This window comes from Streptomyces sp. NPDC048643 (assembly GCF_040650615.1).
Lineage (GTDB): Bacteria > Actinomycetota > Actinomycetes > Streptomycetales > Streptomycetaceae > Streptomyces.
Genome location: NZ_JBEZHO010000003.1, coordinates 264,254 through 321,074 on the forward strand (window position 1 = coordinate 264,254; position 56,821 = coordinate 321,074).

Genomic DNA, 56,821 nt, shown 5'->3' on the forward strand with positions numbered 1-56,821 from the left:
GCCGACCAGGTCGAACGCTCGGCACGGCGGACGACCGTGCACGCCTGGTGCAGGAGGGCCGCGCCCGCGGTGCCGCCGGGCAGGATGAAGGAACGGAGCTTCTCCAGCCGCTCGTTGAAGCGGTCGCAGTCCGCCTCCAGCTTGTCGACGTAGAACTGCTCCACGCGCAGCGGCGGGAACTGCGGGTCCTCGACCACCGGTGTCGAGAGGTCCGCGCCCACGTCGAACAGGTCGTTCTGGACTCGGGTGAGGACCTCGACGACCTCCGCCTCCAGGCCGCCCAGCGCGATGGCGGTGCCGATCACCGCGTTCGCCTCGTTGGCGTCGGCGTACGCCGAGATCCGCAGGTCGGTCTTGGCGACCCTGCTCATGTCACCGAGGGCGGTGGTGCCCTGGTCGCCGGTCCGGGTGTAGATGCGCGTCAGGTTGACCATGGGGTCAGCCTAGTTACGCGCCGACCCTGCGGAAGACCCGTGTGCCCACTGTCACGGCGAGTGTGGCGAAGCCGAGGGCCACCAGGACGCCGTACAGCATGTGCGCGGTCGCGTAGGAGCCGACGTACGCGTCGCGTACCGCGTCCACCAGGTAGCGGAACGGCATGAAGTGCGAGAGCACGTCCAGCCAGCCGGGGGCCAGCGCCATCGGGAGCATCAGGCCGGACAGCAGCATGGACGGCATCGTCAGCGCGTTCACGGCGGGTCCGAACTCCTGCGGCGTGCTGACCTTCAGTGCGAGGGCGTACGACAGCGAGGCGAGCGAGACGGTCAGCAGGGCGACGAAGGCGAAGCCGATCAGGATGCCGGCGAGCGGGGCGCGCAGTCCCATCACCAGGGCCGCCAGGACCAGCAGCACTGCCTGGAGGACGAAGACGGCGGCGTCGCGCAGCACCCGGCCGAGCAGCAGCGCCAGCCGGCTCACGGGGGTGACGCGCATGCGTTCCACGATGCCCAGGTTCTTCTCGATGATGATGGTGAACCCGGCGAACGCGGCGCCGAACAGGCCGAGTTGGAGCAGCAGGCCGGGGACGAGGACCTGCCAGGAGGTGCCCCGGGAAGCGAGGGGCAGACCGGTCAGGAGCGGTCCGAAGAAGAACAGGTACAGCAGCGGCATCAGGACGCCGAAGAGCATCGCGAAGCGGGAGCGCAGGGTCTGGCGGGCGTAGCGCCCGAAGATCAGCGCGGTGTCGTGGAGAAGCATCGGTCCTCGGTCCTGTTCGGCGGGGCGGTCGGCGGCGGGGCGGTGTCAGACGGCCACGGGCGTGGCGTCGGCCGGTTCGGGGCCGCGTCCGGTGATGGCGAGGAAGGTGTCCTGGAGCGTCGCGTCGGGGGAGCCGCCGTGCGCCCGCTTCAGCGCGCCGGGCGTGCCGTCGGCGACCACCACGCCCCGGTCGACGATGACCAGCCGGTCGGCGAGCGCGTCCGCCTCGTCGAGGTAGTGGGTGGTGAGGAAGACCGTGGTGCCGTGGGTGTCGCGCAGCCCGCGTACGAGGTCCCAGAGGTCGGCGCGGCCGGCGGGGTCGAGTCCGGTCGTCGGCTCGTCGAGGAAGAGCACCACGGGCCGGTGGGTGAGGCCGAGCGCGATGTCCAGGCGCCGCCGCCGGCCGCCGGAGAGCGTGGAGGTGCGGCGGTCCATGAGGTCGGTGAGGCCGAGTTCGTGGGCCAGTTCGTCGGCCCGCTCGACCGCGCGCGGCCGGGGCAGCCGGTACAGCCGTCCCTGGGTGACGAGCTCCTCCCGCACGGTGACGTGCGGGTCGACGCCGCCCGACTGGGCGACGTAGCCGCAGGCGCGGCGCACGCCCGCCGGGTCGCCGACGAGGTCGCATCCCGCGACGGTCGCGGCGCCGCCGGTGGGGGCGAGCAGGGTGGTGAGCATCCGGAGCGTGGTGGTCTTGCCCGCGCCGTTGGCCCCGAGGAGGCCGAGGATCTCGCCGGGCCGCACCGTGAGGTCGATGCCGCGGACCGCCTCCACCGGCCCCCGCTTGGTCGCGAAGGTGCGGGCCAGTCCGGCCGTACTGATGATTGCCATGCCGCCAGAAAAACAGAGTCTCTTTAATTTTGCAATGACCCCAAGATTTCAGCGGGCCCAGTGAAAGTTACGATGCGGACATGGCGGAAGGGCTCAGGGAGCGGAAGAAACGGCAGACGCGGCAGTACATCTCCGACGTCGCCACGGGGCTGTTCCTGGAACGGGGCTTCGACGCGGTGACCGTCGCGGAGATCGCGGACGCCGCGGACGTCTCCGTGAACACCGTCTACAACTACTTCCCGGCCAAGGAGGACCTCTTCCTCGACCGCTCCCGGGGCGTCGTCGACCGCCTCGCCGGCTGGGTCCGCGGCCGGGCGAAGGGTGAGTCGGCCGCCGCCGCGGTCCTGCGCGAACTGCGCGACGAGGTCCAGGCGGTCTCTCCGCGGCTCGGACTGATGACCGGGTACGCCCGTTTCATGGAGGTCATCCAGGACGCGGCCGCGCTCCGCTCGCGGCTGTGGGCGATCGGCCAGGAGATCCACGTCAACCTGGAGGAGGCGCTGCGCGAGGGAACCGGAGCGGCGCCCGAGGACCCGCTGCCGGGCCTGGTCGCCGGCCAGATCAACTGGGTGCATCAGACCGTCATGTCGGTCATCGGCCGGGAGATGATGGCCGGCCGCAATCCGGACGAAGTGTCACGCGAGGTGCTTCTCCTCCTCGACGACATGGAGGACCTGTTGAGCCCCAAGGTGCTCAACTACGCCGTACGGGCGGTCGAATGACCCGTGCCGGTGTGATGTCCGTCAGATGAGACGTGACGCGCGTTACTTACCGGTCACACAGGCGCACCCGGGCGCTAGGGTCCGCCGGGAGAGCAACTCATTCAGCGTGTTGAGGGAGTCGGAGTGGCACGGAAGCTCGCCGTCATCGGAGCCGGACTCATGGGGTCCGGCATCGCCCAGGTCTCCGCGCAGGCGGGCTGGGACGTCGTCCTGCGCGATGTCACCGACGCGGCGCTCGGCCGTGGCCTCGACGGGATCAAAGCCTCGTACGACAAGTTCGTGAGCAAGGGCAAGCTGGAGGCGGCCGACGCCGAGGCGGCGCTCGCGCGCATCACCGCGACCACCGACCTGGACGCGGCGTCCGACGCGGACATCGTCGTCGAGGCCGTCTTCGAGAAGCTCGAGGTCAAGCACGAGATCTTCCGCGCCCTCGACAAGATCGTGCGCCCCGACACCGTGCTCGCCTCGAACACCTCCGCCATCCCGATCACCAAGATCGCGGCGGCCACCGAGCGCCCGGAGCGCGTCGTCGGCGTGCACTTCTTCTCGCCGGTGCCGATGATGCAGCTCGTCGAGCTGGTCCGCGGCTACAAGACGAGCGACGAAACACTGGCCACCGCGCGGGAGTTCAGCGAGTCGGTCGGCAAGACCTGCATCGTCGTCAACCGCGACGTCGCCGGCTTCGTGACCACCCGTCTCATCTCGGCCCTCGTCGTCGAGGCGACCAAGCTGTACGAGTCGGGCGTGGCCACCGCCGAGGACATCGACCTCGCCTGCCGGCTGGGCTTCGGTCACGCGATGGGACCCCTCGCCACCGCCGACCTCACGGGCGTCGACATCCTGCTGCACGCCACCGGCAACATCTACACCGAGACCCAGGACGAGAAGTTCGCGCCGCCCGAGCTGATGCGCCGGATGGTTGACGCCGGTGACATCGGGCGCAAGAGCGGGCAGGGCTTCTACAAGCACTGAACGATCACCGCGGCGACGGACGACCCCGTCGCCGCATTCGGCACGAAACCGCACGCGCCTCTCGGGTGTCACCCCATGAGGTGAATTCGGTATCGGTTCGCTTACAGACGGCAACCTCTGCGGCCCTCAGGCAGTCAGACGGTGCACAACATACAGACGCGAAGACGCGGTAACAGACACACGCGGAGTTACGAGACGCATTCTCGGGGAGCGCATATGTACATCAGGGGCGACCACGCCGAGCTGGTCGTCGGGGGCCGCCTCGACGTACGCAGCGCGGCGGACGCCCGCACGGTCCTGCACACGGCCGTCGACGACGGAGTCGGCGACCTCGTGCTGGACCTGTCCGAGCTGGACTCCTGGGACGCCACCGGGCTCGGTGTCATCATGGGGGCCCACCGACGCGCCGGGCGGTGCGGCAGACGGCTCGTGCTGCGCGGGGTCCCACCGCAGATGCAGCGCCTGCTGGTGGCCACCCGGCTGCACCGGATCCTGGCGATCGAGGGTGGTATCGGGGTCGAGTCCCTGCCCCGCGTCTGACCCGGGCGAGCACCTCACCGCGCCGCGTGAGCGACCGCGTCCGCGCCCTGACCGGCGTGGGAAACGCATCCCGTGCACAATCCTCACGAAGCTGTGACGGTTCGGACGGCGCGGTACCCCGCCTGTTCGTAGATACTGTGCGAAGGTTTAGGGTTCGGCTGCCCGCCGCCTGAAACCCTACGAGCGGGCACCGGACCAGAAGCGACAGCGCGGTGTGCAGCACGGCCGGGAGGGCTTGGCACACGACGCTTTTGGGGGGCTTGGAACATGGACCCGACCAACCGGGGACCCGAAGAGTACGGCCATGACGACGACGGCCAGGCGCCTCGCCCGCGCCCGCCGCGCGACCCGCTCGCCACCGACCTGGGCCAGCACGCACCCGCCCTCGTCCGCACGGTCCAGCTCGTCTCGGGCGACTTCCTGCTCACGGTCAACCCCGTCGACGGCAGCGAGATCGAGAACTGCCCGCCGCACGAGCGACCGCAGCCGCCGGTGAAGCACGGCGCCGCCGCACGCGCCGAACTGGCCCGCGCGGCCCGGCCGCCCGTGCCGCCCGGCCCCGCGCAGCCCCGGCTGCCCCTCCTGGAACGCCAGGAGGAACGCGAGCGGCTCGTCCGTCTCCTCGCCCGCGGCCGCTCCATACGACTCACCGGACCCTCCGGATCCGGCCGCACCGTGCTGCTCGACGCCGTCGCCGACGACTGCGCGGACCTCGCCCCCGACGGCGTCGTCCGCCTCTGCGGCCACCGGCGCACCGCGGCCGACCTGCTCCACGACCTCTTCGCGGCCGTCTACGACGCCCCGCTCCACCGCCCCGACCGCGACGAACTGCTGCTCCTCGTCCGCGACGTCGGCGCCGTGGTCGTCGTCGACGACATCGAGATCGGCGGCAGCGCCCTCGACGAACTCCTCGACGCCACCCCCGAGTGCGCGTTCGTCGTCGCCGCCACCCCCGACGTGCCGGCACCCTCCGGCGAGGCCCTCCTCGAAGAGGTCGTCCTCGGCGGACTCGACCGCAGCGGCGGCCTCGAACTCCTCGAACGCTCCGTCGGACGCGTCCTGACCGAGGAGGAGTCGAACTGGGCGGGCGACCTCTGGTTCGAGTCCGAGGGACTGCCCCTGCGCTTCATGCAGGCCGGCGCCCTGCTGCGCCAGCGCGACCGGCTCCAGGCCGGCGAGGACGCCCTCGACGAGTACGGCGTCTTCCAGGAGGTCCCGGACGACGCGCCCTTCGAGGCCGGCGACGCCCACGACGTGGCGCTGCCCTCCCTCGCCGAGGGCGCCGCACCCGCCGCGCTGCTCGCCTCCCGGCTCAGTGAGTCGGCCCGCGCCACACTGCGCTTCGCCGTCGCGCTCGGCGGCGAGGTGCCCCACCAGGCCCACCTGCCCGCCCTCGTGGGCGACACCCACGCCGACGCCGCGCTCGCCGAACTCGCCGGGTGCGCGCTGATCTCCCCGGTCGGCTCCCGCTACCGGCTCGCCGCCGGCGTGCAGGCGCAGCTCGAGGCCTCCGGATACACGGACACCCTGGACGAGCAGGCCCTCGCCGCCGCCCAGCACTACACCTGGTGGGCCGGACACCCCTCGGTCACCCCGGAGCGCGTCTGCGCCGAGGCCGACGCCGTCCTCGCCGCGCTCACCTGTCTCGTGCCCGGCACCACCGCGCCGCTCGACGACGAGGACGAGAGCCCCGCCGTCCGACTGGCCCGCACGGCCGGACCCGCCTTCGCCGCCGGGCTGCACTGGAGCGCCTGGGAACGCGCCCTGCGCTCCGGCGCCGAGGCCTCCCGGCTCTCCGGCGAGGTCGGAGAACAGGCCTACTTCCACCACGAGTTGGGCGTCCTCGCGCTCTGCGGCGGCCAGCTGGACCGGGCCCGCGCCGAGCTGGAGGCCTCCATAGGCCTGCGCGGCGCCCTGGCCGACAAGCGCGGCACCACGGCGGGCCGCCGCGCCCTCGCCCTGGTCGCCGACCGCTCCGGAACCCCGTACGCCATCGGCGGACCCACCGCGGGGGAGGAGGTGCCGGACGCGCGGCACGAGGAGTCGATGTCGCCGCCCGGGGGCGTCCCGACGCCGTTCCCCACGGTCGTCGACACCTCCGGCGGCACCGTGACGGTGCTCGCCCACCCCGCCGACCCGGGCTTCCCCGCGGACAAGCGACAGAGCGTCGCCGGACGCCTGGTCACCGGCACCCGGCGCAACCTGGTCGCCGCGGGCGCCGGCGCGCTCCTCGTCGCCGTGCTCGGCACCGTGGTCACGCTCGGCGCGACCTCGAACCACGACAGCGACACCCCGTCCGAGAAGGTCGGCGTCAACCCGTCGGCCAGTCAGGGCAGCGAGGACGACAGCCTCGGCGCCGACAAGGCGAAGAAGGCCGGCGACTCCCGTCCCACCGCCGGCACCCCGGCCGCGCCCACCGACCCCGGGCCCGACGGGACGTACGGCACGACGGACGATCCGACGCCCACCGCCACGGCCACGGGCGGGCCCTCCGACGAACCGACCGGCACCCACACCTCGGGCAAGCCGTCGAAGTCGCCGAGCCCGTCCAAGTCGGCCACGAAGTCGCCCAAGCCGCCGTCCTCCCCGAAGCCGTCGGACAGCACCTCTCCGACGCCTTCGGACAGTGGCTCGCCCTCTCCGTCGGCGACGGAGTCGACAGAGCCGTCCACCTCGGACTCCGCGAGCGGCCCCGTGACGAGCGGCGCGCCCGCGAGCACGTCGGCCGGGGTGCCGGAGAGCAGCGGACCGGCGAGCGGCGCCGCGGGATCGCCCAGCGGCGCGGTGATCTGACCGCGGGCCGTACGACATGAGGGAGGGCCGGGTCCTGTGACGGACCCGGCCCTCCCTCGTCGTGCGTACGGGCGGGGCGCGGCGTGTGGCCCGCGAGCCGGCGTGCGGGTCAGAACAGGCGCAGCTTGTCGTCCTCGATGCCGCGCAGGGCGTTGTAGTCCAGGACCGTGCAGCCGATGCCGCGGTCGGTGGCGAGGACCCGGGCCTGCGGCTTGATCTCCTGGGCTGCGAAGATGCCGCGGACCGGCGCGAGGTGCGGGTCGCGGTTCAACAGCTCCAGATAGCGCGTGAGTTGCTCCACGCCGTCGATCTCGCCGCGCCGCTTGATCTCCACGGCGACCGTCGCGCCGTCGGCGTCCCGGCACAGGATGTCGACCGGGCCGATGGCCGTCATGTACTCGCGGCGGATGAGGGAGTAGCCCTCACCGAGCGTCTCGATGCGGTCGGCGAGCAGCTCCTGGAGGTGCGCTTCCACGCCGTCCTTGATCAGGCCGGGGTCCACACCGAGTTCGTGCGAGGAGTCGTGGAGGACCTCCTCCATCGTGATGATGAGCTTCTCGCCCGCCTTGTTGACGACGGTCCAGGTGCCCTCCTCGTCGCCGGAGCCCTCCTTCAGCGTGCAGGGCGGAGACATCCAGTTGAGGGGCTTGTAGGCCCGGTCGTCCGCGTGGATCGAGACGCTTCCGTCCGCCTTCACGAGGATGAGGCGCGGGGCCGACGGGAGGTGGGCCGTGAGCCGGCCCGCGTAGTCCACGGAACAGCGGGCAATGACGAGACGCATGGTCGGCAACGCTACTCGACCCGCGGTGGTGCACGCGATTCTCCCGCCCCACTCGCACCACCGATCGACCCGGAACGCGTGCTTCGCGCCTTTTGTTCTCGCGGTCGTCGGGTTCAGGCCGGTCGGACGCGGGTGGACCATCCCATTGATCCTGAAGCCTCCGCGTTCGGGGGTGGCTGATTGTCGGCCTACTGGTGGTTCGCTATGTGCCCATTCTCCTGGTGCCGTCACCTGGCGTTGCTTACCGTATAAGCGGGAGGTCGTGACGCGTGTACTCAGCGTGTCTGACATCGCGAACTTCCCGTCCCTGTCCGGCAACCCCCGAGGTCTGGGGGTGCGAGAGGAGAACCCATGTCGCTCGACGTCTCACCGGCCCTACTCCAACAGGCCGAGCGAGGCGAGGTCGACGAAGCTGAATTCGTCGACTGCGTCCGGACCTCCCTGCCCTATGCGTGGGAGATGATCAGCTCCCTGGTGGCCCAGCTGAAGGTCGACGGCGGCAACTTCGCCGACAACCAGACGCCCCCGCCGGACGAGCAGGCGCGTGGCCAACTGCTGCGTGCGCTCGCGAGTGACGCGATACGCGGCGCGCTGCAGCGGCACTTCGGCGTGCGGCTGGCCTTCCAGAACTGCCACCGGGTGGCGGTGTTCCCGCTGGACGACTCGGTGGACGACACGCTGGCACGCTTCACCTCGGTTCGCAGTCAACTGCTGAACCAGTCCCCGGAGTTCAGGGACTGCTGACGCGCTGACACCGCTTGGCTTGCCGCTCCGTCCGCAGGAGGTGCTCTGGTACCGGGGCGGCAGGCCCACCGCGCGTCCGGTCCGTCGAGCCGGACCGCGACCGGTCATCCGAGGTTCGGGAGGACCTCGGCCCCGAGCCGGCGCACGTTCTCCTCGGTCGCCGCCAGGTCGCCCGAGCCCTCGACGAGGAGGGCGAACCGCGAGATGCCGGTCCGCTCCGAGGTGGCCGCGAGCCGGTCCGCGCACAGGCGTGGTGTGCCCACCGGGTGCAGCCCGCAGAGCAGTTCGGTGTACGCCACCGGGTCACGCATCGAACGGGCGCGGCCGTCGACCGTCACATGGGCGTCCAGTCCCTGCTTCAGCCAGCCCGGCATCGCCTTCACGAGCGTCTCCACGGCGTCCGTACGGCGGTCGGCGATCTGGCAGACGCCGGCGGACACATGGGCGGCCGTGAGGATCTCGTCCCCGGAGCGGCCGGCGGTGCGCGCGTGCTTGCGCCACAGCCCGACCATTTCGGCCTTCTCCTCGTCCCCGACGTGCATGCCGAGAAGCATCGGCAGCCCGCGCTCGGCGGCGAGCCGCACGCTCGCCGGTGAGGTGCAGGCCACCACGACCTCGGGCCCCGCGGTCTCGCACAGCGCCTCCGACGGGCGCGGGACGACGGGGACTTCACGGAAGGGGAACCGCTCGGAGGTGCTCGCCACGGACGGCTCGCGCAGCCAGCGCATCAGCAGATCGAGGGATTCCGGGAACCCCTGTTCGTACGCCTCCAGGCCCGCTCCGAACACCTCCAGGTCGACCCAGGGGCCGCCCCGGCCGACACCCAGCGAGAACCGACCGCCGGACGTCAGGTGCAGCAGCGCGGCCTGTTCGCCGAGCGCCACGGGGTGCACGGTGGGCAGCACACTGACGGCGGTGCCGATCCGGATGCGGCTGGTGCGGCCCAGCAGATACGCGGCGAGCGTGACCGCCGACGGGCACGTCCCGTACGGCACGAAGTGGTGTTCGGCCAGCCAGACCGCGTCGAGACCGGCCTCCTCGGCGACCTCGGCCGACCGCACCGCGCGATGCAGGGCCTCTCCCTGGCCCTGTCCCGGGAACTGGGCTGCGAGTACAAAACTTCCTACGTGCATCGAACTTTCCTGCTTCCTCGGCTCCGACAGGGAGCTCCCCCACCCGGCATAACCTCCTGACACGTGCCGAAGTCACGGCCTGGCGGAGAGATTTGCGGATTGTCTGGGAAATGGGCCGTCCGATGGGGCATCTGTGCGGGTTCGCGCTGTACGCGTACCCCTGGGTGCGCCGCGTAGGCTGGACGTGGCCCCTGCTCCCTGTATAGCTCCGTGAGGTGTCCCTTGTCCCCGCGTCGCAACCGTCCGAAGGACGCCGGCCCGTCCGGCACGAGCGCCGAGGCGGACCCGTCGGACCGTTACGGCGGCTGGCAGTCCACGGAGAGCTGGCGGGGCGAGGAGTGGAGCGTGCGCCATGTGGCGGGCGCGAGCGCGCAGGGCAAGACCTACCGCTGCCCCGGCTGCGACCAGCTGATCCCCTCCGGGGTGCCGCACGTGGTGGCGTGGCCGGAGCACTCGGGCGTCGACGAGCGGCGGCACTGGCACAAGGCCTGCTGGAACGCGAAGGACCGCCGCACCTCGCGGGTGCAGCGGTCCCGTAACGCGCCCAGGTTCTAGGCGACTTCAGGTTCCTGTGGGGCCCCGGGCGTCACACGTCCCGGCGGTCCAGGAGGACGAAGGCGCCGACGATGGCGGCCGCCGTCACTCCGGCGAGCAGGCCGAGCTGCGCGCCGCCGTGGCCGCTCTCCCGGTCGATCTGGAAGATCCGGGCGAGGGCGTTCGGGGCGTTGTACTCCTGCATCTTCTCGCCGAGCGTGCGCATGCTCTCGGACATCATCAGGAACGCCGGCATGATCGCGGGGACCAGGACGACGCCGAGCATCGTGGTGATCGCGCCCGCCGAGTGACGCAGCATCGAGCCCACCGCGAGCGCCAGGACGCCGAGCAGCGACACGTACAGCGCGCCCATCACGACGGTGCCGCCCCACGGCACCGGGGACGGTCCGCTGTGCATGCCCTCGGTGACGAGGCCGACCAGCCCGATCGCGAAGGCCGAGACGACGAAGGCCACCGCGAAGAAGATGATCAGCTTCGCGGCGAGCACCCGGTGCCGCTGCGGCGAGGCCGTGAACGTCGTGCGGATCATGCCGGTGCCGTACTCGGACGAGACGACCAGCACGCCCAGCGTGATCAGGCAGATCTGTCCGAGCATCAGGCCGAAGAACGCCGGGATCGTGTAGGGCACGTCGCCGAAGTCCTCGTTGGTGGTCTGCGCGGCGACCAGGAAGCCGATGCCGATCACCAGCAGCAGGAAGACGCCGAGCGTCCACAGCGTGGAGCGCACCGACTTGATCTTCGTCCACTCGGAGTTGAGCGCGTGCCCGAGGTGGGTGCGGGTGACGGGGATCGGCGAGGTGTACGTGCCGGGCGCCGGGTGCCATTCGGGGGCAGCGGCGGTCTGCTGCGGCATCGGGGGCTGGGGCGTGCTCATCGGGCGTCCTCGGGCTTGGTCAGGTCGGCGGCGGGCGCGGGGGCCGGTGCGGCGGCGGCCGCGGGGGCCTGCGGAGCGGCGTACGGGTTGGCGTCCGCGGCACCGGGGGCGGCCGGGGTGCCGTACGGACCGTGGCCCGCACCGGGGGCGCCGTGGGCGCCGTGCGCGACGGGAGCGGCGTACGGGCCGGCCTGCGGCTGCCCCTGGGGCATCGCGAAGGGCGGCTGCCCGCCGTGCTGGGGCGGCGGCGGCGCGTACCAGCCGGGCTGGCCCTGGCCCGCCACCGGCAGCTGCGGCTGCGGCACGGCGCCGGGCGGGAGCTGCTGCTGGAGCCCGGCCTTCTGGTCGATGGTCGAGCGGTAGTCGACGGCGCCCTGCGTCATCCGCATGTACGCCTCCTCCAGCGAGGCCTGGTGCGGCGACAGCTCCCACAGGCGGACGTCGGCGGAGTGCGCCAGGCCGCTGATGCGGGCGAGCGGCAGACCGGTGATGCGTAGCGCGCCGTCCTGCTCGGGCAGCACCTGGCCGCCGGCCTCGGTCAGCGCGGCGGTCAGCTTCTCGCGCTGCTGCGGCTCGGTGTCCGGCGTGCGCACCCGGGCGAAGTCGGCCGAGTTGTGGGAGATGAAGTCCTTGATGTTCGAGTCGGCGAGGAGCTGGCCGCGGCCGATCACGATGAGGTGGTCGGCGGTCAGCGCCATCTCGCTCATCAGGTGCGAGGAGACGAAGACCGTACGGCCCTCCGCGGCGAGGGACTTCATCAGGTTGCGCACCCAGAGGATGCCTTCGGGGTCGAGACCGTTGACCGGCTCGTCGAAGAGCAGCACCTGGGGGTCGCCGAGGAGCGCGGCGGCGATGCCGAGGCGCTGGCCCATGCCGAGCGAGAAGCCCTTGGAGCGCTTCCTGGCCACGTCCTGCAGACCGACGACGCCGAGCACCTCGTCCACCCGGCGGGCCGGAATGCCGGACAGCTGGGCCAGGCACAGCAGGTGGTTGCGGGCGTGCCGGCCACCGTGCACGGCCTTGGCGTCGAGGAGCGCGCCGACCTGGCGGGGGGCGTTGGGCAGCTTGCGGTAGGGGAAGCCGCCGATCGTCACCTGCCCGGAGCTGGGGTTGTCGAGACCGAGGATCATCCGCATCGTCGTCGACTTGCCGGAGCCGTTGGGCCCGAGGAAGCCGGTGACGGCGCCCGGCCGCACCTGGAAGGAAAGGTTGTACACGGCCGTCTTGGCGCCGTAGCGCTTCGTCAGGCCGACTGCCTCGATCATGCTCCGCACCCATCGAAAGGTTCAGGACGGCGGGGCGCACGCCCCCGTAAGGCTTAGGAGGATATCCGGGCCCCGACGGTTCCACTCAAGAGAGAGTAAAACCGTGCTGGTCGGAAGGGTAAAGATCCAGGAGGGACGCCGATTTCGCACGGCTGTCCTGTCAGGTACCCGTCGCCCCTGGTCGGCCCGGAAAAGGGAACCGGCGCCTCCTGATCGGTGGCCGGATTGTCAGGGGCCCGGCGGCAGCGAGTCCTCCAGCGGCGGCAGGTCGTCGTACAGCCGCAGCTCGGCCGAATCGTCCACGTACGGCAGGAAGTCGGTCTGCGGCAGCACCCAGCCCTCCTCGCCGAAGATCAGCGTGCCCCGCTCGCGCAGCGACCGGTCGGCGCCCGCACCGCGCACCCAGGCCGCCGGGTCAGGACCGAGCAGGTCGCGCAGCCGCGCCGAGGCGGCGAGCAGGGAGGCGAGCAGCGCGGACTGGTCACCGCCGCCCGGCCGGGGCCGCCCGCTCTCCGGGTCGGCGAGCACGCCGTGCGCGCTGAAGTAGATGTACGCACCGCCGAGGCGCTCCCCGGACGGCATCGTCATCGCGAACGCGTCGCCCGGGAGTATCGCCCGCCGGTAGTCCGGGAACTCGGTGTCGTCGACCGCCTTGAGCTGTGTCGAGTCCAGCCAGGTCACCACCAGCGTCGTCTCGGCGGCCCGGTCGACGTACGGCGTCCCCGCCACGTAGCCCGCCGGGCTGATGTGCCCCGAGCAGCCCACCCCGATGCCGTGCACCCGCACCGGGACCATCGGCACCGTCGCCGGGATGCCGAGCCGCGTCAGCTTGTGAGCGACCTGCCCGGGGGAGGCGTTCGACCCGACCGCGATCACCGGGTGCCGGCGGCCGGTGCCGACCTGCCCCAGATCGGCGAGGGCCTCGTCGAGGCGCTGCTGCTCCTGTCGCTCCTCCACCCACCACTCGCCGAGCCGCAGCGGCCGCACGTCCAGCTGCAGCAGCTCACCGCCGGTCAGCAGCGACGGCTCGGTGGTGGGCCGGCCGGGATAGGTGAGGGGTTTCTTCGCGGGCACGTCGTCCAGGCCCAGCGCCTCAAGGCTTCGGTCCTTCGTCGTCACGGTGACGCCCTTCGGGGGTGGTCGCGCGAATACGGGCACAGCCTTTCACGCGATGTCTACCCGGGACGGGGCCCGGTCTCCCCGACGAAGCGGGGTTGGTCAGAACCGGCACCGGGAATCATGCCGTCCCCATTGTACGAGGGGACCCGAAGTCGGTTATGGGGGAAGCAAGTTGAGACTCATGGGACGCGAGGTGCGATGGCCTGGACGGTCCGCCGACACCCGCACGCATCCGCGCTACCGCACGTCCGTTCGCTGGTGGATCGCGGGCCGCACCGTCCACGCACTGCTCCTGATGACACTCGGCGCCCTGGCCGGGCTCTCCGTGGTCGTCGCGACGGCGTGGACGCTCACCGAACACTCGCCGCGCTCCATGGCGGACCGGTTCTCGAACGAGGAGGCGCTCCTCGACCTCAGCCTCACCGTGCTGCGCGCCTGCGTCGGCACCGACAACCTCGAACCCGAACCGGACAGCACCGCGCACCAGATGCTCGCCACGGTCGCCTCCGTCACCGGCGCGCTGGTGCCCGCCGTGCTGCTCGGCATCGTCCTGATCAAGATGTTCGCGCTGCGGCCCTTCGTCTGGCGGCGGCGGGCCAGCATCTCGCACGCCTGGACCGCCGACTTCCCGGGCTACTCGCGCAACAACGCGAACAGCGACGACGCGATCATCGCCGTCCGGTTCTACAACCGCTTCCACAATCTCTCGCTCGTCGACCTGCGGGCCCGCGCGCACCTGCGGTACCTCGAACGCTCCCCGCACGACGGCAGCCTCGTCATCTACAAGCAGTGGCTGAAGGTGCTGGACGCGCAGGGCGAACCGGCCGAGGAGCGCAGCTGGCTCGCGGTGGAACGCGGGGCGCCCTTCACCGTGTGGATACCGGTCGAGGCACCGGTGGGGGAGCTGCCCTTCCGGCGGATCCAGGGCAAGGACCTGGAGGGCTCCCACGGGGTGAAGCTCCTCGTCCGGCTGACCGCGCGGACGGTCGGCCTCGGCACCGAGGTCGCCGACGAGCGGTGGTTCGACCTGGAGGGCGGCGACTTCGAACTCGGCCGGTTCGTACCGCTCCAGCCGGACCTCGACAAGGACGTGTGGCACTGGGAGGGCTGGACGGAGTTCGACGGCCTGACCGGTTCCCGGTCCGACGGCGACGGGCCCGGGCCCGCGTAGGAGCAGCGTCCCGGCGGCCCTTCAGGCCCGGCGGGCGCGGCGCGCGAACCGGTCCGCCAGCGCCACGACCAGCTCGCGCAGCTCGTCGGGACGCTCGACGACGAACGGCAGATCGAGCGCGGCGAGCACCGGCGGCAGCCAGTCGAGCCGCTCCGCCCGCACCTCGACCCGCAGCCAGGGCGGACCGTCGGGTTCGTCGGATTCATCGGGTTCGGAGGCGTCGGTGCTCTCCTGGCCGGGCCGGGGTGCCTCGGTGCGCGCGAGGGCGGTCACGCTCGCGACACTCGCCGGGAGGCGGCCGCGGATCTGCTCGGCCGTGCCGCGGATCCGCAGGGTCACCTCGTGGCGGTACGCCGCCGTGGCGAACCCCGACAGCACCCGCTGCGCCGGATCGGGGCCCTCGATCACCTCGAACGACCCGGGCAGGAGGCGCGCGTCGGTGACACGGTCCAGCCGGAAGGTGCGGTCCTCACCGATCCCGGGGTCCCGGCCGGTGACGTACCAGCGGCCCGCGTGCGCCACGACGCCCTGCGGGTGCAGGGTGCGGTCGCCGCGCCGCCCCTCCCGGTCGGTGTACCGGATCGCCACCGGCCGGCGGTGGCGGACCGCGTCGGCCAGCGTGAGCAGGATCCCCGCGTCCGGGGCGGTGAACTCGCCGGCCGGCTCGGTGAAGGCGAGGGACTCCAGGACCGCGTCGACGCGGGCGGCCAGGTGGCGGGGCAGGACCCGCCGGATCTTCGCCGCCGCGGTCTCGCCCGCGGTGGCGGTGGCCGTCGTCAGCCCGGCGCGCCGGCCGGCGACCAGACCGAGCAGCACGGCGACCGCCTCGTCCTCGCCGAGCATGAGCGGCGGCAGCCGGTGGCCGGGGCCGAGCCGGTAGCCGCCGTAGCGGCCGCGCACCGCCTCGACCGGCACGTCCAGGTCGATCAGGTGGTCCACGTACCGCCGCACGGTCCGTCCGTCGACGCCGAGCCGCTCCGCGAGTTCGGCCATCGTCCGGGTGCCGCCCGACTGGAGCAGCTCCAGGAGGGTGAGCACACGGCCGGTGGGTCGGGACATGCTCCGAGCCTAGCGCCGATAGTGGACCGATTCTGTCCGGTATCGGGTCTAGCGTGCGCAGGGCACGGCACACCGATCCACAGGGAGTACCCCATGAACCTCGTATCGCTCCGCGTCGTCACCGACGACGTCGCCCGCCTGGTCGCGTTCTACGAGAGGGTCACCGGCCTGCCGGCGACCTGGTCGACCGAGCACTTCGCCGAACTGGCGACCCCCGGTGCCACCCTGGCCATCGCCGGCACGGCCACCGTCCCGCTGTTCGCGCCGGGCTCGTCCCGCCCCGCCGACAACCACAGCGTGATCATCGAGTTCCTCGTCGACGACGTGGACCGGGTGTACGCGAACCTGACGGGCTTCGTCACCGACTTCGTCAGCGAGCCCACCACCCTGCCGTGGGGCAACCGCTCGCTGCTGTTCCGCGACCCCGACGGCAACCTGGTCAACTTCTTCACCCCGGTCACCCCGGCCGCGATCGAGAAGTTCGGCTCTACGCGTCCCGCTTCTTGAGCAGCGCGTATCCGCCGAGCAGCGCCACCGCCACCCACAGCACCATGATGCCGAGGCCGCCCCAGGGGCCGTAGGGGGTGTCGTCGTCGAGCGGGGTGACCACCCGCAGGATCCTGCTGCCGGCCTGGTCGGGGAGGTACTGGCCGACCTTCTTCGTCGCCGACACCGCACCCAGGATGTTGGAGATCAGGAAGAAGAACGGCATCAGGATGCCGAGCGAGAGCATCGGGCTGCGCAGCATCGTCGCGATGCCCATGGAGAACATGGCGATGAGCGTGAAGTAGAGCCCGCCGCCGAGCACCGCGCGCAGCACGCCCGGGTCGCTGATCGCCGCCCTGTGCGAGCCGAGGGCGGCCTGGCCGAGGAAGAAGGTGACGAAGCTGGTGACCATGCCGACGGCGAGGGCGAGAACGGTGGCCACCGCGACCTTGCTGAAGAGGAACGTGCCGCGCTGCGGGACCGCGGCGAGCGAGGTGCGGATCATGCCGGTGCTGTACTCGTTGCCGACCACCAGCACGCCGAAGACGATGATCGCGAGCTGACCGAGGGTCATGCCCGCGAAGCTGATGAAGGTCGGGTCGAAGGACAGCTGGTCCCGCGTGCTCATGTTGTCGAACTCGTTCTTCGACAGCAGCGAGATGAGGATGCCCAGCGCGATCGTGACGATCGCCGCGAGACTCAGCGTCCACACGGTGGACGACACGGACCGGATCTTGGTCCACTCGGACCTGAGGACCTGGGTGGCGGCCATGTCAGCCCTTCTTCCAGTCGCTGCCCCACTGCGGGGCCGGGGGCGGGCTCGGAGACGTCTGCGGACCGGGCCGACCCGGAACGCCCCGCGGGTCCTGCGGGTCGTGCGGGTCCTGGGGGCCGAACCCGCCGGTCGGTCCGAGCGGGTGCTGCGGTCCGGGTGCGTCGGTGTGCGCGTGGTACTCCACCGACTCCGCCGTCAGCTGCATGAACGCCTCCTCCAGAGACGCCTGCTGCGGGCTCAGCTCGTGCAGCACGATCTGGTGCCCCGCGGCCAGCTCGCCGATCTGCTCCGGGTCCCCGCCGTCCACTTCGAGGGGACCGCCGCCGGTCTCGACGACGGTGACGCCCGCGTCGTGCAGCACGTCGAGCAGCCGCTCCCGCTGCGGGGTGCGGATCCGTACGAAGGAGCGCGAGTTCTGCCGGATGAAGTCGGCCATCGAGGTGTCGGCGAGGAGCCTGCCCTGGCCGATGACGACGAGGTGGTCGGCGGTCAGCGCCATCTCGCTCATCAGGTGGGAGGAGACGAAGACCGTACGGCCCTGGGTGGCGAGGGACTTCATCAGGTTGCGGATCCAGTGGATGCCCTCGGGGTCGAGACCGTTGACCGGCTCGTCGAACATCAGGATCCGCGGATCGCCGAGAAGCGCGCCCGCGATGCCGAGCCGTTGGCCCATGCCCAGCGAGAACCCCTTCGCCTTCTTCTTCGCGACCCCGGTGAGACCGACGGTGTCGAGGACCTCGTGGACCCGAGCCGTCGAGATGCCGTTGCTCTGGGCTAGGCACAGCAGGTGGTTGAAGGCACTGCGGCCGCCGTGCATGGCCTTCGCGTCGAGCAGCGCCCCGATGTACTTCAGGGGGTCCTTCAACCGGTCGTAGTGCTGCCCGTCGATCCGTACGTCGCCCGAGGTGGGCCGGTCGAGCCCCAGCATCATCCGCATCGTCGTGGACTTGCCCGCGCCGTTGGGGCCGAGGAAGCCGGTCACGATGCCGGGTCTCACGGCGAAGGTCAGGTTGTTCACCGCCACCTTGTCGCCGTACCGCTTGGTCAGCCCCTCGAGCTCGATCATGCGGCCACGCTAAGACGGCCCCCCGGCGCCTGCCACCCGAGAACCGCGTCCGTCCGAGGGGCGCACGCACCGCACCGACCTGACGGACCGTACGACAAGGCCCGCACCCTCGACGAGGGAGCGGGCCCTGGTGTCGTACCGGTGTCGGTACCGCGTGCTTACCGGGACTGCTGCGCCGGAACCCCACGCGAGATCGGCTCGTCCTCGGCCGGCGTGGTCGCTGCGGCCACCGCGGCGCCCGTGAGCGTCGCGAGCATCTCGCGGACGTTCGTGAGCTGCGCGTTGATCGAGTCGCGACGGTTGGTCAGGGCGGCCAGCTCGCGCTCGGACTCCGAACGGATGCGGTCGGCCTTCGCGTTCGCGTCGGCGACGATGTCCTCGGCCTGACGCTGGGCCGTCTCCACCGTCTGACGGGCGCGACGCTCGGCGTCCGTACGCAGCTTCTCGGCCTCCAGACGGAGCTGCTCCGCACGGTGCTCGATCTCCGCGAGACGCTTCTCCGCCTTGGCCTGACGCGACGCCAGGTCACGCTCGGACTGCTCACGGCGCTTGGCGAGGTTCGTCTCGAAGTCCGCGGCGGCCTGGGCGGCCTTGGCGCGGGTCTCCTCGAAGAGGGCGTCCGCCTCCTCACGCTTGGACTGCGCGTCCTTCTGCGCCTCGGAACGCAGCTGCGAGGCGTCGCTCTTGGCCTTCTCGACGATCCGTACGCCCTCGTCCTCCGACTTGGACTTACGGTCCGCAGCGAACGATTCTGCGTCGTTGCGCACCTGCTGAGCCGCCGACTCGGCGAGCTCGCGGTGCTGCTCGGACGCGCGACGGGCCTCCTCGCGCAGGTCCTTGGCCTCCTCCTCGGCGAGGCGGAGGATCTTCTCGACACGCGCGCCGAGACCGGCGTACGACGGCTCGGCGTCGCTTACCTGGGCCTGGGCGTTCTGCGTCTCGAGGTGGAGCTCCTCGATGCGCTTTTCAAGGGCGGTGATACGGGCCAGAGCGCTGTCACGGTCGGAGACGAGCTTCGAAATGCGTTCGTCCACCTGAGCGCGGTCGTACCCACGCCGCACAAGCTCGAAGCCGTAGGGGGAAGTGTCGCTCATGGGGTTCCTGTCGAATGAGACCGGTGAGGTGATAGGTGGAATCCTAGGGGTCAAAGCGGTGTGTCATCGAGCGGATACGTGTTTGATCTGGAGAATGACACTCCTTTTGGGTGGCTAGCTGCCGGATGGCTTGCCAGACCCCGCACCAAAGGTCCGCCCAAAGCACGGAATGGGTGGTTCTGGCTAGCTCTCCGACGACTTGCCACCCGATCGGGGCGCCCCCACCGTCGCACCGGCCTTGACGCCACCGTCCTTGCCGCCCGGCGCCTCGAAGGACTCCAACGCCTCCAGGACATCCTGGACACGGGAGATCTCCGCGTTGATGTCCTCCCGACGGCGCACCAGCACCTCCAGGTCCCGCCTGCCCTCCTCGACGGCCGCCTTGGCCTCCTGGATGGCCTCGGACCTGATCTTCTCGGCCTCGGCGATGACGGACGTCTTCTTCTGCTCGGCCTCCTTCAGGAGACCCTCCGCCTTCCGTACCGCCGCGATCCGCACCTTGCTGGCCTCGGAGTTCGCCTCGGACACCAGGTCCTTGGCCTTCGCCTCCGACTCCGCGAGCTGGTCCTCGGCGGCCTTGATGAGCGCGTCGCACCGGTCGCCCGCGTTCTTCATCGCCTCGGCCGACTCACGGCGGGCCCGCTCGTGCAGCTCCTCGATCTCCGAGGTGATCCGGTCCCGCAGCTCCTCCGCGCGCTCCCGGATCGCGGTGGCGTCCCGGCGCGCGCCGATCAGCAGCTCGTCCGCGTCCGTACGCGCCCGCTCCACCAGGGTGTTGCCCTCGACGGTCGCCTCCGAGACGAGCCGCTCCGCCTCACCCCGCGACACACCGACCATCGTGTCGGCCTGCGCCTCGGCGTCCGCGGTCGTCTTCTGCGCGCTCTGCTGGGCCTCCGCGAGCAGCTTGTCCGCCTCGGACGCCGTCTCGGAGATGAGCGTGTCCACCTGCTCGGCGGCCTCGGAGCGCCGCTTGTTGGCCTCCTGCCGGGCCTCGTCGAGAGTCCGCTCGGCCTCCTCGCGCGCCGACGACGTGACCCGCTCGGCCTCCTCCGCCGCCCGCGCCCTGACCCGCTCCGCCTCCGAGCGCACCCGCTCGGCGTGCTGCTGCGCGGAACCGACCGTCTCCGCGGCCTCGGCACGCAGCCGCTCCGCGTCGCCGGTCGCGTCCTCGATGAGCCGCTCCGCCTTGGTGACCGACTCGGAGCGGACCCGCTCGGCCTCCGCGGCGGTCTCCGTCTGCAGCCGCTCGGCCTCCGACGCCGCCTCGGTGATGAGGGTGTCCGCCTGCGTCGCCGCGTCCGAACGAATCCGGTTCGCGTCCTCCCGGGCGTCCGCACGCGTCCGCGAGGCGTCCTGGTCCGCGTTGGCGATCGCGTCGGACACCTCCGTACGCACCCGCTGCGCGTGCTCCGAGGCGTCCGAACGCAGCCGCTCCGACTCGGCGATCGCCTCCGCGACCGTGCGCTCCGCGAGCGCGGTGGCCGCCTCCGTCTCCTCGGAGGCCTCCCGCCGCAGCCGCGACGCGTCCTCCGACGCCCGCTCCCGCTCGGCGTACGCGTCGGCGCGGACCCGGTCCGCCTCCTGCTGTGCCTCCGTGCGCGTGCGCTCCGCCACGTGCTCGGCGGCCGAGCGCAGCCCGGTGATCTCCTCCTGCGCCTGCTCGTGCAGTCCCGCCACCGCGTCCCGCACCTGCTGCGCGGTCTGCTCGGCGCTGGAGACCATCTCGTTCGCCCGCCGGTCGGCCTCCTCGACCAGCCGTACGGCCTCGGTCTGGGCCTCCTCGACGCGCTTGCGCGCCGAGGCGAGCAGTTCCTCGCTCTGCTCGCGGGCCCGCTCGCGCTCCTGGTGGGCCTCCTGGCGCGCCGAACCGAGGGTCTCCTCGGCCTCGCGGCGCCGCCGTGCGGCCTCCTCCTGCGCGGCGGCCAGCGTCTCGGCACCCTCGGCGGCCAGCCGCTCGGCCGCGGCCTGCGCCTCGGTCCGTACCCGGTCCGCGCTCTCCTGCGCCTCCGACTTCAGCCGCTCGGCCTCCGCGGCCGCCTCGGACCGCAGCCGCACGGCGATGGTCTCGCCCTCGGCACGGGACGCCGCCGCGTCCGCCGCCGCCTCGTCGCGCAGCCGCTCGGCCTCCGCCTCGGCCTGCGCCTGGAGCGTCCGGATCCGCTCCGCGGCCTCCGACCGCAGCCGCTCCGTCTCCTCGACCGCCTCCCGGCGGATCCGCTCGGCCTCCGCACGCGCGTCCGTCAGCGCCTGCTCGGCGGCGGTCAGCCGCTCCTCGGCCTCCGTGTGCAGCCGGGCGAGACCCTCGGCGGCCTCGGCCCGACGGGCCTCTATGGCCCGCTCCGTCTCCTCGCGCTGCCGCTCGGCGGCCCGCTCCGCGTCGGCGGTGATCGTCTCGGCCTGCTCGACGGCCTCCGCACGGTGCCGGTCGGCCTCCGCGCGGGTCCGCTCGAGCGTCTCCTCCGCCTGCCGGCGCAGACCGGTCGCCCGCTCGATCGCCTCGGTGCGGACCTTCTCGCTGTCCGCCGTGGCGGCGTGCCGCAGTTCGTCCGCGTCGGCCTTCGCCTTGGCGAGCAACTCCTCGGCGGTCCGCGCCGCCTCCTCGATCTGCTGGACGGCCTCGCGCCGGGCCTCGGCACGGATGCGCTCGCCCTCGGCGACCGCGTCCGACCGCAGCTGCTCGGCGTCACCGCGCAGCCGCCGCGCCTCCTCCTGCAGTTCGACCGTCTTGGCGCGGTACTCCTTGGTGTCGTCCTTCGCCGTGCCCTTGAGCTCCTCGGCGATGTCGTGCGCCTCGGCCCGCAGTCGGTCGGCCTCGGTCTCCGCCTCCGTGCGGATCCGCTCGGCCTCCTCGGACGCAGCCTTCGTCGTCCGCTTGGCCTCCTCGGACGCCTTGTTCAGGACGTCCTCGGCGGTCCGGGCGGCCTTCGCGAGCTGCGAGGCGGTCTCCTCGGCGGTGAGGCTGCGCGCGCTCTCCTCGGCCTCCGCGACGATCGTCTCGGCCTTCGTCCGCGCGTCCTCGACGAGCTGCTCGGCCTCCGACTTGGTGGTCTCGGCCTCCTTCGTCGCCTCGCTGACCAGCCGGGCGACCTGCTCCTTCGCCGTCCGCGTGCGCTGTTCGTTGGCCGACTCGGCGGCGGACAGCGTCTTGGCGGCCGCCTCCTTGGCCTCGGACAGCACCTTGTCCGCCTCGGCCTGCGCCTCCCGAAGCCGCGTCTCGGCGGAGCTCATCCGCTGCTCGGCGGCCCGGCTCAGCTCGGTGGCCTGCCGGCGGGCGTTGTCCGACTCGCTCGCCGTGGAACTGCGCAGCTGCTCGGCGTGGTCGGTGGCCTCCTGCGCCTGCGTCGACGCCGCGTTCAGTAGCCGCTCGGCGTCCGTACGGGCCCGGCGCAGCAGCGCCTCGGCCTCCGCTCGGGCGGCCTCGGCGTCGGTCGTGAGCCGCTGACGGGCCTCCGAGGCGACCCGCTCGGCCTCGGCACGGGCGGCGGCCAGCGCCTGCTCGGCCTCCGCGCGCGACTCCTCGAGGAGCCGGCGGGCCTGCGACTCGGAACGGGCCCGCAACTGCTCGGCCCACGCCACGTTCTCGTTGACGTGCGACTCGACGGTCTGCCGGCGCTCGGCGAGTTCCTGGTCTAGCTGCTGGCGGCGGGTGACCGCCTCCTGGTGCAGCTCGGCCTGGAGCCGGGCGGCCTGCTCGGCGTGCTCCTGGAGGATGCGCTGCGTCTGCGCGCGGGCCTGGCTGATCTCCCGCTCGGCGTCGGTGCGCAGCTGGTCGGCCTGCATCTGGGCGTTACGGAGCAGCTGTTCGGCCTGATAGCCGATGTCCGCCCCGTCGTAGGCAGGACGGGTCGCCAGACTGCGGCGCGCCTCGTGCAGCTTGGCGCGCAGCACCTCGACCTGATAGCCGAGATCCTCGGCGTGCTGGACGGCCTTCTCCCGCTCGGTCTTCAGCCGTTCCATCTCGGCCTCGAACCGAGAGAGGTGGTCGACGTCAGCCGCCGGCTCTCGCTCCTGGCGTTCGTAGCCCCGCACTGCGCGGTCCCATCCGTCCCCTGGTCGAAAGTCTTTCCGAACGAGCTCCGTCCATCCGCTGAACGGGGCCCCCGGGGAATGGTGTCAGATCAACGGCGGAGCACGGGCTGCTGCCCCGACGCTCGCCCCCCGAAACCTGGACCCCGGCCCTTGGTCCCGCACGCCCGAAGACGGGCAGGACCCCGGCCGTCCCCCGTGAAGGCGACGGCCGCCCCCAACCCTACCGGCCCAGATATACGGAGGTCAGTGCTCAGGTGACTCAACCGTCGCCGAAGTGACCAGTTCTGTCAGGACTCCATGACAATCCTTGGGGTGGAGGAAGGTGATCCGGGACCCCATCGACCCCGTCCGCGGCTCGTCATACAGCACTCGGACGCCCTTGTTCCGGATATCGGCCGCGTCGGCGTCGACGTCCGCGGTGCCGAAAGCGATGTGGTGCACGCCCTCGCCGTTCTTCGCCAGCCACTTCCCGACGGCCGAATCCTCCCGGGTCGGTTCCAGCAACTGGAGGTAGGACGCACCCCCGTCGGACGTCTCGTTGATCTTGAGCATGGCCTCCCGTACGCCCTGCTCCTCGTTGACCTCGGTGTGGAACACCTCGAAGCCGTACGTCGCACGGTAGAACTCGACAGTCGTGTCGAGGTCGAAACAGGCGATCCCGATGTGGTCGATTCGCGTCAGCATGCTGCCAGTGCAGCGCTCCCGGCGTGGTTACGCAACGTGCGCGCGATCACACTGCGGGCCGGATGACGCATGGCCTACCGCTCAGTACATTCTCAGTAAACCCTCGTTCACTCCTCGGCTGTGCAAGCCGGTAAGGGGATCGCACCTCATGTCTGGAACGAACAGCACGACCTCGGTGATCGTCGCGGGCGCCCGGACGCCCATGGGACGGTTGCTGGGCTCGCTGAAGTCCTTCTCCGGGGCCGACCTCGGAGGATTCGCGATCAAGGCCGCCCTCGACCGTGCGGGCATCGGCGGCGACCAGGTGCAGTACGTGATCATGGGCCAGGTGCTCCAGGCCGGGGCAGGGCAGATCCCGGCACGCCAGGCCGCCGTCAAGGCGGGCATCCCCATGAGCGTCCCGGCCCTCACCATCAACAAGGTGTGCCTCTCCGGCCTCGACGCCATCGCCCTCGCGGACCAGCTGATCCGCGCCGGCGAGTTCGACATCGTCGTCGCCGGCGGCCAGGAATCCATGACCAACGCCCCGCACCTGCTCCCGAAGTCCCGCGAGGGATACAAGTACGGCGCCATCGAGATGCTCGACGCCATGGCGTACGACGGGCTGACCGACGCCTTCGAGAACATCGCCATGGGCGAGTCCACCGAGAAGCACAACACGCGCCTCGGCATCCAGCGGCCGGAGCAGGACGAGATCGCCGCTCTCTCCCACCAGCGCGCGGCCGCCGCCCAGAAGAACGGCATCTTCGAGGCGGAGATCACCCCCGTGGAGATCCCGCAGCGCAAGGGCGAACCCGTCGTCTTCAGCAAGGACGAGGGCATCCGCGCCGAGACGACCGCCGAGTCCCTCGGCCGGCTGCGCCCCGCCTTCACCAAGGACGGCACCATCACCGCCGGCAGCGCCTCCCAGATCTCGGACGGCGCCGCCGCCGTGGTCGTGATGAGCAAGGCCAAGGCCCTGGAGCTGGGCCTGGAGTGGATCGCCGAGATCGGCGCCCACGGCAACGTGGCGGGGCCGGACAACTCCCTCCAGTCGCAGCCCTCGAACGCGATCCTGCACGCCCTGAAGAAGGAGGGCCTGGAGGCCGGTGACCTCGACCTGATCGAGATCAACGAAGCGTTCGCGGCCGTCGCGGTCCAGTCGATGAAGGATCTCGGCGTGTCCACGGACAAGGTGAACGTGAACGGCGGCGCCATCGCCCTCGGCCACCCGATCGGCATGTCCGGCGCCCGTCTCGTCCTGCACCTCGCCCTCGAACTGAAGCGGCGCGGCGGTGGCGTCGGCGCGGCCGCCCTGTGCGGTGGCGGCGGTCAGGGTGACGCGCTGATCGTGCGGGTAGCCAAGGCCTGACACGCGTTCCACCCTGATCTCTCGTGAACGGAGCTGTGATGCAGGACGTCTCCTCGCTGGTGTCCCAGGCCAGAGAAGGGCGACCGCGGGCGGTGGCCCGGCTGATCTCCCTGGTGGAGGGGGCGGCACCGCAGCTCCGTGAGGTCATGGCGGCCCTGGCCCCGCTGACCGGCAACGCCTACGTGGTGGGGCTCACCGGATCGCCCGGCGTCGGCAAGTCCACCTCGACGTCGGCGCTGGTGACCGCCTACCGGCGGCAGGGCAAGCGGGTCGGCGTCCTCGCCGTCGACCCGTCCTCGCCCTTCTCCGGCGGCGCGCTCCTCGGCGACCGCGTCCGCATGTCCGACCACTCCTCCGACCCGGGCGTCTACATCCGCTCCATGGCGACCCGCGGCCACCTCGGCGGGCTCGCCTGGGCGGCCCCGCAGGCGATCCGGGTCCTCGACGCCGCGGGCTGCGACGTGATCCTCGTGGAGACCGTCGGTGTCGGCCAGTCGGAGGTCGAGATCGCCCGCCAGGCCGACACCTCGGTCGTCCTGCTGGCCCCCGGCATGGGCGACGGCATCCAGGCCGCCAAGGCCGGAATCCTGGAGATCGGCGACGTGTACGTCGTCAACAAGGCCGACCGCGACGGCGCCGACGCCACCGCCCGCGAGCTGAACCACATGCTCGGCCTCGGTGAGTCCCGCGGCCCGGGCGCCTGGCGCCCCCCGATCGTCAAGACGGTCGCCGCCCGCTCGGAGGGCATCGACGAGGTCGTCGAGGCGCTGGAGAAGCACCGGGCGTGGATGGAGGAGCACGGCGTCCTCGCCGAACGCCGGCTCGCCCGGGCGTCCCAGGAGGTCGAGACGATCGCCGTGACGACCCTGCGCCGACGCATCGGCGACCTGCACGGAGACCGCCGCCTCAGCGCCCTCGCCGAACGCATCGTCGCCGGCGAACTGGACCCCTACCGTGCTGCGGACTCCCTCGTCGAGGGCCTCACGGAGAACTGAACGACCCCCTCGGGACGGGCAGTTCGCGCCCGCCCGACGGGGAGGCCCGCTCGACAGCCGGTGGAGTCGGGGGCGGGCACACCGACGCGGGGCCGCGACGACGGAGAGATCGGCCGACGCCCCGGCGGTGAGCGGGACAAGCCCGCCCTGCGGTCCGGCCGTGGCCACGGGCGGCTGTCGTGGTGCCCGGCCACGATCACCGTGCGGAGGCCCGGCCACGATCAGTCCCGGCGCCGATCACCGTCGCAGGCTCGGTGACGATCACGTACGCGGGTTCGGTGACGATGTCGGCCCGGTCGCCGCGAGGCGGTCCGCCGCCGGTGCCCGCTCCGTGACGGGGCGCGGCCGGGAACCCCCTGGCCGACTCCCCGCGCGCGCTGTTACGTTGAGCGCATGTTCCTCCTCTTGGCATAGGGCCCGCCCAGGCCCGCGACGCACCGGCAGCACCGAGGCTGCGGCGTCGCGGCACTCCGGCGTCCCCTTTCCCGCCTCGCAGTTGAGGAACCACACCCATGTCCGGGTCATCCCCGCGGCCTTCGTACGCCGCGCTCTTCCGCATCCCCCACGCCCGCCGCACCTTCGCCGCCGCCCTGACCGGCCGCCTCTCGTACGGTCTCGTCTCGCTGGCCATGATGCTCACCACCATCCACGCCACCGGTTCGTACGCCGTGGCCGGCACCGTCATGGCCCTGTTCGGCGCGGCGAGCGTGTTCCTGTCGCCCGCCCGGGCGGCCCTGATCGACCGGCACGGCGCCCGCCGCGCCCTGATCCCCATGACCTCGCTGTACGCGGGCCTGCTCACCGCCTTCGCGGCGACCGCCTGGCGGCCCGGCGCACCGGCCCTCGCCATCGGCGCGCTGGCCGTCGCCGCGGGTACCTGCACCCCGCCCCTCGGCCCCACGATGCGGACGGTGTGGAGTCAACTGGTCCCCGACGAGCGGCTGTTGCAGCGTGCGTACAGCCTCGACGGCGTCCTGGAGGAGATCCTCTTCGTCTCCGGGCCGCTGCTCGTCGGCGCGGTCGTCCAGTGGGCGCCGCCCGCCGCCGCGGTCGTGCTGAGCGCCCTGCTGGTCTGGGCGGGAACGCTGGCGTTCGTCCTGTCGCCGGCTGTCGCGGGGGTCAGTCCGGCCAAGGCCGAGGCGGGCCGCAGCGGGCGCCGTCGGTGGGGCGGCCGGGCCCTCGCCCAGCCCGTCGTCGTCGCGCTCGGCGTCGGCCTGTCCCTCGGGGCCGTCGACCTCCTGGTCCTGGCGTTCGCCGAACAGCACCACCACCGGGCCGACACGGTGGCGTGGGTGCTCGCCGCGCTGTCGCTGGGCAGCGCGCTGGGCGGCCTGCTCAACGGCGCCGTCGACTGGCGTCTGTCCCCGGGCGCACGACTGCCCCTGACGGCCGGCGGCCTGGGCCTCGCCCTGCTCGCCGCCGCGTTCGCTCCGGGCCTCGCCACCCTGACCGTGGCGGTCGCCTGCGCGGGCTTCTTCGTCGCCCCGGCCCTCACCACGTCGTACCTGATCGCGGACGCGGCCGCCCCGCCCGGCTTCCGCACCCAGGCGGGCGCCTGGGTCAACACCGCGGTGAACGCGGGTGGTTCGGGTGGCGCGGCCGGGGTGGGCCTGCTGGTGGGCCATGTGTCCCTGGGCTGGTGCTTTGCGATCTCGGGGGCGGTGTCCCTGACGGCGGCGCTCGTCTCCCTGCGCGCGGCGCCCACGGCCCGCTCGGAATCCGGAGCGTCCGGAGTGTCCGGGGCGTCCGCGGTCGAGCGAGAGGTGGCGCCGGAGGACGTCGAGCCCAGCCGCGTCTGACCGGTCGGGCGCGGATCCGGGCCAGGACACAGGGCCGGGCGCGGGCGATGCCTGTGTGCATCGCCCGCGCCCGGCCCCGTCGATCCCCGACCGCCCGGTCAGTCGTCGTCCGAGCCGTGCCCCGAGTCGTCGTTCGCGTCGTCGTCCGAGCCGTGTCGCCCGTGGTGCTCCGGGCCGTCGTCCGACCCGTGCCCGGCTCCGTGACGCTCGGTGTGCCCGGCGCCGTCGTCCGAACCGCGGGCGTGCGTGCCGTCGTCGGAGCCGCGCTCCCGTTCCGTACGGTCGTCCGCGGCGTGCGTGGGCTGCGTGCGGTCGTCGTCGGCGTCGTGGTCGGTCCGGTCGTCCGCGTCGTCGTCCGACCCGTGGTCCCGGTCCGCGGTGATCCGGGCCGTGTCGAGGTCGACGCGCCACTCCTGCTCGACGCCCTTCGAGCTCAGGGTCTCCACCTTCCAGACGGGCGTCCTGCTGTCCTCGTCGACGTCGATCTCGGTGACCCGGCCCTTCGCGGCGGCGGCCCGGGCGGCCTCGGCGGCCGAGACGGAGGTGCCGTTCAGCGCCGCCCGCACCCGGGCGGTGTCGTCCTCGCGCTCGGTCCGGGAACCGAGGATCCTGCCTTCGGCGGGCGAGACCCGGACGTCGTGCCAGGTGCCGTCGCCGCCGATGATCTCGACCTCCCACACCACGGAACCGTTCTCGTCGTCGAGCTCTGCGCCGACGGCGGTGCCCGGTGTGTGGCCCAGGGCACGGGCGATGGCGTCCTGTGCCGTCACGGCCTTGCCGCCGGACCGGTTCGATCCCTCGACGCTCGCGTCGTCCCGACCGCCGTCCCGGCCGCCCTGCCGGTCGCCGGCCAGGTCGTCGTCCGCCCCCGGCTGTCCGCTCGCCCGCGTCGCCGGTGCCGTCGTGCCGTTGCCCGTGACGGCGAGGGACGTCGCCGTGCCCCCGGCGATCAGAGCCGCGGCCGCGACCGTGGCGATGACGATGTTGCGCTTCATGGAAAGCCCTCCCGAAGTCCACTGGTTCACGCTGTCCCGTCCCGGACGTTCCGCCGGAAGCGGTGCGACCGGGACGACGTGGACCAATCTGCGGGACGGACGCTGAAGGCAGCCTGAAGGAACCTGAAGCCGTCTTCAGGTTCGGTTTGCGACCCTGTCTCCATGCGCCTGTTGATCGTGGAGGACGAGAAGCGGCTCGCCCTGTCGCTGGCCGGGGGCCTTCGGGCCGAGGGCTACGCCGTGGACGTCGTGCACGACGGCCTCGAAGGACTGCACCGGGCCGCCGGGGGAGGCTACGACCTCGTCGTCCTCGACATCATGCTGCCCGGCATGAACGGCTACCGCGTGTGCGCCGCCCTCCGCGCCGGCGGACACGACGTCCCGATCCTGATGCTCACCGCCAAGGACGGTGAGTACGACGAGGCCGAGGGACTCGACACCGGCGCCGACGACTACCTGACGAAGCCGTTCTCCTACGTCGTCCTCGTCGCCCGGGTCAAGGCGCTGCTGCGCCGCCGCGGCCAGGCCGGAGCGTCCCCCGTGCACGTCCTCGGCCCGATCCGGGTCGACACCGCCGCCCGTCGCGTCCTGCGCGACGGAGACGAAGTCGCCCTCACCACCAAGGAGTTCTCCGTCCTCGAACACCTCGTCCTGCGGGCCGGCGAGGTCGTGTCCAAGGCCGACATCCTCGAACACGTCTGGGACTTCGCCTACGACGGCGACCCCAACATCGTCGAGGTGTACGTCAGCGCGCTGCGCCGCAAGCTCGGCGCCGAACTCATCCGGACCGTACGCGGCGCCGGATACCGCCTGGAGGCGCGGTGAGGCGGCTGTTCGGTTCCGTACGGGCCAAGGCGACCCTCGGAGCCACCCTGGTCGTCGCCGTCGTGCTGGTCGTCGCGGGGGCGGCCGTGCTCCTGTCGCTGCGCGCGGACCTCGTGGGCCAGGCGGACGCCCAGGCCGACACGGCGGCCCGCCACGTGGCCTCGCAGCTCGCCGCGGGCATCGCCTACAAGGACCTCGAACTCGGCGACGCCGAGGAACACCCCGTCCAGGTCGCCGAGGAGGACGGACGCCTCGTCGCCGCGAGCGACGACCTGGAGCGTGTCAGCGGCACGGGAGTCACCGCCGTGCGGCCGGCCCCCGCTCCCTCCGCGTCCTCCTCTGCCTCCGCATCCCCCTCAGCACCCTCATCCCCCTCTCCCTCCGCGAGCGCGACGGACGACGACGGCGAGGACGACGACAGCGGCGGAGACGACGACGGCAGGCGGGGCCGGGGCAGCGGCAGCGGGAACAGCAGCGGCAAGGGCAGCGGGAGCGACGACAGCGACAGCGGGAAGGGCAGGGGAAGCGACGACAGCGGGGACGACAGCGGCGACGACGACAGCGGCGGGGACGACGACGATCCCGCCGTCGGGGAGATCTCCGAGGACGTGCGCACCGGTCAGGGCACCGCGACCGTCGACGGCGACACCGCGGACTACCGGTTCGCGGCCGTCGAGGTCACCACACCCCAGGACGTCACCCTCACCGTCTGGGCCGGCGCCCCCCTCGCCGCCGAACAGGGCGCCGTCCGCACCGCCCTGACCTCCATGCTGATCGGCCTCCCCCTCCTCCTCGCCACGGTCGCCGCGGTGACCTGGCGGGTGACCCGGCGCGCGCTGCGGCCCGTCGAGGGCATCCGCGGCGAGATGGCCGCCATCACCGCCTCCCAGGACCTCGCACGCCGCGTCCCCGTCCCGGACTCGCACGACGAGGTCGCCCGGCTCGCCCGGACCACCAACGAAACGCTGTCCGCGTTGGAGGAGTCGGTGGAGCGGCAGCGCCGGTTCGTCGCCGACGCCTCGCACGAACTGCGCAGCCCCATCGCCTCGCTGCGCACCCAGCTCGAAGTGGGCGCCGCCCACCCGGAGTTGCTCGACGTGGCGGGCGCGGTCGAGGACACCGTACGACTGCAGCGGCTCGCCGCGGACCTGCTGCTGCTCGCCCGGCTGGACGCGGGGGAGCGGCCCGCCGACGGACGCTTCGACCTGGGCGCGCTCGCGACCGAGGAGGCGGAACGCAGGACCGGGATCGCTTTGACGGCCGAGGACGGGGTCCAGGTGTCCGGGTCCCGCGGGCAGGTGGCGCGGGTGCTGGCCAATCTGCTGGACAACGCCCGGCGCCACGCCCGTGAACGGGTCGAGGTCCGGGTGCGCGCCGACGGCGCGTGGGCGGAACTGACCGTCGCCGACGACGGGGACGGAGTCCCCGCCGGTCAGCGTGAACGGGTCTTCGAGCGGTTCGTCCGCCTCGACGACGCCCGCAGCCGGGACGACGGCGGCGCCGGCCTCGGCCTCGCGATCGCCCGGGACGTCGCCGTACGGCACGGGGGAACGCTCACCCTCGGTGAGGCGCCCTCCGGCGGAGCGCTCTTCGTGCTCAGGCTGCCGCGCACGGCTCCCTGAGGGGCTCGGCGACCTGCGGATGATCGGCGCGTTCGCCGAGGTGCCCCACGCAAAAAGCCGCAGCGCACTCGCGACGAGTGCGCTGCGGCCTTGGTTCCGTGCTCCCCGAGGGGTACTACGGCTTGCCGCGCTGTCCGCGCAGGTGCTCGGCGATCGGCCGCAGCGACTTGTGCAGGTCCTCGAGCGCCTCGGGCGACAGCAGGTCGATGAAGTGCCTGCGCACCGAGGCGACGTGGTGCGGGGAGACCTTCTGCATGGTCTCCATGCCGTGCTCGGTGAGGACCGCGTACAGCCCCCGCCGGTCGGACTCGCAGTTCTCGCGGCGCACCAGGTCGGCGCTCTCCATGCGCGTGATCTGGTGCGAGAGGCGGCTCTTGGACTGGAGGGTGGCGGACGCCAGGTCACTCATCCGCATACGGTCGCCCTCCGACTCGGAGAGGTTCACCAGAATCTCGTAGTCGTTCATCGTCAGCCCGAACGGCTGAAGATCCCTTTCGAGCTGGTACGTCAACAGCCTGTTGACCTCCAGGTGGGTGCGCCAGGCGCACTGCTCCGCATCGGTCAGCCAGCGCGTGGCCGTCTCGGTCTCCATAAATGAAGTCTACCTAAAATGTTGAAAGGCGAACTAGTGAGGGTGGTGTGACGGTGCGCACGCGTTCGATGTCACACTCCGCAGACTACCGCTCACAGCCCGAAGCGACGCTGGAGGTCCCCCAGCTGTCCGGGAAGGCGCGGTGCCCCGGACTGCTGCCCGTGCTGACCTTGGACCCCGCCCGCGCCCGGCACTCCGGCCTGCTGCGGGACCGCCCCCGTCGCCTGCTCCGCCATCAGGATCTCGGTCGACTGGAGCAGCACCGTACCCGCCCCCACGAACTCGAACTGGTGCTCCTCCCCGGACGCCCCGCCGAGGCCCGTCATCGCACGTAGACCGCCCATCACGCCTGTCATGTACCCATGGTCGTAGTGGTGGCACGGGGAGGGGCAGTCCGCCCACCCGACGAGGGCCTGCGGGTCCACCCGGATCGGGGGTTCCATGAACACCACCGGACCGTTCGACGCGGCCACGAACTTGCCCGTTCCGATCAGTGTCAGAAAGCCCGGCACGATCGACTGCTTCAGCGCGAGACTTGGCTGAAAAGCGAGCAAGTTGCCAGAGCGAATGGTCAGGTTGCCGTCGTCCAGGTCGTACGAATTCACGTCGAAGGCCCGGTCGGCGAGCAGCATCTTGCCCGAACCCTCCGCCACGACCCAGTCGCTCGCGTGCAGAGGCGAATGGAACGACGTACGCACCAGACGGTCCAGACGGCCGTGCCCGATCCCGTTGAACTCCATCGACCCGTAGTAGGCGATCATCTTGCCCTTCTGCAGGAACCACTGGCTCCCCTTGAGCTCCACGCAGAAGGTGTAGTTGTTCACGTTGTCGTCGACCGGCAGCGACATCGGATCGTGGACCACCGGGCCGCCCGGGACTCCGTACCCGCTCACAGTTTCTCCTCCGACGCCTGCACGAACACCGAACCGCTGCCGCTCAGCTCCAGCTGGAACGCCTCACCCGAGCCGCGCCCCACCATGTCCCGCCAGCCCAGCGCCGTCGACAGCTTGTTCCGCACATCCCCGTGATGCGCCACGTACGCCTGCGGATCCACGTGCACCGGGCGCTGCGGAGTGATCGGCACCTCGAACACGCCGCCGTGCGCCATCACCGCCACCGCGCCGTGCCCCTTCAGCGTCGTCGTGAACAGTCCCTGACCCGTCACCTGGCCCCGGACCATTCCCATCACACCGCCCTGCGAGCCCAGGAACATCGTCCCCTGCTGCAACGCGCCGTCGAACGCCAGCAACCGGTCCGCCTCCACGTACAAGGTGTCCCCGGACAACTCGATCACCTGCACGTGATGACCGCCGTGCCCGAACAGCACCGTCCCCGACCCCTCCACCGTCATCAGCGGAGTCGCCTCGTTCGCCAGTCGACGGCCGATCATCGACATCACACCGCCCTGACCGCCCTGGACGTTCGGCGTGAACGACACCTCGCCCCGGTACGCCAGCATCGCGCCCCGCTGACTGAACAGCCGCCGGCCCGGCACGACCGTCGCCTCGACCACCTTCGAATTCACCTCGCGGAACGGCATCTCACACATCCCCCGCGATCGTGTTCCGCTCACTGGGCTGCACGTAGACCAGACCGTCGCCCTCGAACCGCATCTGGAACGCCTCGCCACCGCCCTCACCGAGCAGCGTGCGGAACGTCACACCCGACTGCAAGGACTGCCGCACGTTCCCCTGGTGCGCGATGTACGCGCCCGGGTCCACCGTCAGCGGATACTGCGCACTCACCCGCAGCACCACCGCCGGCCCGTCCGACGTGATCGCCGCCTGGCCGTGTCCCTCGACCGTCGTCGTGAACAACCCGTTGCCCTGCGACGCGCCCCGCAGACCCGTGAACGTCGTCCCCGTCCGCAGCCCCGCGTCCGTCGCCAGCAGATTGCTCGACTCGACGTACAGCTTGTCGCCCTGGAGCCCCACCAGATTGATCTCCGAGGCGCGGTCCGCGAACCAGCACGTCCCGTGCCCCCTCACCTCCATCACGGTCATCTGCTCACCGGTCAGGCGCCGGGTGACCATCCCCCGGACCCCCTCACCGCCCCCGCTCAGCTTCTTGAAGGCCATCTGGCCGTCGTACGCGACCATCGAGCCGTTCTTCGCCTTCACGGCGTCCCCGGTCACGTCGACGGCCAGCACCTTGCTGCCTTGAAGTCGAAACATCGCCACGAAGCGACGGTAGCCCCAGCGTGCCGCCGCCGACAGAGTCTCCGGGAGGATCCCACCCCCGAGCGGCCCCCGGGGGGATCGCCGGACTCCCGTCCGAACACCCACCCGGACCCTCGGACCGGCCCCCCGCCCCCGGATGCCACAATGGATCCGACGCTTGTGCTTGCGTTCACAAAGCAGCGTCACCCCGCCAGCGAAACTCCCACCGAAGGTGACCCGTGGACATAAAGACCGCCACCGCACTCCGCCGCCTCCGCCTGGTCTCGGCCCCCGAAGCCGTCTCCTTCCTGCTGCTGCTCGTCTGCTCGGTGCTGAAGCGGACCACGGACTTCAACGCCGTCCCCGTCATGGGCGCGGTCCACGGTGTCCTCTTCATCCTCTACGTGATCTTCTGGGCCGACGCCTGGAACCGCGCCCGCTGGAGCGCCGGCACCGGCGTCCTCTACTTCGTTCTGTCCGTGCTGCCCACCGGCGGCTTCTTCGCCGAGCGCAAGCTCAAGCACGAGGCCGAGAACGCGGTCATCGCCTCCCGGGCCCGCCAGGAAGGGGTCGTCAACGCATGATCGTCGCCTTCTCCGTGACACCGCTCGGTGTCGGCGAGGACGTCGGGGAGTACGTCGCCGACGCCGTCCGCGTCGTCCGCGAGTCCGGCCTGCCCCACCGCACCGACGCGATGTTCACGTCCGTCGAAGGCGACTGGGACGAGGTCATGGCCGTCGTCAAACGCGCCGTCGCCGTCGTCGAGGAGCGCGCACCCCGGGTCTCCCTCGTCCTCAAGGCCGACATCCGACCCGGCGTCACCGACGGGCTCACCAGCAAGGTCGAGACCGTCGAACGGCACCTGTCCGCCTGACAGCGCCTCACCTCACCACCCGAGAACCCCGGTCCCCAGGACCGGGGTTCCCGCATGCCCGCACCAAAGACCACCCGGCCGCCCGCCCCGCGCACCCCATCGGACGCACCCCGTTCGACACCCGGCCAAAACTCACCTTGTGTGTGGATAACGGCCAGTCAGGCCACCTCGACCACAGGAGGGCGCGTGCGGCCCGAGGGCTACGACTACGACACCTACAGCCGACTCGCCGGACCCCTGACCCACCCCGCCGGCACGGCCCAACAGGTGCGGTACACCAAGCTCCTGTCACGCGAGCCCCACCGAATAAGCGCTCTCCTCCTCATGACCCTCGCGCCGGCCCTCACCGCCGCCCTCCTCGTCTACGTCCTCTGGCCCACCCACTGGGTCGAACGCGAGAACGGCGCGACCTGGCTCGTCGCCCTCGACACGACGATGCTCATCGCCATCGGCCTCATCGAACTCTTCATGGTCGTCAACGTCCTGAGCATCGCCCACGCGACCCTCACCGCCCGCGACCCCGTCCCCCTCGCCCCCGAAGAGGGAACCCGGGTCGCCTTCCTCACCACCTACGTCCCCGGCAAGGAACCCCTCGCCACGGTCCGCGCCACGCTCGAAGGCGCCCTCCGCGTCACCCACACCGGACTCCTCCACGTCTGGCTCCTCGACGAGGGCGACGACGACGGGGCCAGAGCCCTCTGCGCCGAACTCGGCGTCCGCCACTTCACCCGCCACGGCATCCCCGAATGGAACCGCCCCCACGGCGCCCACAAGGCCCGCACCAAACACGGCAACTACAACGCGTGGCTCACCCTCCACGGCCACGCCTACGAGTACTTCGCCTCGGTCGACGCCGACCACACCCCCCTGCCCGGCTTCCTCGACCGGATGATGGGCTACTTCCGCGACCCCGACGTCGCCTTCGTCGTCGGCCCCCAGGTCTACGGAAACTACGAGCACCCCGTCACCAAGGCCGCCGAGTCCCAGCAGTTCCTCTTCCACGCCCTGATCCAGCGCGCCGGCAACCGCTACCGCTCACCCATGTTCGTCGGCACCAACAACGTCGTACGCATCGCGGCCCTCCGCCAGATCGGCGGACTCCAGGACTCCATCACCGAGGACATGGCCACCGGGTTCGAGCTGCACCGCCACCGCAACCCCCGGACCGGCCACCACTGGCGATCCGTCTACACACCCGACGTGCTCGCCGTCGGCGAGGGACCCGCCTCCTGGACCGACTTCTTCACCCAGCAGATGCGCTGGTCCCGCGGCGCCTACGAAACACTCTTCAAGCAGTACTGGAAGGCCGTCCTCACCATGCCTCCCGGTCGCCTCTTCTCCTACACGATGATGCTCATCTACTACCCGATGACCGCCGTCAACTGGCTCCTCGGCATCATCAGCTGCGTCCTCTTCCTCTGGTTCGGAGCCTCCGGAACCCAGGTCACCGCCTCCCTGTGGCTCATGCTCTACAGCGACGCCGCCGCCCTCCGGATCGCCCTCTACCTCTGGAACCGGCGCCACAACGTCTCCCCTCACGAACCCGAGGGCTCAGGCGGCCTCGCCGGCATGGCCATGTCCGCGCTCTCCGCCCCCATCTACCTCAAGGCGCTGACCGACGCCCTCACCCGCCGCCCCAGCCGCTTCGTCGTCACCCCCAAGGGCGGCGACACCAGCCCCGACCGGCTGCGCACCTTCCGGATCCACCTCGGCTGGGCCGCGCTTCTCGCCCTCTCCCTCGCTGCCTCCGCCGTCCTCGGCCACACCCACGCGGCCATGCGGACCTGGGCCCTGCTCGCCATGGCCCTCTCCCTGGCACCCGTCGCCGTATGGATCGCCACCCTCCTCAAGGAACACCGGACGCGGCGGCCGCACTCCGCCCCCGGCCGCGTCCCCCAGCCCAAGGAACCGGCCCTCGCCGCCCGAACGCCCGCCCCGGCCACCGGCTCCACCCCAGGAGGTACCTAGGCCATGGCCCGCCAGCCCTCGAAGAAGACCAGGAAGAGACTCCTCGGCATCACCGGGATCGCCGTCCTCGCCGGACTCAACGCCCCCGCCGCACTCGGTCTCGCCGACGAGACGTACCACGCCTACACGATCTCCCGGCCCTCCTACCAGGCCACCTACGGCTCCTGGACGCAGATCGACATCCCCCGCGCCTACCGCACCAACGCCATCCACGCCGCCCTGCTCCACACCGGAAAAGTGCTCATCGTCGCCGGCTCCGGAAACGAACAGGAGAAGTTCGACAAGGGATCCTTCGACACCATCCTGTGGGACCCGAAGAACGACACCTTCAAGAAGATCCCCACCCCTGACGACTTCTTCTGCTCGGGCCACGCCCAACTCCCCGACGGGAGAATGCTCGTCGCCGGCGGAACCGCCCGCTACGAGCAGCTCGACGGCGAGGTCCGGCGGGCGGGCGGCGGCATGCGCGTGAAGAACGAGAACCCCGACAAGGCCGTCGTCCTCAAGAAGGGCACCGTCTTCCGCTCACCCGCCGGCGTCGCGTACGTCAGCCGGTTCGACGTCACCGTCCCCAGGGCCCGACGCGACCAGACCGCCACCTACGACCAGGCCGGCGTCATGCAACCGTGGCGGACCACCGTCACCGCCGGCGAAGCACGCGTCTTCGTCGAAGCCACGGAAAAGGGTCCCCAGGCGGTCACCGACACCCAGGCCCAGTACGAGATCGCCGGCCTGCGGGGGGAGGACGCCGCCAACACCTACGGCCTCTCCGAGAAGATCACCCTCGACAAACAGGACTTCCAAGGCATCAGGGCCGCCTACGAGTTCGACCCCAGGGCCGAGAGGTACATCCCCGTCGACCCGATGGACAAGGCCCGCTGGTACCCCACCCTCGTCGGACTCGACGACGGACGCGTCCTCGCCGTCTCGGGCCTCGACGACGTCGGAACCATCGACCCCGGCGACAACGAGATCTACGACCCCCGCACCAAGAAGTGGACCCCGGGCCCCAAGCGCTACTTCCCCACCTACCCCGCCCTCTTCCTCACGCAGGGCGGCAAGCTCTTCTACCCGGCCTCCAACGCCGGATACGGCCCCGCCGACCAGGGCCGCGACGCCGGCCTCTGGGATCTGAGGACCAACACCTTCGAAAAGGTGCCCGGACTACGGGACGCGGACGAGACCGAGACCTCCGCCGCGCTCCTCCTGCCCCCCGCGCAGGACCAGAAGGTCATGATCCTCGGCGGAGGAGGCGTCGGGGAATCGAGGAAGTCCACCCCCCGCACCGCCGTCGTCGACCTGAAGAAGGACAACCCCACCTTCCAGGACGGACCCGACCTCCCCCAGGGCACCCGCTACCTGAACAGCGTGATCATGCCCGACGACACCGTCTTCACCACCAACGGCTCCCGGGACTACCGGGGCCGCAGCGCCAGCAACATCCTCAAGGCCCAGTTCTACGACCCCAAGGCCAACACCTTCCGCGAAGCCGCGGCCCCGACCGTGGGCCGCAACTACCACTCCGAGGCCCTGCTCCTGCCCGACGGCCGCGTCGCCACCTTCGGCTCCGACCCGCTCTTCGACGACCAGCAGAACACCAAACTCGGACACTTCGAGCAGCGCATGGAGATCTACACGCCGCCCGCGCTGCACCGGAACGGGAAGAACCGGCCGACCCTGGGGGAGGGGCCGGCCACGCCGGACAAGGACGGGCGGGCGACCTTCGCCACGGACCATCCGGAACGCGTCACCAAGGCCCGCCTGATGCGCCCCAGCGCCGTCACCCACACCACGGACGTCGAGCAACGTTCCATCGAACTCGGGCTGACGAAGACGGCGAACTCCGTGACCGTCGAGGTGCCGAAGGACCCGGCTCTGGTGCCGCCGGGGTGGTACATGCTGTTCGTGACGGACGCCCAGGGGACGCCTTCCGAGGCGAAGTGGGTGCGGGTCGGGTGAGGGGCGCACGCCGGACCCGGCTGATCCACACCCTCGCCGCACTCGCGGCGCTCGGCCTCACCGCCGGTTGCTCGTCCGCACCCCAGGCCGCCGGGACCGCCGTCGCCGCGGCGACACGGCGGGCCGACTCCGGCGCCGCTCCCTTCTGGGTCGACCCCGCCGGCCCCGCCGCGGCGCAGGTCCGGCTGTGGCGACGCCAGGGCCGCACCGAGGACGCCGCACTGCTGCAGCGGATCGCCCGCGAACCCGTCGCACTGTGGCCGGCCGGCGAGGCCGACCCGGGCCCGGCCGTCCGGGCGGCCACCACGGCAGCCGCGCGACAGGACCGCACGGCGCTGTTCGTGGCGTACAACATCCCGCACCGGGACTGCGGACAGCACTCGGCGGGCGGCGCGGCGGACGCCGACGCCTACCGGCGATGGATCGGACAGTTCGCGGACGCCCTCGCCGGCAACCGCGCCCTGGTCGTCCTCGAACCGGACGCGATCGCCCACCTCGTCGACGGCTGCACACCCGGCGCGTACCAGGACGAACGCACCCAGCTGCTCAGCGACGCGGTCAACCGGCTCAAGCACCAGCCCAACACCAAGGTCTACGTGGACGCCGGCAACCCGGACTGGATCCGCGACTCCGGCCGACTCGTCGAACCCCTCACGCGCGCGGGCATCGCGAACGCCGACGGGTTCGCACTGAACGTCTCGAACTTCCAGACGGACGCCGTGACCAGGACGTACGGCGTCGAACTCTCGGGGAGACTCGGCGGGAAACACTTCGTCGTCGACACCAGCCGCAACGGCAACGGCCCGCTCCCGGGTGCCTGGTGCAACCCGCCCGGGCGCGCCCTCGGCACCCGCCCCGCCACGACCACCGGCGAACCGGCCCTGGACGCCTACCTGTGGATCAAGCGGCCGGGTGAGTCGGACGGGGAGTGCGAGGGCGGGCCGGCGGCCGGGCGGTGGTGGCCGGACTACGCGTTGGGGCTGGCCCGTGAGGCCCGGGGCTGACCGGTCGCCCGCGGCGTCCCTTGACCCTCACCCTCCCCCCGAGGCCAGCGCGATCCCCAACGGCGTCCGCTCGTACAGCACCTGGTGTCCGTAGCGGCGTGGGACGAGGAGACCGGTGTCGCGCAGGGCGGTGAGGTGCGCGGACACGGAGGACGGGGCGAGGTGCAGCCGGTGGGCGAGAGCCGTGGTGGTGGCGGGCTCGTCGAGGGCGGTGAGGACGGCGGCCCGGCCACGGCCCAGGAGGCGTACGAGTGCGTCCGAGGTGGCGCCGGTGGGCTCGGCCCAGAGGCCGCCGATGCCGCGGGCGGGGTAGGCGAGGGTGGGCTGCCAGGGGGGTTCGAAGCCGCTGATCACGTCGGGCCAGGAGAAGACGCTGGGCATGAGGACCAGTCCCTGTCCGGCGAGGTGACGTTCGTGGCGGCCTCCTCCTTCGATGGTGAGGGTGTGGGCGCGCCAGCCGAGCCGGCGGTCGATCTCCGGGAGGAGTCCGCCGAGGCCGACCTGGGCGAGGCGGCGTGAGTGGAAGGCGATGTCGGCTTCCAGCAGGGCGCGCAGGCGGGGCCAGTCGGGTTCGACGAGGGTGTGCCAGGCCTGTTCGAGCAGGTCGGTGAGGCGGGCGACGGTGCGGGCGGGGTCGGCGAGGAGGGCGCGGCCGTGCGGGGAGGTGAGGGCGCCGGGGGTGTCGGCGAGGGAGCGCGCGGTCTCCGTGCGGGCGACGGTGGGGTCGGCGGCGCGGACGGCGGCGATCTCCTCGCCGAACGTGGCGGCGGGGCCGATGGGGGGCGGGCCGAGCCAGTCGGGGGAGTAGCCGCTGCGGGGCATGAGGAGCCACAGAGGGGTGAGGTCGAGTCCGGCGGCCGCGGTGCGGATGCGGCGCAGCCAGTGTGCGTGATAGCCGTGCCGTGCGGGCCGGTTGAGGGTGCGGACCGCCTCCTGCGTCTCCCAGAGGGGTGAGATCGCGAAGCGGCAGTTCAGGAGGTCGTCCTCCCCGAAGTGCAGGAGTGACGGCATGGGGCGGCTCCAGAAGATTCGGCTGGGGCCGAAACTCTACGTCGGCGGCTCCCGCGAGGGCACGCTGCCGCACATGTCCGACACACCGATCACCCCCACCACGACGAAGGCACCGGAAGCTGCCGGGGCGCCCGCCGCCACCGGGTACCGCCCCGTCTTCGCCGTGCGCGAGTTCCGCGCCGTGTTCGTCGCGCACGCGTTCTCTCTGCAGGGGCTGGTGGTGAGCGAGATCGCGCTGTCGGTCCTGGTCTACGACCTGACGGGGTCTCCGCTGCTGAGCGCGCTGACGTTCGCGCTGGGTTTCCTGCCGTATCTCGTCGGCGGGACGCTGCTCGCGGGGGTCGCGGACCGCTTCCCGGCGCGGCGGGTGCTGGTGGTGTGCGATCTGGTGTGCGCGGGCTGCGTGGCGGTGATGGTCATGCCGGGCGCGCCGATCGCGGTGCTGCTCGCGATGCGGGCGGCGCTCGCGGTGGTGGCTCCGGTCTTCCAGGGGACGCGGACGGCGACGCTGGCCGATGTCCTCGGTGACGGGGAGCTGTTCGTGCTCGGCCGTTCGCTGCTGCGGATCGTGTCGCAGAGTGCGCTGCTGACGGGGTTCGGTCTGGGCGGTCTGCTGCTGACGGTGGTGTCGCCGCGGCACGCGCTGCTGGTGACGGTCGGTACGTTCCTGGCGTCCGCGCTGTTCCTTCGGTTCGGTACGCGGCGCCGGCCGGCGCGGGTGGCCGTGGGGCAGGCGTTGGTGCGGGACTCCCTGCGGGGTGCCCGTCGGGTGCTGGCGGACCGGCGGGTGCGGGTGCTGCTTCTGCTGTTCTGGGTGCCGCCGATGTTCGTGGTGGCGCCGGAGGCGTTGGCGGCGCCGTACGCGGAGGGGCTGGAGGTCGGCTCCACGGGTCTGGGTCTGCTGATGTGCGCGTTGCCGGTGGGCACGATCGCGGGGGAGTTGTTCGCGGGGTCGCGGCTGCGGCCGGTGACGCGGCACCGGATCACGTTGCCGTTGGTGTGTGTGACGTTGCTGCCGTACCTGGGCTACGTGCTGCGGCCGGGTCTGGGCTGGTCGCTGGTGCTGCTGGTGGTGGCCGGTGCCGGGTCGGCGTACACGCTCGGTCTGGATCAGTGGTTCGTGCGGTCGGTGCCACAGGAGTTGCTCGGGCGGGCGATGACGCTGAACATGGCGGGGCTGATGACGGTTCAGGGGCTGGGTATGGCGTTGTCGGGCGCGGTGGCGGAGTTCGCCGGGGTGCGGGCGACGGTCGTCGGCGCGGGAGTGCTGGGGACGGTGCTGTGCGTGCTGCTGGCGGTGGCGGCGCGGCGTGCCGAGCAAGGGGTGGAGCAGCGGGCGGACGGGCCGCCGGAGGGGGCGCGGATCCCGGTCGTCGTGGGGGAGAGGACCGAAACGCGAGACGGGGCTGACCACGATGTGACCGGCCGGTAAGGTCTTTGGCGTGCCGAAGCCGCTCAGTCTTGCTTTCGATCCCATCGCCCGTGCCGACGAGCACTGGCAGCAGCGCTGGGGATCCGTGCCGTCGATGGCCGCGATCACCTCGATCATGCGCGCGCACCAGATCCTGCTGGCCGAGGTGGACGCGGTGGTCAGGCCGTACGGGCTGACGTTCGCGCGGTACGAGGCGCTGGTGCTGCTCACGTTCTCCAAGGCGGGCGAGCTGCCGATGTCGAAGATCGGTGAGCGGTTGATGGTCCATCCGACGTCCGTCACCAACACGGTGGACCGGTTGGTGCGGTCGGGGCTGGTGGACAAGCGGCCCAATCCGAACGACGGGCGCGGCACGCTCGCCTCGATCACGGACAAGGGCCGCGAGGTGTGTGACGCGGCGACGCGCGACCTGATGGGGATGGACTTCGGTCTGGGCGCGTACGACGCGGAGGAGTGCGCGGAGATCTTCGCGATGCTGCGGCCGCTGCGGGTGGCCGCGCACGACTTCAAGGACGAGTAGGACGGTCCGGGCCCGGCGCGGGAGGGCGCGGCGCCGGGGCGGGCCGGCGAGGTGCGGGGGCGCGCGAAGATCGCGCAAATGGGGTGGTTACCCTCGTAGCCATGAAGAAGAGCGTGCTGACCCGCTACCGCGTCATGGCCTACGTCACCGGTGTGCTGCTGGTTCTGCTGTGCCTCGGCATGATCGCCAAGTACGGCCTGGGCGTCGACGGTGCCGCCGACTTCACCCGTGTCGTCGCCATCGCGCACGGCTGGCTGTACGTCGTGTACCTGATCTTCGCGTTCGACCTGGGGTCGAAGGCGAAGTGGCCGGTGGGCAAGCAGCTCTGGGTGCTGCTGGCGGGAACGATCCCCACGGCCGCGTTCTTCGTGGAGCGCAGGATCAGCCACGAGCTGGAGTCGCGGGTCGCGGAGGGCTCTCCCGCGGTCGCCAAGGCCTGATCCACCCCGGATCCTCACCGGATCGGTACCGCCGTACGGGATCGTACGGCGGTTTGCCATCGACATTTACTAGGACGTCCTAGTAAATTCGAGGGTATGGACGCTGACGCCATCGAGGAAGGCCGCCGACGCTGGCAGGCCCGCTACGACGCCTCGCGCAAGCGCGAGGCCGACTTCACCACGCTCTCCGGCGACGCCGTGGAGCCGGTGTACGGTCCCCGGCCCGGGGACCACTACGAGGGCTTCGAGCGGATCGGATGGCCCGGCGAGTACCCGTACACGCGCGGGCTGTACGCCACCGGGTACCGCGGGCGGACATGGACGATCCGGCAGTTCGCCGGATTCGGCAACGCCGAACAGACCAACGAGCGCTACAAGAAGATCCTCGCCAACGGCGGCGGAGGTCTGTCCGTGGCGTTCGACATGCCCACACTGATGGGCCGCGACTCCGACGACCGCCGCTCGCTCGGCGAGGTCGGACACTGCGGGGTCGCCATCGACTCGGCCGCCGACATGGAGGTCCTCTTCGGGGACATCCCGCTCGGTGACGTCACGACGTCGATGACGATCAGCGGGCCCGCGGTGCCGGTCTTCTGCATGTACCTGGTCGCCGCCGAGCGCCAGGGCATCGACCCGGCCGTGCTGAACGGCACGCTCCAGACCGACATCTTCAAGGAGTACATCGCGCAGAAGGAGTGGCTCTTCCAGCCCGAGCCGCATCTGCGCCTCATCGGCGACCTGATGGAGCACTGCGCCGAGAAGATCCCCGCCTACAAGCCGCTCTCCGTGTCCGGGTACCACATCCGGGAGGCGGGCGCGACGGCCGCGCAGGAGCTCGCCTACACCCTGGCGGACGGCTTCGGCTACGTGGAGCTGGGGCTCTCCCGCGGGCTCGACGTGGACGTCTTCGCCCCCGGGCTCTCCTTCTTCTTCGACGCCCACGTCGACTTCTTCGAGGAGATCGCCAAGTTCCGGGCGGCCCGCCGGATCTGGGCCCGCTGGATGCGCGACGTGTACGGGGCGAAGACCGAGAAGGCGCAGTGGCTGCGGTTCCACACGCAGACCGCCGGCGTCTCGCTGACGGCCCAACAGCCGTACAACAACGTCGTGCGGACGGCTGTCGAGGCGCTCGCCGCGGTGCTCGGCGGCACGAACTCGCTGCACACCAACGCACTGGACGAGACGCTCGCGCTGCCGTCCGAGCAGGCCGCGGAGATCGCCCTGCGCACGCAGCAGGTACTCATGGAGGAGACCGGCGTCGCCAACGTCGCCGACCCGCTGGGCGGTTCCTGGTACGTCGAGCAGCTCACCGACCGCATCGAGGCCGACGCCGAGAAGATCTTCGAGCAGATCAGGGAGCGCGGACTGCGGGCGCACCCCGACGGCCGGCACCCCATCGGTCCCATCACCTCGGGCATCCTGCGCGGCATCGAGGACGGCTGGTTCACCGGGGAGATCGCCGAGTCGGCGTTCCAGTACCAGCGGTCGGTGGAGAAGGGCGACAAGCGCGTCGTCGGTGTGAACGTCCACCACGGCTCCGTCACCGGCGACCTGGAGATCCTGCGGGTCAGCCACGAGGTGGAGCGCGAGCAGGTGCGGGAACTGGGCGCGCGCAAGCAGGGCCGTGACGAGGCCGCTGTGCGCGGCGCACTGGCCGCCATGCTCGCCGCCGCCCGCGACGGCTCCAACATGATCGCCCCCATGCTGGAGGCGGTCCGCGCCGAGGCGACCCTGGGCGAGATCTGTGGCGTCCTGCGCGACGAGTGGGGGGTGTACACGGAGCCGGCGGGCTTCTGAGGCCCCCGCGCCCCGGCCGCCGTTCTCCGCCCCGCACGACCCTGTTCCCGGCCCCTGCCGGCCCGTACGCCCTCGTCCGTCCCGCTTCCGGGCCTTGCCGCCCGGGTCCGCTCCCCGTGCCACCGAGGAGCGGGGCGGGACCGCGCGGGGGTGTGGGGCGGCGGGGGCCGCGTGCGTCCGGCACCCGGGTCTCGCGCCGCGCCCGCGGTTCCGTGGCGGCGCCCGCGGGTTCAGTCCTCGGCGGTCGCGCCGGTCAGGCCGAGGAGCAGGACGCGGGTGAACGAGCGCACCCACTCCGCGTCCGCCGGTTCGGCGCTGACCAGGGTGCGGTGGACGACCGCCCCGGCGACCACGTCGAAGATCAGGTCGGCGGTGCGGGAGGCGGTGCCCGGGTCGGTCTCCGGGGGCAGTTCGCCGCGGGCCTGCGCACGGGCGCGGCCCTCCATGACCAGGCGTTTCTGCCGGTCCACGATGGACGTCCTGATGCGTTCGCGCAGCGGCTCGTCGCGGGTGGACTCCGCCACCACCGCCATCAGTGCCGTCTTCGCCTCCGGGCGGTCCAGGATCGCCGCGAACTGGAGCACCACGCCCTCGATGTCGGCGGCCAGACTGCCCCGGTCGGGCAGCTCCAGCTCGTCGAAGAGGACGGCCACGGCGTCCACGACGAGTTCGTTCTTGCCCGCCCAGCGGCGGTAGAGGGTCGTCTTGGCGACGCCGGCGCGGGTCGCCACGTCCCCCAACGTCAGCTTGGACCAGCCCAGTTCGACCAGGGCCGCACGGGTCGCCTCCAGGATCGCGGCGTCCGCGGCGGCGCTGCGGGGGCGGCCCGTCCGGGCGGCCGGGGGGTGACCGTGCATGTCAGTGACCATATCCGGCCGCCTCACCGGCGATATCCGGCGGTTCTGTGAAGCCGTGAGGGAGATCACCGGGGGGCGGCGGACAGGCGGGCCCCCGGACAGTTACGCTACGACTCGTAGCGAAAGCTCGAACGCGGCGACAACCGCACCGGGCGCCAGGTGGGGACCAGGCGCCGAACAGGCCGGACGGGGACCGGCTTTCAGCGTGCTTTTCACACGGCTTTTCACACGTGCGCGAGGAAGGGGGAGGATGTACTCATGCAGCCACGGAACATGTCCATGAGCGGAGTCGTCGACCTCGCCGCGGTGAAGGCGGCCCAGGAGGCCAAGGCGAAGGCGGAGCAGGCGCGCGCCGACGCGGCCCGCCAGGGCGGCGGAGGCGGGGCCGTGACTCCCGCGAGCCTCGTCATCGACGTCGACGAGGCGGGATTCGAGCGCGACGTCCTGCAGCGTTCCACCGAGGTGCCCGTCGTCATCGACTTCTGGGCCGAGTGGTGCGAGCCCTGCAAGCAGCTCAGCCCGGTCCTTGAGCGGCTGGCCGTCGAGTACAACGGCCGGTTCCTGCTCGCCAAGATCGACGTCGACGCCAATCAGATGCTGATGCAGCAGTTCGGGGTCCAGGGGATCCCGGCCGTTTTCGCGGTGGTCGCCGGCCAGGCGCTGCCGCTCTTCCAGGGAGCCGCCGCCGAGGCGCAGATCCGCGGGACGCTGGACCAGCTCGTCCAGGTCGCTGAGGAGCGCTTCGGTCTGACCGGCCTGGCGGTCGACGGCGACGCCGAGCCGGGGGACGCCCCCGAGGCCCCGGAGATGCCCGCAGGGCCCTACGACGCCCTGCTGGAGGCCGCCGTACAGGCGCTGGACGCGGGCGACTTCGGCGGTGCCGTGCAGGCGTACCGGAACGTCCTGAGCGACGACCCGGCCAACACCGAGGCCAAACTGGGACTCGCCCAGGCCGAGTTGCTCCACCGGGTGCAGGGCCTCGACCCGCAGCAGGTGCGCAAGGACGCCGCCGAGAAGCCGGCCGACGTCACCGCGCAGATCGCGGGCGCCGACCTGGACCTCGTGGGCGGCCATGTCGAGGACGCCTTCGGGCGGCTCATCGACACCGTGCGCCGCACGGCGGGCGACGACCGGGACGCCGTGCGGGTGCGGTTGCTCGAACTCTTCGAGGTCGTCGGGGGCGACGACCCGCGCGTGGTCGCGGCGCGCAGGGCCCTCGCGAGGGCCCTGTTCTGACCAGTCCCTAAACGTCAGGGCCTGTGATGCCCGCGTGAAACATTGGCCGACAGAGGGGCAAGTGGCCGCGCTTTACCAAAACTTGGTAAACGCGGCCGCTGTTACTCCGAGTAAGTCCAGGGCGTTGAACTGTCTGGTTCCGTCCGCCAATCAACCAGTGTGTCACCCCCCTTGGGAGCACCCTGAGTCGCTGACCGACACCGGCCGGTCGTCCTTCGGTTATCCCGCCGTTACTAGCGAGTAACGAACCCCCTTGTGCGGGCGGCGAGAATGCACCACGATCGGCGACGCTCGGTCCATTCCCGTACCCCGCCAGCCAGTCGGGTCAGCGGATTCCGTGGGTCCCCACCGAGTAGAGCCGGAGGCAGTGCTGTCGGCTCTTGGGCAGGGGGGTCTCCGCCGTCCGGCGGAGCCTGTCCAGCAGGTTGTGCGTGATGTGTGTCAGGCGCGACCAGTGGTTGTCGCTCGGGGGTGATCGCCGGTGATTCGGGTGCAGTCGCACCTCCGGGTACGGGCGCTCTCCTTCCCGAGGACGTAGCACTTCTCCCATCCCTGCCCGGCTGAGCCGCCGAAAGTGGCAGTCAGGGCCAGGAGATGTACGTCCGAGAAGGAGGAAATATGGAGTCCCAGGTGCGTGGCGGGACCAGATGGAAGCGGTTCGCCGTCGTGATGGTGCCCTCGGTGGCCGCCACGGCAGCGATAGGTGTCGCCCTCGCGCAGGGCGCCCTCGCCGCGTCGTTCAGCGTTTCCGGTCAGTCGTTCAAGGTGTCGGCGGATCGACTCGACGGTACGGGCTTCTCGCAGTACGGAGCCATCGACTCGGGTTACACCCTCGACGGCAACAAGACGGCTCACCCCGTCGCGGTCTCGGCGTTCAAGAGCGCCAAGATCACCAACATGTGCCAGTCCGTCGTCACCCCGGACATCCCGCTGCTCGGTTCCGTCAGCCTCGTGCTGAAGGCCGGCGGCGGTGACACGCCGGTCGAGGCGGACAACCTGTACATCGACGTCGAGGACCTCCAGGCCAACGCGACGTTCCGCGGCATCGACATCGGTGTTGCCGCCAAGGACGCCAGCAAGGGCCCGGGGCTCAAGAGCGGCGAGACGGCCAACCCGTACGGGTTCGCCCAGCAGGCCGACTCGGCCACGCTGACGGACGTGAAGCAGACGGCGTGGGCCACCACGGCGGGCACGTTCAAGCTCAGCGGCCTGAAGATGTCGGTCGCCAAGGGCGTCAAGGAGTGCTACTAGGCACCCCTGGGGCGGGCGACAGGGGCTCCGGCCGCTTCGCCCGCCCCGCTCCGCACGCATAGGCGGAGCGAACATGTGTACTTCTCACAGCAAAGCCGTTCCAGGGAGCTGTTTTCCATGAGCGCCGAGACTCCTGCCGCGCCCGGCCAGAACGACGAGCACTACCTCCAGGTGTTCCGGCGGAACTTCCGTACATGGAGGGGCGACCGCCCGTTCTGGGCCGGCCTGTTCATCGTGCTCGGCGGTGTCCCCATCGCGTACTTCCCGTACGCGAAGCTTCAGCTCGGACATCTGACGCTGGCGATGTCCACCACCGCGGGCGCCGGTTCCCTCATCATCGGCGTGCTCCTCGTGGTGCTCGGGATCAGTCTCTGGTTCCAGAAGCACGTACGGACGTTCGCCGGAGTCGCGGCGATCCTCCTCGCCCTGGTGTCCATCCCGGTGTCCAACCTGGGCGGCTTCCTGGTCGGTTTCCTCTTCGCCATGATCGGCGGCGCCATGGCCGTCTCCTGGGTTCCGGGCGAACCCGACGAGGCGTACACCGCGCCGGCGTCCCTCGCCAAGGGGGACGTGCCGCAGGGCGTGGTGGCCGAGCCGGCCGAACCCGCTGCGAACGCGAACGCTGTGGACGACCCGAACGATCTGTCAGGAACGAGCCCGAGCAACGGGGCGAACGGGAGGCACAGTGCCGGCTGACAAGGTGACCCACGGGACTGAGGTGGACGAGTCCCGTGTGAGAACCGGGCCGCGCCACGCGGCCCCCCGGAAGCCGCTGTTCACCAGGTTCCACGTGCCCGCGGGCAAGGCGATAGCCATAGCCGCGATGCCGACGGCGGTCCTCATGGGAATGGGGCTCACGCCGACGCTCGCCCAGGCGGACGACCACTCCACGGCCAAGAGCCTGACGGCCGACGAGTACCAGGCGTGCGTCGAGGCCGTGACCGGCTCCGAGGACGACAAGAAGGACCCGTCGGAATCGGCGTCGCCCACTCCCTCGGCCAGTGCGAGCGAGTCGTCCGGCACGGCCACACCGACCCCCTCGGCGTCCTCGGACGCGCAGGACTCCGCGGACCCGGGCAAGACCTCTTCGTCGGATTCAGGTTCCGACGACAAGGCCGAGCCCGCCCCCTCCGCCTCGTCCTCCGCACCGAGCACGTCGGACAAGTCGGCCGACAGCGCCGCCACTCCGGCCCCCACGGCGTCCAAGACGAAGAACCCGCTCGACCCCCTGGGTATCGGCGACGCCATCAAGGACCTCCTGACGCCCGACGAGAAGGAGAGCGCCACCCCTGAGCCCTCCGCGTCGGCCTCCGCGAGCGACGACAAGGGCGACGAGGGCGGCACGACCGCCTCGTCCGGCGACAAGAGCACCTCCGGCACCGTCAAGGACACGACCGACAAGGTCACCGACACGGTCAAGGACACCCTCAAGGACACCACCGACACGGCCTCCGAGGCGGCGAAGGACACCACCGACGCCGTCAAGAAGGCCGCCGAGGACGCCGGGGTGACGCCCAGCCCCTCCGCGAGCTCCACGACGGACCCCAAGGACTGCCCGGTCGCCACCGACGAGGAGGGCGGCGTCGACAACCCGGTCACCCTGCCCGACGACCCGTGGTACCTCAACGCCAGCTCCCTGCTCCTCAAGGGCGCCGACTACCAGGGCGTCGTCAAGGTGAAGACCGCGGACGGCACCGTCAAGAAGGTCCTGAAGTACGTCATCTCCGACGGCACCGACATCGGCGACCTGCACCAGACGGTGGACGACAAGCAGGCCGGCAAGACCTACCACGTGCAGGCCGCCAAGGGCTCGACGTCCACCATCCGCGACGGCAAGACGATCATGTACACGGAGAGCATCTCCGGGAACCTGCTCGGTCTGATCCCGATCACGTTCGACCCGGACAACCCTCCGCCGCTGAACATCCCGCTGATCTACTTCACCAAGGTGAAGGTCGTCCAGGCGGGCCAGTTCGGCGGCACCCTGACCATCCCCGGGCTGCACCAGTACACGACCGGCTGAGTCGTCCGGAACCCATTCGGAGCCCGTCCGGGAGCCGCACAAGACGCCGAGGGCGCCCCCTGTCCGACAGGGGGCGCCCTCGGCGTCGTACGGCGGCGGGATCAGGCGTGGTCGACCTCGCCCAGGTGGTGCACCCGGACCATGTTGGTGGTGCCGGGGACGCCGGGGGGCGAACCGGCGGTCATCACGACGACGTCGCCCTCGTTGAACCGCTTGAGCTTGCGCAGCTCGCGGTCGACCAGCTCGACCATCTCGTCGGTGCTGTTCACGAACGGCACGACGTGCGACTCGACGCCCCAGCTCAGCGAGAGCTGGTTGCGGGTGCCCTCGTCCGTGGTGAAGGCCAGGATCGGCTGCGCGGCGCGGTAGCGGGAGAGACGGCGCGCGGTGTCGCCGGACTCCGTGAACGCCACCAGGCCCTTGCCGCCGAGGAAGTCGGCGATCTCGCAGGCGGCACGGGCGACCGAACCACCCTGCGTGCGCGGCTTCTTGCCCGGGACCAGCGGCTGCAGACCCTTGGAGAGCAGTTCCTCCTCGGCCGCGACGACGATCTTCGACATCGTCTTCACGGTCTCGATCGGGTACGCGCCCACGCTGGACTCGGCGGACAGCATGACCGCGTCCGCGCCGTCCAGGATCGCGTTGGCCACGTCGGACGCCTCGGCGCGCGTGGGACGGGAGTTGGTGATCATCGACTCCATCATCTGGGTCGCGACGATCACCGGCTTGGCGTTGCGGCGGCACAGCTCCACGAGGCGCTTCTGCACCATCGGGACCTTCTCCAGCGGGTACTCGACGGCCAGGTCGCCACGGGCCACCATCACGGCGTCGAACGCCGTGACGACGCCTTCCATGTTCTCGACGGCCTGCGGCTTCTCCACCTTGGCGATGACGGGGACCCGGCGGCCCTCCTCGTCCATCACCTTGTGGACGTCGTTCACGTCGTCGGCGTTGCGCACGAAGGACAGGGCGACCATGTCGCAGCCCATCCGCAGGGCGAAGCGCAGGTCCTCGATGTCCTTCTCCGACAGTGCCGGCACGTTCACGGCCGCGCCGGGCAGGTTGATGCCCTTGTGGTCGGAGATCACGCCGCCCTCGATGACGACCGTCTTGACCCGGGGACCGTCGATCTCGACGACCCGCAGCTCGACGTTGCCGTCGTTGATGAGGATCTGGTCGCCGTGCGAGACGTCGCCGGGCAGACCCTTGTAGGTCGTGCCGCAGATGTGGCGGTCGCCGGGCACGTCCTCGGTCGTGATGACGAACTCGTCACCGCGCTGCAGCTCGACGGGGCCTTCGGCGAAGGTCTCCAGGCGGATCTTCGGGCCCTGGAGGTCGGCGAGCACGCCGACGGCGACGCCGGTCTCGGCCGCGGCGGCCCGGACACGGTCGTACCGGCCCTGGTGCTCTGCCTGGGTGCCGTGGCTGAAGTTGAATCGGGCCACGTTCATGCCGGCCTGGATCAGCGCGACCAGCTTCTCGTGGGAGTCGACCGCGGGGCCGAGAGTACAGACGATTTTCGAACGGCGCATGGGGCGATCCTATCGGTTTGTTTCGCTACGGAATATTCCGTCTGGCGGAAGATACAAATGGGCGGACGGCCGCTCAGGCGTGACTGTCCGACCGACTCATGCCGCACCCTCTCCGACCAGCGCATACGTCTGTGTGGCGATCTCCAGTTCCTCGTCCGTCGGCACCACGGCGACCGCTACTCGCGCGTAGGGCGGCGAAATCAGTCGCGCCTCGTCCCCGCGCACGGCGTTCAGGTCACCGTCGACCACGAGACCCAGCTCCTCCAGGCCTGCGATGGCGGCCTCCCTGACCGGCGCCGCGTTCTCGCCGACACCGGCGGTGAAGGCGACGGCGTCCACCCGGCCGAGCACCGCGTAGTAGGCGCCGATGTACTTCTTCAGGCGGTGGACATAGATGTCGAAGGCGAGCCGCGCCTGCTCGTCGCCCTCGTCGACACGGCGGCGGATCTCCCGCATGTCGTTGTCGCCGCACAGTCCGACCAGACCGCTCTTCTTGTTGAGAAGAGTGTCGATCTCGTCCGTGGACATGTTCCCAACACGTTTCAAATGGAAGATGACGGCCGGGTCCACGTCGCCCGACCGGGTCCCCATCACCAGCCCCTCCAGGGGCGTGAGGCCCATCGAGGTGTCCACGCAGCGTCCGCCCCGGACCGCCGACGCGGACGCGCCGTTGCCCAGGTGCAGCACGATGACGTTGACCTCCTCGGGCGCCTTGCCGAGCAGTTCGGCCGTCGCCCGCGACACGTACGCGTGCGAGGTGCCGTGGAAGCCGTAGCGGCGGATGCGGTGCTCGTCGGCGGTCCGTACGTCGATCGCGTACCGCGCGGCGGACTCCGGCATCGTCGTGTGGAACGCGGTGTCGAAGACGGCGACCTGCGGCAGGTCGGGACGCATCGCCATCGCGGTGCGGATGCCGGTGAGGTTCGCCGGGTTGTGCAGCGGCGCCACCGGGATCAGCCGCTCGATCTCCGCGAGGACCGCGTCGTCGACGACCGTCGGCTCCGTGAACGTCCTGCCGCCGTGCACCACCCGGTGGCCGATCGCGGCGAGTTCGGGGGAGTCCAGGCCGAGCCCGTCCGCCGCCAGCTCCGCGGCCACCGCCTTCAGCGCGGCCTCGTGGTCGGCGAAGTCGCCCGCCGACTCACGGGTCTCGCCCGTGGTCAGCGCGGTGTGCCGGAGCAGCGAGCGGCCCTCGCCGATGCGCTCCACCAGTCCGACCGCGAGCCGGGAGCTGTCACGCATGTCGAGGAGCTGGTACTTCACCGACGAGGAGCCGGAGTTGAGGACGAGGACACGCGTGGCCGCGGAGGCCGGGCGGGCCTCGCCGGAGGGGGCGGGGGCGGGGGACGGGTCGGCAGTCACTGCGCGGGAGCCTTCTGGTCGGGGGTCTGGGCCTGGATCGCCGTGATGGCGACCGTGTTGACGATGTCCTGGACGAGCGCGCCGCGCGACAGGTCGTTGACGGGCTTGCGCAGCCCCTGGAGGACCGGGCCGACGGCGATCGCGCCGGCGGAGCGCTGCACGGCCTTGTAGGTGTTGTTGCCGGTGTTGAGGTCCGGGAAGATCAGCACGGACGCCTGGCCCGCGACCTCGGACTCCGGCAGCTTGGTCGCCGCGACCGACGGCTCCACGGCGGCGTCGTACTGGATCGGTCCCTCGATCCGCAGGTCGCCGCGGCGCAGCCGCACCAGGTCCGTCGCCTCGCGCACCTTGTCGACGTCGGCGCCCGTGCCCGAGGTGCCCGTGGAGTACGACAGCATCGCGATCCGCGGCTCCACGCCGAACTGCTCGGCGGTGGCCGCCGACTGGATGGCGATGTCGCACAGCTGCTCGGCGTCGGGGTCGGGGTTCACCGCGCAGTCGCCGTAGACGAGGACCTTCTCGGCCAGGCACATGAAGAAGACGGACGAGACGATCTTCGAGTCCGGCCGGGTCTTGATGATCTCGAACGCGGGCCGGATGGTCGCGGCCGTCGAGTGCACGGCCCCCGACACCATGCCGTCGGCGAGACCCTGCTGCACCATCAGCGTGCCGAAGTAGTTGACGTCCGCGACGACGTCGTACGCCAGCTCCACGGTGACGCCCTTGTGGGCGCGCAGCTCGGCGTACCTCTCGGCGAAGGAGTGCCGCAGGTCGGAGGTCTGCGGGTCGATGAGCTGGGCCGCGGTGAGGTCGATGCCGAGGTCGGCGGCCTTCTTGCGGATCTGCTCGGCCGGACCGAGCAGCGTCAGGTCGCAGACACCCCGGCGCAGCAGCACCTCGGCGGCGTGCAGGACGCGCTCCTCGGTGCCCTCCGGCAGCACGACACGGCGCCGCTCGGAGCGGGCCTGCTCCAGCAGCTTGTGCTCGAACATCATCGGGGTGAGCCGGTCGCTGCTCGGCGCGGAGACCCGCTTCAGCAGGTCCGTGGTGTCGACGTACCGCTCGAACAGGCCGAGCGCGGTCTCCGCCTTGCGGGGCGTGGCCGCGTTCAGCTTGCCCTCCAGGGAGAACAGCTCGGTCGCGGTCGGGAAGGACGTCCCGGCCACCGACACGACCGGCGTGCCGGGCGCGAGGCGCTCCGCGAGCGTGAGGATCTCGTCGCTGGGGTGCTCGTTCAGGGTGAGCAGGATGCCGGCGATCGGCGGGGTGCCGGCGCTGTGCGCGGCCAGTGAGCCGATCACCAGGTCGGCGCGGTCGCCGGGGGTGACGACGAGACATCCCGGGGTCAGGGCCCGCAGGAAGTTCGGCAGCATCGCACCGCCGAACACGAAGTCGAGGGCGTCCCGCGACAGGCCGGCGTCGTCACCGAGGAGCACCTCGCCGCCGAGCGCCTGGGTGATCTGCGCGACGGTCGGCGCGGACAGCGCGGGCTCGTCGGGCAGCACGTAACAGGGCACCGGCAGACGGGAGCCGAGCCGCTCCAGGACCTCCGTCCGGACCTCCGGCTCCACCCGGTTCACGACCATCGCGAGGACGTCGCAGCCCAGCCCGTCGTACGCCCGGTACGCGTTGCGGGTCTCGGCGCGCACCGACTCGGCGGTCTGGCCCCGGCCGCCGACGACCGGGATCACGGAGGCCGCGAACTCGTTCGCCAGCCGGGCGTTCAGCGCCAGCTCGTCGGGGAGCTGGGTCGCCGCGAAGTCGGTGCCGAGGACGAGGACGACGTCGTAGTCGCGGGCGACCAGGTGGAAGCGGTCGACGAGCGTGGACACCAGCTCGTCGGTGCCCTGCTCGGCCTGGAGAGCGGACGCCTCGTGATAGTCCATGCCGTAGACCGTCGCCGGGTCCTGCGCGAGACGGTAGCGGGACCGCAGGAGTTCGAAGAGGCGGTCCGGACCGTCGTGCACGAGGGGACGGAAGACGCCCACCCGGTCGACCTGGCGCGTCAGGAGCTCCATGACCCCCAGCTCGACGACCTGGCGGCCGTCGCCGCGGTCGATCCCGGTCACGTACACGCTGCGCGTCACGCGTGCTCTCCATCCGTCTCGGCGCCAGGCGGTGCGCTGGGCTCGCAAAGGGGCCCACCAACGTGAGCAGAACCCTCTTGACAATACCTCTGGCGCTGGCTAAGGCGCCCGCCAGGACAAACGCCCTGGTCGGGCCGGACCGGGCGCCCGCACGGCCTCCGACGGGCCGGGGGGATCGGCGGCGCCCTCCGGGGCGTGGAACAATCGGACTGGCTCACACGTACCGGCAGCGAGCAGGAGACACAGCACGATGCGCATCGGAGTTCTCACCGCAGGCGGCGACTGCCCTGGCCTGAACGCAGTGATCCGGTCGGTCGTGCACCGAGCGGTCACCAACTTCGGCGACGAGGTCATCGGCTTCGAGGACGGCTACGCCGGTCTCCTCGACGGCCACTACCGCACGCTCGACCTCAACGCGGTCAGCGGCATCCTCGCCCGTGGCGGCACCATCCTCGGCTCCTCCCGGCTGCAGCGCGACCGGCTCCGCGAGGCCTGCGAGAACGCACAGGACATGGCGCGCGAGTTCGGCATCGACGTGCTCATCCCGATCGGCGGCGAGGGCACCCTCACCGCGGCGCGGATGCTGTCGGACGCGGGTCTGCCCGTGGTCGGCGTGCCCAAGACGATCGACAACGACATCTCCGCGACGGACCGCACCTTCGGCTTCGACACCGCCGTCGGTGTCGCCACCGAGGCCATGGACCGGCTGAAGACGACGGCCGAGTCGCACCAGCGCGTGATGGTCGTCGAGGTCATGGGCCGGCACGCCGGCTGGATCGCCCTGGAGTCCGGCATGGCCGCCGGCGCCCATGGCATCTGCCTGCCCGAGCGTCCCTTCGACCCCTCCGACCTGGTCGCGATGGTCGAGGAGCGCTTCGCGCGCGGCAAGCGGTTCGCCGTCATCTGCGTCGCCGAGGGCGCCCACCCCGCCGAGGGCACCATGGACTACGGCCACGGCGCGATCGACAAGTTCGGCCACGAGCGCTTCCAGGGCATCGGCACGGCCCTCGCGTACGAGCTGGAGCGCCGCCTCGGCAAGGAGGCCAAGCCGGTCATCCTCGGCCACATCCAGCGCGGCGGCACCCCGACCGCCTACGACCGCGTGCTCGCCACGCGCTTCGGCTGGCACGCCGTGGAGGCCGCGCACAGCGGAGCGTTCGGCCGGATGACCGCGCTGCGCGGCACGGACGTCGAGATGGTGCCGCTCGCGGACGCGACGACCGAGCTGAAGACGGTCCCCAAG

General features: G+C 71.4%; 51 protein-coding genes (2 of these 51 cut by a window edge). 27 read left to right on the forward strand and 24 right to left on the reverse strand.

Annotation, left to right across the window (positions count from 1 at the left end; all coding sequences use genetic code 11):
• The 3 genes in view from AB0C62_RS04995 to AB0C62_RS05005 are tightly spaced (at most 45 nt apart) and all read right to left on the reverse strand, a layout consistent with a single transcriptional unit that may run on beyond the window.
• Positions 1-434 carry the 5' portion of a cob(I)yrinic acid a,c-diamide adenosyltransferase gene (locus tag AB0C62_RS04995; protein ID WP_362969655.1) on the reverse strand. 139 nt of this gene lie to the left of the window's left edge, so the window shows 434 of its 573 coding nt (coding positions 1-434); the start codon lies at positions 432-434; its stop codon lies beyond the left edge, outside the window.
• 13 nt (positions 435-447) lie between these two features.
• Complete coding sequence (locus tag AB0C62_RS05000) at positions 448-1,197, reverse strand: ABC transporter permease (RefSeq protein WP_362969656.1); 750 nt, start codon at positions 1,195-1,197, stop codon at positions 448-450.
• Between the two features lie 45 nt (positions 1,198-1,242).
• Positions 1,243-2,025 (reverse strand): ATP-binding cassette domain-containing protein, encoded by a 783-nt coding sequence (locus AB0C62_RS05005; RefSeq protein ID WP_362969657.1) that lies wholly within the window; start codon positions 2,023-2,025, stop codon positions 1,243-1,245.
• Between the two features lie 80 nt (positions 2,026-2,105).
• Here AB0C62_RS05005 and AB0C62_RS05010 point away from each other — a divergent pair, with 80 nt between their 5' ends.
• The 4 genes from AB0C62_RS05010 (at position 2,106) to AB0C62_RS05025 (ending at position 7,052) form a co-directional block, all read left to right on the forward strand.
• Complete coding sequence (locus AB0C62_RS05010; protein WP_362969658.1) at positions 2,106-2,747, forward strand: TetR/AcrR family transcriptional regulator; 642 nt, start codon at positions 2,106-2,108, stop codon at positions 2,745-2,747.
• Between the two features lie 123 nt (positions 2,748-2,870).
• The gene (locus AB0C62_RS05015) at positions 2,871-3,719 is read left to right on the forward strand and encodes a 3-hydroxyacyl-CoA dehydrogenase family protein (RefSeq protein ID WP_362969659.1); all 849 of its coding nucleotides are present in this window, start codon (positions 2,871-2,873) and stop codon (positions 3,717-3,719) included.
• A 216-nt stretch (positions 3,720-3,935) separates the two neighbouring features.
• A complete protein-coding gene (locus AB0C62_RS05020) occupies positions 3,936-4,259 on the forward strand; it encodes an STAS domain-containing protein (protein ID WP_053753244.1) in 324 nt (107 codons plus the stop codon).
• A gap of 267 nt (positions 4,260-4,526) precedes the next feature.
• Positions 4,527-7,052, forward strand: a complete 2,526-nt coding sequence (locus tag AB0C62_RS05025; RefSeq protein WP_362969660.1) for an ATP-binding protein — start codon at positions 4,527-4,529, stop codon at positions 7,050-7,052.
• Between the two features lie 109 nt (positions 7,053-7,161).
• Here AB0C62_RS05025 and nucS read toward each other — a convergent pair whose 3' ends face one another.
• Positions 7,162-7,833: an endonuclease NucS gene (nucS, locus tag AB0C62_RS05030; RefSeq protein ID WP_164371790.1), complete on the reverse strand. Its 672-nt coding sequence runs from the start codon at positions 7,831-7,833 to the stop codon at positions 7,162-7,164.
• Between the two features lie 351 nt (positions 7,834-8,184).
• Here nucS and AB0C62_RS05035 point away from each other — a divergent pair, with 351 nt between their 5' ends.
• Entirely contained in the window at positions 8,185-8,577 is a 393-nt protein-coding gene (locus tag AB0C62_RS05035) for an SCO5389 family protein (protein WP_266762851.1), read from the forward strand.
• Between the two features lie 104 nt (positions 8,578-8,681).
• On the opposite strand, the gene AB0C62_RS05040 is transcribed toward AB0C62_RS05035, so the two are convergent.
• The gene (locus tag AB0C62_RS05040; RefSeq protein WP_362969661.1) at positions 8,682-9,710 is read right to left on the reverse strand and encodes an LLM class flavin-dependent oxidoreductase; all 1,029 of its coding nucleotides are present in this window, start codon (positions 9,708-9,710) and stop codon (positions 8,682-8,684) included.
• 222 nt (positions 9,711-9,932) lie between these two features.
• Here AB0C62_RS05040 and AB0C62_RS05045 point away from each other — a divergent pair, with 222 nt between their 5' ends.
• Positions 9,933-10,265 (forward strand): ATP/GTP-binding protein, encoded by a 333-nt coding sequence (locus tag AB0C62_RS05045; protein WP_362969662.1) that lies wholly within the window; start codon positions 9,933-9,935, stop codon positions 10,263-10,265.
• Between the two features lie 31 nt (positions 10,266-10,296).
• Here AB0C62_RS05045 and AB0C62_RS05050 read toward each other — a convergent pair whose 3' ends face one another.
• From AB0C62_RS05050 to AB0C62_RS05060, 3 genes are all read right to left on the reverse strand, one after another.
• A complete protein-coding gene (locus AB0C62_RS05050; RefSeq protein WP_362969723.1) occupies positions 10,297-11,118 on the reverse strand; it encodes an ABC transporter permease in 822 nt (273 codons plus the stop codon).
• Positions 11,119-11,135: 17 nt separating this feature from the next.
• The gene (locus AB0C62_RS05055) at positions 11,136-12,404 is read right to left on the reverse strand and encodes an ABC transporter ATP-binding protein (protein ID WP_362969663.1); all 1,269 of its coding nucleotides are present in this window, start codon (positions 12,402-12,404) and stop codon (positions 11,136-11,138) included.
• A 228-nt stretch (positions 12,405-12,632) separates the two neighbouring features.
• A complete protein-coding gene (locus tag AB0C62_RS05060; RefSeq protein WP_362969664.1) occupies positions 12,633-13,523 on the reverse strand; it encodes a hypothetical protein in 891 nt (296 codons plus the stop codon).
• Positions 13,524-13,704: 181 nt separating this feature from the next.
• On the opposite strand from AB0C62_RS05060, the gene AB0C62_RS05065 reads away from it, so the two are divergent.
• The gene (locus AB0C62_RS05065) at positions 13,705-14,694 is read left to right on the forward strand and encodes a hypothetical protein (RefSeq protein ID WP_362969665.1); all 990 of its coding nucleotides are present in this window, start codon (positions 13,705-13,707) and stop codon (positions 14,692-14,694) included.
• Positions 14,695-14,715: 21 nt separating this feature from the next.
• Here the strand turns inward: AB0C62_RS05065 and AB0C62_RS05070 are convergent, their stop codons facing one another.
• Positions 14,716-15,753 (reverse strand): WYL domain-containing protein, encoded by a 1,038-nt coding sequence (locus tag AB0C62_RS05070; RefSeq protein WP_362969666.1) that lies wholly within the window; start codon positions 15,751-15,753, stop codon positions 14,716-14,718.
• A 93-nt stretch (positions 15,754-15,846) separates the two neighbouring features.
• Between AB0C62_RS05070 and AB0C62_RS05075 the strand changes: the two genes are divergently transcribed.
• Positions 15,847-16,260, forward strand: a complete 414-nt coding sequence (locus AB0C62_RS05075) for a VOC family protein (RefSeq protein WP_362969667.1) — start codon at positions 15,847-15,849, stop codon at positions 16,258-16,260.
• On the opposite strand, the gene AB0C62_RS05080 is transcribed toward AB0C62_RS05075, so the two are convergent.
• From AB0C62_RS05080 to mce, 5 genes are all read right to left on the reverse strand, one after another.
• A complete protein-coding gene (locus AB0C62_RS05080; RefSeq protein ID WP_362969668.1) occupies positions 16,241-17,011 on the reverse strand; it encodes an ABC transporter permease in 771 nt (256 codons plus the stop codon). The two genes, AB0C62_RS05075 and AB0C62_RS05080, sit on opposite strands and share 20 nt — an antisense overlap.
• 1 nt (position 17,012) lies before the next feature.
• Positions 17,013-18,080: an ATP-binding cassette domain-containing protein gene (locus AB0C62_RS05085; protein WP_362969669.1), complete on the reverse strand. Its 1,068-nt coding sequence runs from the start codon at positions 18,078-18,080 to the stop codon at positions 17,013-17,015.
• 158 nt (positions 18,081-18,238) lie between these two features.
• Positions 18,239-19,174 (reverse strand): cellulose-binding protein, encoded by a 936-nt coding sequence (locus AB0C62_RS05090; protein WP_362969670.1) that lies wholly within the window; start codon positions 19,172-19,174, stop codon positions 18,239-18,241.
• A gap of 183 nt (positions 19,175-19,357) precedes the next feature.
• Complete coding sequence (gene scy / locus AB0C62_RS05095; RefSeq protein WP_362969671.1) at positions 19,358-23,203, reverse strand: polarized growth protein Scy; 3,846 nt, start codon at positions 23,201-23,203, stop codon at positions 19,358-19,360.
• A gap of 243 nt (positions 23,204-23,446) precedes the next feature.
• Complete coding sequence (gene mce, locus AB0C62_RS05100; protein ID WP_362969672.1) at positions 23,447-23,887, reverse strand: methylmalonyl-CoA epimerase; 441 nt, start codon at positions 23,885-23,887, stop codon at positions 23,447-23,449.
• 148 nt (positions 23,888-24,035) lie between these two features.
• Between mce and AB0C62_RS05105 the strand changes: the two genes are divergently transcribed.
• From AB0C62_RS05105 to AB0C62_RS05115, 3 genes are all read left to right on the forward strand, one after another.
• Entirely contained in the window at positions 24,036-25,238 is a 1,203-nt protein-coding gene (locus AB0C62_RS05105) for an acetyl-CoA C-acetyltransferase (protein WP_362969673.1), read from the forward strand.
• A gap of 38 nt (positions 25,239-25,276) precedes the next feature.
• Positions 25,277-26,233: a methylmalonyl Co-A mutase-associated GTPase MeaB gene (gene meaB / locus AB0C62_RS05110; protein WP_362969725.1), complete on the forward strand. Its 957-nt coding sequence runs from the start codon at positions 25,277-25,279 to the stop codon at positions 26,231-26,233.
• Between the two features lie 512 nt (positions 26,234-26,745).
• Positions 26,746-28,032 carry an MFS transporter gene (locus tag AB0C62_RS05115; protein ID WP_362969674.1) on the forward strand — a complete coding sequence of 429 codons (1,287 nt, stop codon included), beginning with the start codon at positions 26,746-26,748 and terminating at the stop codon, positions 28,030-28,032.
• A gap of 98 nt (positions 28,033-28,130) precedes the next feature.
• On the opposite strand, the gene AB0C62_RS05120 is transcribed toward AB0C62_RS05115, so the two are convergent.
• Positions 28,131-29,027, reverse strand: coding sequence for a PepSY domain-containing protein (locus AB0C62_RS05120; RefSeq protein ID WP_362969675.1), 897 nt, complete (start codon positions 29,025-29,027; stop codon positions 28,131-28,133).
• 162 nt (positions 29,028-29,189) lie between these two features.
• Here AB0C62_RS05120 and AB0C62_RS05125 point away from each other — a divergent pair, with 162 nt between their 5' ends.
• Both AB0C62_RS05125 and AB0C62_RS05130 read left to right on the forward strand, forming a co-directional pair.
• Positions 29,190-29,852, forward strand: a complete 663-nt coding sequence (locus AB0C62_RS05125; protein ID WP_362969676.1) for a response regulator transcription factor — start codon at positions 29,190-29,192, stop codon at positions 29,850-29,852.
• The gene (locus AB0C62_RS05130) at positions 29,849-31,474 is read left to right on the forward strand and encodes a HAMP domain-containing sensor histidine kinase (RefSeq protein WP_362969677.1); all 1,626 of its coding nucleotides are present in this window, start codon (positions 29,849-29,851) and stop codon (positions 31,472-31,474) included. The genes AB0C62_RS05125 and AB0C62_RS05130 overlap by 4 nt, the downstream gene beginning before the upstream one ends.
• A gap of 115 nt (positions 31,475-31,589) precedes the next feature.
• Here AB0C62_RS05130 and AB0C62_RS05135 read toward each other — a convergent pair whose 3' ends face one another.
• The 4 genes from AB0C62_RS05135 to AB0C62_RS05150 all read right to left on the reverse strand — a co-directional run bounded on the left by AB0C62_RS05135 (position 31,590) and on the right by AB0C62_RS05150 (position 34,240).
• On the reverse strand, positions 31,590-32,066 hold the full coding sequence (locus AB0C62_RS05135; protein ID WP_362969678.1) for a MarR family transcriptional regulator: 477 nt from the start codon (positions 32,064-32,066) through the stop codon (positions 31,590-31,592).
• Between the two features lie 92 nt (positions 32,067-32,158).
• A complete protein-coding gene (locus AB0C62_RS05140) occupies positions 32,159-32,959 on the reverse strand; it encodes an AIM24 family protein (RefSeq protein WP_362969679.1) in 801 nt (266 codons plus the stop codon).
• Positions 32,956-33,606 (reverse strand): AIM24 family protein, encoded by a 651-nt coding sequence (locus AB0C62_RS05145; RefSeq protein WP_362969727.1) that lies wholly within the window; start codon positions 33,604-33,606, stop codon positions 32,956-32,958. The genes AB0C62_RS05140 and AB0C62_RS05145 overlap by 4 nt, the downstream gene beginning before the upstream one ends.
• 1 nt (position 33,607) lies before the next feature.
• Complete coding sequence (locus AB0C62_RS05150) at positions 33,608-34,240, reverse strand: AIM24 family protein (RefSeq protein WP_081221817.1); 633 nt, start codon at positions 34,238-34,240, stop codon at positions 33,608-33,610.
• A gap of 224 nt (positions 34,241-34,464) precedes the next feature.
• Between AB0C62_RS05150 and AB0C62_RS05155 the strand changes: the two genes are divergently transcribed.
• The 5 genes from AB0C62_RS05155 to AB0C62_RS05175 all read left to right on the forward strand — a co-directional run bounded on the left by AB0C62_RS05155 (position 34,465) and on the right by AB0C62_RS05175 (position 40,030).
• Positions 34,465-34,809: a DUF3817 domain-containing protein gene (locus AB0C62_RS05155; protein WP_362969680.1), complete on the forward strand. Its 345-nt coding sequence runs from the start codon at positions 34,465-34,467 to the stop codon at positions 34,807-34,809.
• On the forward strand, positions 34,806-35,099 hold the full coding sequence (locus AB0C62_RS05160) for an MTH1187 family thiamine-binding protein (RefSeq protein ID WP_081219490.1): 294 nt from the start codon (positions 34,806-34,808) through the stop codon (positions 35,097-35,099). Before AB0C62_RS05155 ends, AB0C62_RS05160 begins: the two co-directional genes overlap by 4 nt.
• Before the next feature lie 186 nt (positions 35,100-35,285).
• Entirely contained in the window at positions 35,286-37,067 is a 1,782-nt protein-coding gene (locus AB0C62_RS05165; protein ID WP_362969681.1) for a cellulose synthase catalytic subunit, read from the forward strand.
• 3 nt (positions 37,068-37,070) lie between these two features.
• Positions 37,071-39,026 carry a kelch motif-containing protein gene (locus AB0C62_RS05170; RefSeq protein WP_362969682.1) on the forward strand — a complete coding sequence of 652 codons (1,956 nt, stop codon included), beginning with the start codon at positions 37,071-37,073 and terminating at the stop codon, positions 39,024-39,026.
• Positions 39,023-40,030, forward strand: a complete 1,008-nt coding sequence (locus AB0C62_RS05175; RefSeq protein ID WP_362969683.1) for a glycoside hydrolase family 6 protein — start codon at positions 39,023-39,025, stop codon at positions 40,028-40,030. Before AB0C62_RS05170 ends, AB0C62_RS05175 begins: the two co-directional genes overlap by 4 nt.
• 27 nt (positions 40,031-40,057) lie before the next feature.
• Here AB0C62_RS05175 and AB0C62_RS05180 read toward each other — a convergent pair whose 3' ends face one another.
• Positions 40,058-41,041, reverse strand: a complete 984-nt coding sequence (locus AB0C62_RS05180; protein WP_362969684.1) for a DUF5937 family protein — start codon at positions 41,039-41,041, stop codon at positions 40,058-40,060.
• 73 nt (positions 41,042-41,114) lie between these two features.
• Here AB0C62_RS05180 and AB0C62_RS05185 point away from each other — a divergent pair, with 73 nt between their 5' ends.
• The 4 genes from AB0C62_RS05185 to AB0C62_RS05200 all read left to right on the forward strand — a co-directional run bounded on the left by AB0C62_RS05185 (position 41,115) and on the right by AB0C62_RS05200 (position 45,230).
• On the forward strand, positions 41,115-42,473 hold the full coding sequence (locus tag AB0C62_RS05185; protein WP_362969685.1) for an MFS transporter: 1,359 nt from the start codon (positions 41,115-41,117) through the stop codon (positions 42,471-42,473).
• Between the two features lie 10 nt (positions 42,474-42,483).
• Positions 42,484-42,993 carry a MarR family transcriptional regulator gene (locus AB0C62_RS05190; protein WP_362969686.1) on the forward strand — a complete coding sequence of 170 codons (510 nt, stop codon included), beginning with the start codon at positions 42,484-42,486 and terminating at the stop codon, positions 42,991-42,993.
• Between the two features lie 101 nt (positions 42,994-43,094).
• Positions 43,095-43,433: a DUF3817 domain-containing protein gene (locus AB0C62_RS05195; protein ID WP_362969687.1), complete on the forward strand. Its 339-nt coding sequence runs from the start codon at positions 43,095-43,097 to the stop codon at positions 43,431-43,433.
• 96 nt (positions 43,434-43,529) lie between these two features.
• Positions 43,530-45,230, forward strand: a complete 1,701-nt coding sequence (locus tag AB0C62_RS05200; protein ID WP_362969688.1) for a methylmalonyl-CoA mutase family protein — start codon at positions 43,530-43,532, stop codon at positions 45,228-45,230.
• 230 nt (positions 45,231-45,460) lie between these two features.
• Here the strand turns inward: AB0C62_RS05200 and AB0C62_RS05205 are convergent, their stop codons facing one another.
• Positions 45,461-46,087: a TetR/AcrR family transcriptional regulator gene (locus tag AB0C62_RS05205; protein WP_362969689.1), complete on the reverse strand. Its 627-nt coding sequence runs from the start codon at positions 46,085-46,087 to the stop codon at positions 45,461-45,463.
• A 258-nt stretch (positions 46,088-46,345) separates the two neighbouring features.
• Here AB0C62_RS05205 and AB0C62_RS05210 point away from each other — a divergent pair, with 258 nt between their 5' ends.
• The 4 genes from AB0C62_RS05210 to AB0C62_RS05225 all read left to right on the forward strand — a co-directional run bounded on the left by AB0C62_RS05210 (position 46,346) and on the right by AB0C62_RS05225 (position 50,597).
• Positions 46,346-47,323 (forward strand): tetratricopeptide repeat protein, encoded by a 978-nt coding sequence (locus AB0C62_RS05210; protein WP_362969690.1) that lies wholly within the window; start codon positions 46,346-46,348, stop codon positions 47,321-47,323.
• Between the two features lie 618 nt (positions 47,324-47,941).
• Positions 47,942-48,574 (forward strand): DUF6230 family protein, encoded by a 633-nt coding sequence (locus AB0C62_RS05215; protein ID WP_362969691.1) that lies wholly within the window; start codon positions 47,942-47,944, stop codon positions 48,572-48,574.
• Between the two features lie 117 nt (positions 48,575-48,691).
• On the forward strand, positions 48,692-49,270 hold the full coding sequence (locus tag AB0C62_RS05220) for a DUF6114 domain-containing protein (protein WP_362969692.1): 579 nt from the start codon (positions 48,692-48,694) through the stop codon (positions 49,268-49,270).
• Positions 49,260-50,597, forward strand: coding sequence for a hypothetical protein (locus tag AB0C62_RS05225; RefSeq protein WP_362969693.1), 1,338 nt, complete (start codon positions 49,260-49,262; stop codon positions 50,595-50,597). The genes AB0C62_RS05220 and AB0C62_RS05225 overlap by 11 nt, the downstream gene beginning before the upstream one ends.
• A 101-nt stretch (positions 50,598-50,698) precedes the next feature.
• On the opposite strand, the gene pyk is transcribed toward AB0C62_RS05225, so the two are convergent.
• From pyk to pta, 3 genes are all read right to left on the reverse strand, one after another.
• Positions 50,699-52,129 (reverse strand): pyruvate kinase, encoded by a 1,431-nt coding sequence (gene pyk / locus AB0C62_RS05230; protein WP_362969694.1) that lies wholly within the window; start codon positions 52,127-52,129, stop codon positions 50,699-50,701.
• A 96-nt stretch (positions 52,130-52,225) separates the two neighbouring features.
• Positions 52,226-53,491, reverse strand: a complete 1,266-nt coding sequence (locus AB0C62_RS05235) for an acetate kinase (RefSeq protein WP_362969695.1) — start codon at positions 53,489-53,491, stop codon at positions 52,226-52,228.
• On the reverse strand, positions 53,488-55,578 hold the full coding sequence (gene pta, locus AB0C62_RS05240) for a phosphate acetyltransferase (protein WP_362969696.1): 2,091 nt from the start codon (positions 55,576-55,578) through the stop codon (positions 53,488-53,490). Before pta ends, AB0C62_RS05235 begins: the two co-directional genes overlap by 4 nt.
• A 250-nt stretch (positions 55,579-55,828) precedes the next feature.
• Between pta and AB0C62_RS05245 the strand changes: the two genes are divergently transcribed.
• Positions 55,829-56,821 carry the 5' portion of an ATP-dependent 6-phosphofructokinase gene (locus AB0C62_RS05245; protein ID WP_081219504.1) on the forward strand. Its footprint extends 33 nt past the window's final position, so only the first 993 of its 1,026 coding nucleotides appear in the window; its start codon is at positions 55,829-55,831; its stop codon lies off the right edge, out of view.

Coding starts and splice junctions, on each gene's coding strand:
- AB0C62_RS05215 (WP_362969691.1), top strand. CDS start 47,942: ATGGAGTCCCAGGTGCGTGGCGGGACCAGATGGAAGCGGTTCGCCGTC.
- AB0C62_RS05055 (WP_362969663.1), bottom strand. CDS start 12,404: ATGATCGAGGCAGTCGGCCTGACGAAGCGCTACGGCGCCAAGACGGCC.
- AB0C62_RS05065 (WP_362969665.1), top strand. CDS start 13,705: ATGGGACGCGAGGTGCGATGGCCTGGACGGTCCGCCGACACCCGCACG.
- meaB (WP_362969725.1), top strand. CDS start 25,277: ATGCAGGACGTCTCCTCGCTGGTGTCCCAGGCCAGAGAAGGGCGACCG.
- AB0C62_RS05200 (WP_362969688.1), top strand. CDS start 43,530: ATGGACGCTGACGCCATCGAGGAAGGCCGCCGACGCTGGCAGGCCCGC.
- pyk (WP_362969694.1), bottom strand. CDS start 52,129: ATGCGCCGTTCGAAAATCGTCTGTACTCTCGGCCCCGCGGTCGACTCC.
- AB0C62_RS05000 (WP_362969656.1), bottom strand. CDS start 1,197: ATGCTTCTCCACGACACCGCGCTGATCTTCGGGCGCTACGCCCGCCAG.
- AB0C62_RS05135 (WP_362969678.1), bottom strand. CDS start 32,066: ATGGAGACCGAGACGGCCACGCGCTGGCTGACCGATGCGGAGCAGTGC.
- mce (WP_362969672.1), bottom strand. CDS start 23,887: ATGCTGACGCGAATCGACCACATCGGGATCGCCTGTTTCGACCTCGAC.
- AB0C62_RS05210 (WP_362969690.1), top strand. CDS start 46,346: ATGCAGCCACGGAACATGTCCATGAGCGGAGTCGTCGACCTCGCCGCG.
- AB0C62_RS05115 (WP_362969674.1), top strand. CDS start 26,746: ATGTCCGGGTCATCCCCGCGGCCTTCGTACGCCGCGCTCTTCCGCATC.
- AB0C62_RS05145 (WP_362969727.1), bottom strand. CDS start 33,606: ATGCCGTTCCGCGAGGTGAATTCGAAGGTGGTCGAGGCGACGGTCGTG.
- AB0C62_RS05050 (WP_362969723.1), bottom strand. CDS start 11,118: ATGCCGCAGCAGACCGCCGCTGCCCCCGAATGGCACCCGGCGCCCGGC.
- AB0C62_RS05070 (WP_362969666.1), bottom strand. CDS start 15,753: ATGTCCCGACCCACCGGCCGTGTGCTCACCCTCCTGGAGCTGCTCCAG.
- AB0C62_RS05040 (WP_362969661.1), bottom strand. CDS start 9,710: ATGCACGTAGGAAGTTTTGTACTCGCAGCCCAGTTCCCGGGACAGGGC.
- AB0C62_RS05005 (WP_362969657.1), bottom strand. CDS start 2,025: ATGGCAATCATCAGTACGGCCGGACTGGCCCGCACCTTCGCGACCAAG.
- AB0C62_RS05180 (WP_362969684.1), bottom strand. CDS start 41,041: ATGCCGTCACTCCTGCACTTCGGGGAGGACGACCTCCTGAACTGCCGC.
- AB0C62_RS05170 (WP_362969682.1), top strand. CDS start 37,071: ATGGCCCGCCAGCCCTCGAAGAAGACCAGGAAGAGACTCCTCGGCATC.
- AB0C62_RS05010 (WP_362969658.1), top strand. CDS start 2,106: ATGGCGGAAGGGCTCAGGGAGCGGAAGAAACGGCAGACGCGGCAGTAC.
- AB0C62_RS05150 (WP_081221817.1), bottom strand. CDS start 34,240: ATGTTTCGACTTCAAGGCAGCAAGGTGCTGGCCGTCGACGTGACCGGG.
- AB0C62_RS05035 (WP_266762851.1), top strand. CDS start 8,185: ATGTCGCTCGACGTCTCACCGGCCCTACTCCAACAGGCCGAGCGAGGC.
- AB0C62_RS05085 (WP_362969669.1), bottom strand. CDS start 18,080: ATGATCGAGCTCGAGGGGCTGACCAAGCGGTACGGCGACAAGGTGGCG.
- AB0C62_RS05090 (WP_362969670.1), bottom strand. CDS start 19,174: ATGAGCGACACTTCCCCCTACGGCTTCGAGCTTGTGCGGCGTGGGTAC.
- AB0C62_RS05125 (WP_362969676.1), top strand. CDS start 29,190: ATGCGCCTGTTGATCGTGGAGGACGAGAAGCGGCTCGCCCTGTCGCTG.
- AB0C62_RS05105 (WP_362969673.1), top strand. CDS start 24,036: ATGTCTGGAACGAACAGCACGACCTCGGTGATCGTCGCGGGCGCCCGG.
- AB0C62_RS05160 (WP_081219490.1), top strand. CDS start 34,806: ATGATCGTCGCCTTCTCCGTGACACCGCTCGGTGTCGGCGAGGACGTC.
- AB0C62_RS05075 (WP_362969667.1), top strand. CDS start 15,847: ATGAACCTCGTATCGCTCCGCGTCGTCACCGACGACGTCGCCCGCCTG.
- AB0C62_RS05025 (WP_362969660.1), top strand. CDS start 4,527: ATGGACCCGACCAACCGGGGACCCGAAGAGTACGGCCATGACGACGAC.
- AB0C62_RS05080 (WP_362969668.1), bottom strand. CDS start 17,011: ATGGCCGCCACCCAGGTCCTCAGGTCCGAGTGGACCAAGATCCGGTCC.
- nucS (WP_164371790.1), bottom strand. CDS start 7,833: ATGCGTCTCGTCATTGCCCGCTGTTCCGTGGACTACGCGGGCCGGCTC.
- AB0C62_RS05220 (WP_362969692.1), top strand. CDS start 48,692: ATGAGCGCCGAGACTCCTGCCGCGCCCGGCCAGAACGACGAGCACTAC.
- AB0C62_RS05205 (WP_362969689.1), bottom strand. CDS start 46,087: ATGCACGGTCACCCCCCGGCCGCCCGGACGGGCCGCCCCCGCAGCGCC.
- AB0C62_RS05195 (WP_362969687.1), top strand. CDS start 43,095: ATGAAGAAGAGCGTGCTGACCCGCTACCGCGTCATGGCCTACGTCACC.
- AB0C62_RS05185 (WP_362969685.1), top strand. CDS start 41,115: ATGTCCGACACACCGATCACCCCCACCACGACGAAGGCACCGGAAGCT.
- AB0C62_RS05120 (WP_362969675.1), bottom strand. CDS start 29,027: ATGAAGCGCAACATCGTCATCGCCACGGTCGCGGCCGCGGCTCTGATC.
- AB0C62_RS05020 (WP_053753244.1), top strand. CDS start 3,936: ATGTACATCAGGGGCGACCACGCCGAGCTGGTCGTCGGGGGCCGCCTC.